Source organism: Rhizobium favelukesii (assembly GCF_000577275.2).
In the GTDB taxonomy this organism is placed as follows: domain Bacteria; phylum Pseudomonadota; class Alphaproteobacteria; order Rhizobiales; family Rhizobiaceae; genus Rhizobium; species Rhizobium favelukesii.
The window spans coordinates 1,240,930-1,298,084 of record NZ_HG916852.1; the positions used below are offsets into that span (position 1 = coordinate 1,240,930).

General features: G+C 60.6%; 51 protein-coding genes and 2 pseudogenes (2 of these 53 only partly in view). 27 read left to right on the plus strand and 26 right to left on the minus strand.

Annotated features, from left to right (window positions below; all coding sequences use genetic code 11):
* On the plus strand, positions 1-9 hold the final stretch of the coding sequence (locus tag LPU83_RS44510; RefSeq protein ID WP_024313767.1) for a Dabb family protein. It extends 300 nt beyond the left edge of the window; only the last 9 of its 309 coding nucleotides appear in the window; its start codon lies off the left edge, out of view; its stop codon occupies positions 7-9.
* 318 nt (positions 10-327) lie between these two features.
* Here the strand turns inward: LPU83_RS44510 and LPU83_RS75125 are convergent.
* From LPU83_RS75125 to LPU83_RS44525, 3 genes and pseudogenes are all read right to left on the minus strand, one after another.
* Positions 328-444 (minus strand): annotated as a pseudogene (locus LPU83_RS75125) (IS110 family transposase); the annotation flags it as partial.
* A 173-nt stretch (positions 445-617) separates the two neighbouring features.
* Entirely contained in the window at positions 618-1,010 is a 393-nt protein-coding gene (locus tag LPU83_RS44520; RefSeq protein ID WP_024313766.1) for a GFA family protein, read from the minus strand.
* Positions 1,011-1,171: 161 nt separating this feature from the next.
* Complete coding sequence (locus LPU83_RS44525; protein ID WP_024313765.1) at positions 1,172-2,386, minus strand: MFS transporter; 1,215 nt, start codon at positions 2,384-2,386, stop codon at positions 1,172-1,174.
* A 120-nt stretch (positions 2,387-2,506) separates the two neighbouring features.
* Between LPU83_RS44525 and LPU83_RS44530 the strand changes: the two are divergent.
* The 10 genes and pseudogenes from LPU83_RS44530 to LPU83_RS44570 all read left to right on the plus strand — a co-directional run.
* Positions 2,507-2,685: pseudogene (locus LPU83_RS44530) on the plus strand (phage tail tube protein); the annotation flags it as partial.
* Positions 2,659-2,868: a hypothetical protein gene (locus tag LPU83_RS73420; protein ID WP_037069179.1), complete on the plus strand. Its 210-nt coding sequence runs from the start codon at positions 2,659-2,661 to the stop codon at positions 2,866-2,868. The pseudogene LPU83_RS44530 and the gene LPU83_RS73420, both read left to right, overlap by 27 nt.
* Before the next feature lie 121 nt (positions 2,869-2,989).
* Positions 2,990-3,238 carry a hypothetical protein gene (locus tag LPU83_RS44535; RefSeq protein ID WP_024313764.1) on the plus strand — a complete coding sequence of 83 codons (249 nt, stop codon included), beginning with the start codon at positions 2,990-2,992 and terminating at the stop codon, positions 3,236-3,238.
* Positions 3,239-3,291: 53 nt separating this feature from the next.
* A complete protein-coding gene (locus LPU83_RS44540) occupies positions 3,292-3,963 on the plus strand; it encodes a response regulator transcription factor (RefSeq protein ID WP_018860060.1) in 672 nt (223 codons plus the stop codon).
* On the plus strand, positions 3,953-5,356 hold the full coding sequence (locus tag LPU83_RS44545) for a sensor histidine kinase (protein ID WP_037069184.1): 1,404 nt from the start codon (positions 3,953-3,955) through the stop codon (positions 5,354-5,356). Before LPU83_RS44540 ends, LPU83_RS44545 begins: the two co-directional genes overlap by 11 nt.
* 116 nt (positions 5,357-5,472) lie before the next feature.
* A complete protein-coding gene (locus LPU83_RS44550) occupies positions 5,473-5,898 on the plus strand; it encodes a membrane protein (protein WP_024313762.1) in 426 nt (141 codons plus the stop codon).
* A 130-nt stretch (positions 5,899-6,028) separates the two neighbouring features.
* Positions 6,029-7,144, plus strand: coding sequence for a c-type cytochrome biogenesis protein CcmI (ccmI, locus tag LPU83_RS44555; RefSeq protein WP_024313761.1), 1,116 nt, complete (start codon positions 6,029-6,031; stop codon positions 7,142-7,144).
* Entirely contained in the window at positions 7,141-7,593 is a 453-nt protein-coding gene (gene ccmE, locus LPU83_RS44560) for a cytochrome c maturation protein CcmE (protein ID WP_024313760.1), read from the plus strand. Before ccmI ends, ccmE begins: the two co-directional genes overlap by 4 nt.
* A complete protein-coding gene (locus LPU83_RS44565; RefSeq protein WP_024313759.1) occupies positions 7,590-9,578 on the plus strand; it encodes a heme lyase CcmF/NrfE family subunit in 1,989 nt (662 codons plus the stop codon). Before ccmE ends, LPU83_RS44565 begins: the two co-directional genes overlap by 4 nt.
* Positions 9,575-10,030, plus strand: coding sequence for a cytochrome c-type biogenesis protein (locus tag LPU83_RS44570; protein ID WP_024313758.1), 456 nt, complete (start codon positions 9,575-9,577; stop codon positions 10,028-10,030). The genes LPU83_RS44565 and LPU83_RS44570 overlap by 4 nt, the downstream gene beginning before the upstream one ends.
* Positions 10,031-10,032: 2 nt before the next feature.
* On the opposite strand, the gene LPU83_RS44575 is transcribed toward LPU83_RS44570, so the two are convergent.
* Positions 10,033-11,211, minus strand: coding sequence for an MFS transporter (locus LPU83_RS44575; protein ID WP_024313757.1), 1,179 nt, complete (start codon positions 11,209-11,211; stop codon positions 10,033-10,035).
* Positions 11,212-11,431: 220 nt separating this feature from the next.
* Here LPU83_RS44575 and LPU83_RS44580 point away from each other — a divergent pair, with 220 nt between their 5' ends.
* From LPU83_RS44580 to LPU83_RS44595, 4 genes are all read left to right on the plus strand, one after another.
* Positions 11,432-13,000: a Do family serine endopeptidase gene (locus LPU83_RS44580; protein WP_024313756.1), complete on the plus strand. Its 1,569-nt coding sequence runs from the start codon at positions 11,432-11,434 to the stop codon at positions 12,998-13,000.
* A gap of 79 nt (positions 13,001-13,079) precedes the next feature.
* Positions 13,080-13,826: a response regulator transcription factor gene (locus LPU83_RS44585; protein ID WP_024313755.1), complete on the plus strand. Its 747-nt coding sequence runs from the start codon at positions 13,080-13,082 to the stop codon at positions 13,824-13,826.
* Positions 13,823-15,226: a sensor histidine kinase gene (locus LPU83_RS44590; RefSeq protein ID WP_024313754.1), complete on the plus strand. Its 1,404-nt coding sequence runs from the start codon at positions 13,823-13,825 to the stop codon at positions 15,224-15,226. Before LPU83_RS44585 ends, LPU83_RS44590 begins: the two co-directional genes overlap by 4 nt.
* A gap of 135 nt (positions 15,227-15,361) precedes the next feature.
* Positions 15,362-18,319: a bifunctional [glutamine synthetase] adenylyltransferase/[glutamine synthetase]-adenylyl-L-tyrosine phosphorylase gene (locus tag LPU83_RS44595; RefSeq protein ID WP_024313753.1), complete on the plus strand. Its 2,958-nt coding sequence runs from the start codon at positions 15,362-15,364 to the stop codon at positions 18,317-18,319.
* On the opposite strand, the gene LPU83_RS44600 is transcribed toward LPU83_RS44595, so the two are convergent.
* Entirely contained in the window at positions 18,316-20,634 is a 2,319-nt protein-coding gene (locus LPU83_RS44600; RefSeq protein WP_024313752.1) for a PAS domain-containing sensor histidine kinase, read from the minus strand. The genes LPU83_RS44595 and LPU83_RS44600 overlap by 4 nt on opposite strands.
* Before the next feature lie 183 nt (positions 20,635-20,817).
* Positions 20,818-23,466, minus strand: coding sequence for an aminopeptidase N (pepN, locus tag LPU83_RS44605; protein ID WP_024313751.1), 2,649 nt, complete (start codon positions 23,464-23,466; stop codon positions 20,818-20,820).
* Between the two features lie 450 nt (positions 23,467-23,916).
* On the opposite strand from pepN, the gene LPU83_RS44610 reads away from it, so the two are divergent.
* Positions 23,917-24,846, plus strand: coding sequence for a DMT family transporter (locus tag LPU83_RS44610; protein ID WP_024313750.1), 930 nt, complete (start codon positions 23,917-23,919; stop codon positions 24,844-24,846).
* Positions 24,847-25,059: 213 nt separating this feature from the next.
* A complete protein-coding gene (locus LPU83_RS44615; protein WP_024313749.1) occupies positions 25,060-25,911 on the plus strand; it encodes a hypothetical protein in 852 nt (283 codons plus the stop codon).
* A 101-nt stretch (positions 25,912-26,012) separates the two neighbouring features.
* On the opposite strand, the gene LPU83_RS44620 is transcribed toward LPU83_RS44615, so the two are convergent.
* The 6 genes from LPU83_RS44620 to LPU83_RS44645 form a co-directional block, all read right to left on the minus strand.
* Positions 26,013-26,204 (minus strand): hypothetical protein, encoded by a 192-nt coding sequence (locus tag LPU83_RS44620; protein WP_024313748.1) that lies wholly within the window; start codon positions 26,202-26,204, stop codon positions 26,013-26,015.
* A gap of 149 nt (positions 26,205-26,353) precedes the next feature.
* Complete coding sequence (locus LPU83_RS44625) at positions 26,354-27,226, minus strand: uracil-DNA glycosylase (RefSeq protein ID WP_024313747.1); 873 nt, start codon at positions 27,224-27,226, stop codon at positions 26,354-26,356.
* A 59-nt stretch (positions 27,227-27,285) separates the two neighbouring features.
* On the minus strand, positions 27,286-28,578 hold the full coding sequence (locus LPU83_RS44630) for an Hsp70 family protein (RefSeq protein ID WP_024313746.1): 1,293 nt from the start codon (positions 28,576-28,578) through the stop codon (positions 27,286-27,288).
* A gap of 167 nt (positions 28,579-28,745) precedes the next feature.
* On the minus strand, positions 28,746-31,862 hold the full coding sequence (locus LPU83_RS44635) for an efflux RND transporter permease subunit (RefSeq protein WP_024313745.1): 3,117 nt from the start codon (positions 31,860-31,862) through the stop codon (positions 28,746-28,748).
* Positions 31,859-33,148 (minus strand): efflux RND transporter periplasmic adaptor subunit, encoded by a 1,290-nt coding sequence (locus tag LPU83_RS44640; RefSeq protein WP_024313744.1) that lies wholly within the window; start codon positions 33,146-33,148, stop codon positions 31,859-31,861. The genes LPU83_RS44635 and LPU83_RS44640 overlap by 4 nt, the downstream gene beginning before the upstream one ends.
* Before the next feature lie 211 nt (positions 33,149-33,359).
* Complete coding sequence (locus LPU83_RS44645) at positions 33,360-34,148, minus strand: SDR family oxidoreductase (protein ID WP_024313743.1); 789 nt, start codon at positions 34,146-34,148, stop codon at positions 33,360-33,362.
* 246 nt (positions 34,149-34,394) lie between these two features.
* Between LPU83_RS44645 and LPU83_RS44650 the strand changes: the two genes are divergently transcribed.
* Complete coding sequence (locus LPU83_RS44650; protein WP_024313742.1) at positions 34,395-36,059, plus strand: electron transfer flavoprotein-ubiquinone oxidoreductase; 1,665 nt, start codon at positions 34,395-34,397, stop codon at positions 36,057-36,059.
* Between the two features lie 9 nt (positions 36,060-36,068).
* Positions 36,069-36,599, plus strand: a complete 531-nt coding sequence (locus LPU83_RS44655) for a GNAT family N-acetyltransferase (protein ID WP_024313741.1) — start codon at positions 36,069-36,071, stop codon at positions 36,597-36,599.
* A gap of 56 nt (positions 36,600-36,655) precedes the next feature.
* Here the strand turns inward: LPU83_RS44655 and LPU83_RS44660 are convergent, their stop codons facing one another.
* Complete coding sequence (locus LPU83_RS44660; RefSeq protein WP_024313740.1) at positions 36,656-37,561, minus strand: DMT family transporter; 906 nt, start codon at positions 37,559-37,561, stop codon at positions 36,656-36,658.
* A 146-nt stretch (positions 37,562-37,707) separates the two neighbouring features.
* Here LPU83_RS44660 and LPU83_RS44665 point away from each other — a divergent pair, with 146 nt between their 5' ends.
* Positions 37,708-38,181 (plus strand): Lrp/AsnC family transcriptional regulator, encoded by a 474-nt coding sequence (locus LPU83_RS44665; protein WP_024313739.1) that lies wholly within the window; start codon positions 37,708-37,710, stop codon positions 38,179-38,181.
* Positions 38,182-38,212: 31 nt separating this feature from the next.
* Here LPU83_RS44665 and mgtE read toward each other — a convergent pair whose 3' ends face one another.
* A complete protein-coding gene (gene mgtE, locus LPU83_RS44670; protein WP_024313738.1) occupies positions 38,213-39,589 on the minus strand; it encodes a magnesium transporter in 1,377 nt (458 codons plus the stop codon).
* A gap of 286 nt (positions 39,590-39,875) precedes the next feature.
* On the minus strand, positions 39,876-40,889 hold the full coding sequence (locus LPU83_RS44675; RefSeq protein WP_024313737.1) for a zinc-binding alcohol dehydrogenase family protein: 1,014 nt from the start codon (positions 40,887-40,889) through the stop codon (positions 39,876-39,878).
* Between the two features lie 104 nt (positions 40,890-40,993).
* Between LPU83_RS44675 and LPU83_RS44680 the strand changes: the two genes are divergently transcribed.
* Entirely contained in the window at positions 40,994-41,392 is a 399-nt protein-coding gene (locus LPU83_RS44680; protein WP_024313736.1) for a winged helix-turn-helix transcriptional regulator, read from the plus strand.
* Here LPU83_RS44680 and LPU83_RS44685 read toward each other — a convergent pair.
* Positions 41,366-42,580, minus strand: a complete 1,215-nt coding sequence (locus LPU83_RS44685; RefSeq protein ID WP_024313735.1) for an MFS transporter — start codon at positions 42,578-42,580, stop codon at positions 41,366-41,368. The genes LPU83_RS44680 and LPU83_RS44685 overlap by 27 nt on opposite strands.
* Positions 42,581-42,890: 310 nt before the next feature.
* Between LPU83_RS44685 and LPU83_RS44690 the strand changes: the two genes are divergently transcribed.
* The gene (locus tag LPU83_RS44690) at positions 42,891-43,835 is read left to right on the plus strand and encodes a diacylglycerol/lipid kinase family protein (protein ID WP_024313734.1); all 945 of its coding nucleotides are present in this window, start codon (positions 42,891-42,893) and stop codon (positions 43,833-43,835) included.
* 96 nt (positions 43,836-43,931) lie between these two features.
* On the opposite strand, the gene LPU83_RS44695 is transcribed toward LPU83_RS44690, so the two are convergent.
* The gene (locus LPU83_RS44695; RefSeq protein ID WP_024313733.1) at positions 43,932-45,314 is read right to left on the minus strand and encodes a glutamine synthetase family protein; all 1,383 of its coding nucleotides are present in this window, start codon (positions 45,312-45,314) and stop codon (positions 43,932-43,934) included.
* Between the two features lie 53 nt (positions 45,315-45,367).
* Between LPU83_RS44695 and LPU83_RS44700 the strand changes: the two genes are divergently transcribed.
* Positions 45,368-46,735: an aspartate aminotransferase family protein gene (locus LPU83_RS44700; RefSeq protein ID WP_024313732.1), complete on the plus strand. Its 1,368-nt coding sequence runs from the start codon at positions 45,368-45,370 to the stop codon at positions 46,733-46,735.
* 10 nt (positions 46,736-46,745) lie between these two features.
* Here the strand turns inward: LPU83_RS44700 and LPU83_RS44705 are convergent, their stop codons facing one another.
* Positions 46,746-48,251: a glycosyltransferase family 39 protein gene (locus LPU83_RS44705; RefSeq protein WP_024313731.1), complete on the minus strand. Its 1,506-nt coding sequence runs from the start codon at positions 48,249-48,251 to the stop codon at positions 46,746-46,748.
* Entirely contained in the window at positions 48,244-49,260 is a 1,017-nt protein-coding gene (locus tag LPU83_RS44710; RefSeq protein ID WP_024313730.1) for a glycosyltransferase family 2 protein, read from the minus strand. Before LPU83_RS44710 ends, LPU83_RS44705 begins: the two co-directional genes overlap by 8 nt.
* 69 nt (positions 49,261-49,329) lie before the next feature.
* Here LPU83_RS44710 and LPU83_RS44715 point away from each other — a divergent pair, with 69 nt between their 5' ends.
* A complete protein-coding gene (locus tag LPU83_RS44715) occupies positions 49,330-50,292 on the plus strand; it encodes a lysylphosphatidylglycerol synthase domain-containing protein (protein WP_024313729.1) in 963 nt (320 codons plus the stop codon).
* Here LPU83_RS44715 and LPU83_RS44720 read toward each other — a convergent pair.
* Genes LPU83_RS44720 through LPU83_RS44735 form a run of 4 tightly spaced genes read right to left on the minus strand, consistent with a single transcriptional unit; the run spans position 50,260 to position 52,601 of the window.
* Complete coding sequence (locus LPU83_RS44720) at positions 50,260-51,504, minus strand: RNA polymerase sigma factor (protein ID WP_024313728.1); 1,245 nt, start codon at positions 51,502-51,504, stop codon at positions 50,260-50,262. The two genes, LPU83_RS44715 and LPU83_RS44720, sit on opposite strands and share 33 nt — an antisense overlap.
* Positions 51,505-51,507: 3 nt before the next feature.
* A complete protein-coding gene (locus tag LPU83_RS44725) occupies positions 51,508-51,867 on the minus strand; it encodes a YciI family protein (protein ID WP_024313727.1) in 360 nt (119 codons plus the stop codon).
* A gap of 4 nt (positions 51,868-51,871) precedes the next feature.
* Positions 51,872-52,231 (minus strand): YciI family protein, encoded by a 360-nt coding sequence (locus LPU83_RS44730; RefSeq protein WP_024313726.1) that lies wholly within the window; start codon positions 52,229-52,231, stop codon positions 51,872-51,874.
* A 10-nt stretch (positions 52,232-52,241) separates the two neighbouring features.
* Complete coding sequence (locus LPU83_RS44735; protein ID WP_024313725.1) at positions 52,242-52,601, minus strand: YciI family protein; 360 nt, start codon at positions 52,599-52,601, stop codon at positions 52,242-52,244.
* 147 nt (positions 52,602-52,748) lie between these two features.
* On the opposite strand from LPU83_RS44735, the gene LPU83_RS44740 reads away from it, so the two are divergent.
* Positions 52,749-52,973, plus strand: coding sequence for a hypothetical protein (locus LPU83_RS44740; RefSeq protein ID WP_024313724.1), 225 nt, complete (start codon positions 52,749-52,751; stop codon positions 52,971-52,973).
* 10 nt (positions 52,974-52,983) lie between these two features.
* Here the strand turns inward: LPU83_RS44740 and amn are convergent, their stop codons facing one another.
* Together amn and LPU83_RS73005 are read right to left on the minus strand one after the other, a co-directional pair.
* On the minus strand, positions 52,984-54,480 hold the full coding sequence (amn, locus tag LPU83_RS44745; RefSeq protein ID WP_024313723.1) for an AMP nucleosidase: 1,497 nt from the start codon (positions 54,478-54,480) through the stop codon (positions 52,984-52,986).
* A gap of 94 nt (positions 54,481-54,574) precedes the next feature.
* The gene (locus LPU83_RS73005) at positions 54,575-54,751 is read right to left on the minus strand and encodes a hypothetical protein (protein ID WP_167546201.1); all 177 of its coding nucleotides are present in this window, start codon (positions 54,749-54,751) and stop codon (positions 54,575-54,577) included.
* 155 nt (positions 54,752-54,906) lie between these two features.
* Between LPU83_RS73005 and LPU83_RS44750 the strand changes: the two genes are divergently transcribed.
* Positions 54,907-55,605, plus strand: a complete 699-nt coding sequence (locus tag LPU83_RS44750) for a glutathione S-transferase N-terminal domain-containing protein (RefSeq protein ID WP_024313722.1) — start codon at positions 54,907-54,909, stop codon at positions 55,603-55,605.
* Positions 55,606-55,666: 61 nt separating this feature from the next.
* Here LPU83_RS44750 and LPU83_RS44755 read toward each other — a convergent pair whose 3' ends face one another.
* Positions 55,667-56,005 carry a DUF2147 domain-containing protein gene (locus LPU83_RS44755; protein WP_024313721.1) on the minus strand — a complete coding sequence of 113 codons (339 nt, stop codon included), beginning with the start codon at positions 56,003-56,005 and terminating at the stop codon, positions 55,667-55,669.
* A 131-nt stretch (positions 56,006-56,136) separates the two neighbouring features.
* On the opposite strand from LPU83_RS44755, the gene LPU83_RS44760 reads away from it, so the two are divergent.
* A protein-coding gene (locus LPU83_RS44760; protein ID WP_037068948.1) for an IS701 family transposase crosses the window boundary here: on the plus strand, positions 56,137-57,155 show its 5' portion. It continues 364 nt past the right edge of the window; only the first 1,019 of its 1,383 coding nucleotides appear in the window; the start codon lies at positions 56,137-56,139; its stop codon lies off the right edge, out of view.

The following is a 57,155-nucleotide window of genomic DNA, read 5'->3' on the forward strand; positions in this document are numbered from 1 at the left end:
CTGGGGTGATGGTGTCGGCAAGTTGCCGCGTTGTCCACTAAGCTTGGGGTAGCGCCAGCGTCCGCTTTGCGCCGATATTGTTCTCCAATGGTCAAGGAGCGGCAGCTCGATTAAAAGCATTGTGGGCGCTTTCGAGAGCCTGCGTTCTCTCCGTGCTCAGGTGGCACTTGATGAGGTAAGCTGGGTTTGGAGCGGATTGGTTAAAAGCGCAGTCGGCCGATCTTCTTGGCCGCATGCTACAGTATCGGCGCCGTCGTCCATTCCCTCCCTGGGCGTCGCTCCGCTCGGGAGCTCGTTTCGGTCTCCTATCCGGGCGATCGTTTGGTATGCGGCTTTGAACTCGGTGCCTGCCTGAGCATTGGCCAGCCGCCGTGCGAGAGCAATCCGCGCCTTTCGCGTCGTCGACTGCCTTGCGAGCGCCAGCGCCCAGTCCTTCAGCTTCAAGAAGGGTGCTAGACCAGTTGGCGCTGAAGAAGGCGCGGCCCCGCTCTGCCTGAGGACACAGAGCCGGCGCGAACCGAAGGCGAAGCTCTATGTTGCAGAGCTGCGGTTCAGGGCAGTGACAAAACCGGCTCCCGCTGTCGCTTCGTAACGGCGCCTCGCACCGTTCGCGCGACCTATTCCTCGAAGCGACCCGTGGTGTCCCGATCGCGGTCGTATCGTCTCGTCAGCGGAAACGGCGGCAGCCAGGACTCGCGACGGACGGTCCAGAGTTCGTAGGTTGGCCTCAATTGGTCGGGAGCATCCAGAGACCCCAGGTTCACTTCGATCTCGTCTCCAGTGCGTCCGAAGAGGGGCGAGCCGCAGCTGGGGCAGAAGAACCGCCCGGCGTAGTCACGGGTTTCGCCGTCGATCGTCACCGCATCCTGAGGAAATATCGCGGAAGCGTGAAAAAGGGCCCCATGATGCTTGCGGCAGTCGAGACAGTGACAAAGGCCGACCCGGTATGGTCGTCCCGACGCCACAATTCGGACGCTGCCGCACAGGCAGCCGCCAGTGAACCGGTCCATGCTGCTTCTCCTCCAAGATCAAGCGGTGAACTGTTTACAACGAACAGCATTGTTGTTGCTATTGCTCGCTGCGATCGGGCAACGCGCGCGTTGCCCCACGATGCGAGAGGCGAACCCACATTTCTCGTCCATTGTCGCACGCACAGCAGGCTTCGTCTCGCTTAAGTCTGTCCGCACAGCCTAGTCGCGGCCTTGACCTGCGCCGCCAGCATCAGGACGAAGCCGAGCGACATGACGGCAAGCATGGCACAGGTCGCGATTGCGGTTCCAGCGCCCGCGCGGTCGAGGATCGCCGTGAAAACGACCGGTGCGATGGCGTTGGCGAGATTTTGCGGCAGCGACAGCCGGGCGGATTGCAGTCCGTATTCGCGTGGCGAGAACAGGGCGAGCGGCAGCAGTGCGCGGGCGACTGTCATCACACCGGAGCCGAAGCCGTAGAGCAGGATGAAGCTGATCAACAGCGGCGTCGAGGGCGCCATTGCGAGCATCAGCAAAAAGCTTGATACCATCAGGGTCACGCCCATTGCGGCGCTGAGAATAGGGTTGCCACGGCGGCCGAGCAGCATGTCCAGGAAGCGAGCGGAAATGCCGATGACACCGCGTGCCGAACCGAGCTGCAGCGCCAGCGCCGGCGAGGCGCCGGACTGGCGGACGATTTCGAGCAGCGATGGCGACACGCCGAAGGTGATGAAGGTCGAGATCGTCGTTGCCGCGGCAATCAGCAGGAACGCCTTGCGTTGTCCCTCGGGGGAGCGCGGTACCGGCGTTTGCTGTGCGGCGTTGCCGTCCGCGGCAAAGGCGATCGGTTTCGGCAGGGCGAAAAGATGCAGCGGCAGGCATACGAAAAACTGCAGCGCAGCGCAGATCAGAAAAGTGATGCGCCAGCCGACGGTCTCGTTGAGCAGGGTGAGGATCGGCCAGAAGATTGCGCTCGAAAGGCCGGTGAACAGCATGAGGATGGCGATCGCGCGTTTGCTGTCAGGTCCGGCGCGCTCGACGACGGCGGTATAGGCCGGGGCGGAGAGACCGAAGGCACCACCGGCGCCGATGGCGATCCAGGCAAGCACATAGAGGATGATACCCTGCGCGGCGGCTAACAGCAGCAGGCCGATTGTGAAGGTGATCGAAGCGGCGGCCAGCAGCTGTGCGGCTCCATGTCGGTTCAGCAGGCGCCCCGTTGCAGGGCCGGCAAAGGCGCTGACGATCATCATGATGCTCAGCCCGCCGAAGACCACCTCGTTCGGCAAGCCGAGGTCGGGCGCGATGACGCGACCCATGACGCCGAGCATATCGAAGCTGGTGCCCCAGCCAATCAGCTGCGTGACGGCAAGGACGGCGACCGTCTGCGCCGAGCGCAGGGGGATGGATCGAGGCATGGGCGGGCTTTGAGGCGGATGGGGTTGCGGCGAGGCGGTCGTAGCAGCTTCGCCGGCTGGTTGAAAGTGACAAGTGGATGACACCAGTGGGCGCGAGCGACGCCTGTTTTTTTTGAAGGGATCGGAGATGGCGCAGAAGGCAAGGACCTGCTCCTGAAGATAGTCAACGGAACAAGCTACGAAACGGTCGCGGGACTGAGATCGAAACGCCTCGCCTTCAACGCCGAAACCGTCGATGTCACCGATGCCGAGAGCGCGGGGGCGAGCGCGAGTTGCTGGGCGGTGCCGGCGCGATGCGGCTGCGGGCAGCGTTCGCACCATTGATAAGTGTGGTCATTGCCGTGGACGGTATCCAGCAAGGTCCCGCGGCGCTTGGCGGCCCGCTGGCCGTCTATGGGCGTGTCACCGCCAAGCGGCCATCAAGTCCGCCGCTTGACGCCGGTGCGGCGAGCGGCGGCGTCGTTCGCCGAGCGCATTTTTGAACACGCGTGGCGCAAATTCGGAATTGTTCTAAACATCAGGGATTACAAGGCATTCATTTGCCATTCAGGTCGCTTGAGTACATAGTCTGGGCCAAGTTAGTATCCATTGAAAGCATTGCACATGGCCTCTCCCTTGAGCGTCGCAGCGCTAGCCGCCGGGCTGGCGATAACGTCGCCCACACCGGATAATCCGCGTACCCTGACGGTGCGCGTTGCAGGCGATTGCAGCGAGGCGGCGCGTGACGTTGTGGAAAAAACGGGAGGCCAGCTCCTTTCCGTCCAGCCTTTGGGCGATAGCTGCATCATTACCGTTCTCGTCCAGGGCAACGGCCAGCGCCCGCGTAAGGTAACCGTCAAGGTTCCGATGTAGGCAGAATCGGCCTATCTAAACGCCGAGAAGATCAAGCGGAGTAAAGCGGACCGATGCGCATTCTGGTAGTCGAAGATGACGTCAACCTGAACCGGCAGCTCAGCGATACCCTCAAGGAAGCAGGCTACGTCGTCGATCAGGCTTTTGACGGCGAGGAAGGGCATTTCCTTGGCGATACCGAGCCCTATGATGCCATCATCCTCGATATCGGCCTGCCCGAACTGGATGGCGTGACGGTTCTCGAGAAGTGGCGCGGCGCCGGTCGCGGCATGCCGGTGCTGATCCTCACGGCTCGCGACCGCTGGAGCGACAAGGTCGCCGGTATCGATGCCGGCGCCGACGACTATGTCACCAAGCCTTTCCACGTCGAGGAAGTCCTGGCGCGTATCCGCGCGCTGATCCGCCGGGCGGCGGGGCACTCTTCGTCCGAGATCATCTGCGGCCCGGTGCGGCTCGATACCAAGAGCTCGAAGGCCACGGTCAACGGCGTGGCGCTGAAGCTGACCTCGCATGAATACCGGCTGCTTTCCTATCTCATGCATCACATGGGCGAAGTGGTTTCGCGCACCGAACTGGTCGAGCATATGTACGATCAGGATTTCGACCGCGATTCCAACACGATCGAGGTTTTCGTCGGGCGCCTTCGCAAAAAGATGGGTGTCGATCTGATCGAAACGGTGCGCGGGCTTGGCTACCGCATCCAAGCGCCCAACAATGCGAATTAAGTCGCTTACTGCACGCGTCCTGCTGCTGACCACGATCTGGTCAACCGTCGCGCTTGTTGTCATCGGCCTTTTGATCTCGACGCTGTACCGGAAGAGCGCTGAGCGCGGCTTTCAGGACCTGTTGCGCGCCCAGCTCTACAACGTCATCAACTCCGTGACGATTGGCGATCAAGGAGCGCTCAGCGGCAGCCCGCAGCTTGGCGATCTGCGCTTTGCTCAGCCGAAAACGGGCTGGTACTGGGTTGTCGAGCCGCTCGGCACCTACACGGCCCCGCCGCTGGTCTCGCCGTCGCTCGGCTCCGTCTCGATCCCTGTTCCCTCCGTTCTCGAAGCGCCCTTCGACAAGAACTACGAGCGCTACTACCAGGTGACCGATGCCTCGGGGAACCGTATCCAAGTTGCCGAGACCGAGGTCGTGCTGGATACCGATGGTCGCGCCGCGCGCTTCCGCGTGACCGGCAACGTCGACGTGGTCGAAGACGACGTTCGCAATTTTTCCCATAGCCTTTACCTGGCGCTGGCTGGCTTCGGCGTCGGCAGCCTCATCGTCAACGCACTGGCGATTCTCTACGGCCTCAAGCCGCTCGACAAGGCGCGCGCCGCGTTGGAGCGCATCCGCGCCGGCGAGAGCGAACAGTTGAAGGGCGAGTTTCCGCGCGAGATCCTGCGGCTTGCAAACGAGGTCAACGCGCTGATCGACAGCAATCGCCGCATCGTGGAGCGGGCGCGCATGCAGGTCGGCAATCTCGCCCACTCTCTGAAGACGCCGATCGCCGTGCTGCTCAACGAGGCGCGCGTTCTGGAGCGCTCTCACGGCGACCTCGTGCGGAGCCAGGCGGAGGCGATGCAGGGTCAGGTGCAGTCGTATCTGAACCGCGCCCGAATTGCCGCACAACGCGAATCCGTGCTCGCCCGCACCGACGCCGAACCGGCGATGGAACGGCTGGTGCGCGTCATGCGACGCTTGAACGTCGACAAGGAGTTCGAACTCACGGTGGCGCCGCCCCATCTCGCGGTTGCCATGGAGCAGCAGGACCTCGAGGAGGTCGTCGGCAACCTTCTGGAGAATGCCGCCCGTTTTGCGTCGACCAAGGTGCGCCTGTCCGTCGCGGAGGCACCCGGGGAGCTCAAGGGCGCGGAGGGCAGCGGGCGCCGCCACTGGGTCGAGCTTGTCGTCGAGGACGACGGACCGGGACTTGAGCCGGATCAGATCCGCGAAGCGCTGAAGCGCGGCAAGCGGCTGGATGAAAGCAAACCAGGCACCGGGCTTGGGCTGTCCATCGTGACGGAGATTTCCAACGAGTATCAGGGGCGACTCGAATTGTCCCGCGGCGAGTGGCAGGGACTGAAGGCCCGCCTTATTTTGCCGGGCATCACAAAGGATGTTGCGTGAGCAATTGCTTGATGTCACATAGACTTGGGCGATTGCATAGCATGCTTTGCCTTATTGCCGACACGGCTTGGTGCGCGTGTGGCTCGTTGATTGACACCTGATTCTGGTTCGGCTGAATGATGCTACGCTCGCAAGGCATGATCGTTTCCTCGCTTCTCGTCGCCATGACGCTTTCTGGATGTCAATCGACGAAGAGCGGTGGCTCCGGCGGTCTTTTCTCGCGGAAGCCTCCGGCTTCGGCCACCTATATTGCGGCGTTGCAGGGCGGCATCATCGGTCGCAGCGACGTGGAACTCAGCGACAGCGACCGCCAGCGCGCCCTCGAAGCCGAGTATCGTGCCTTGGAAGGGGCCGGCGTCGGACAGCCTGTCGTCTGGAGCGGACGCAATGTCAGCGGCAAGGTCGTCGCGGCTGCGCCCTATCAGGTCGGCTCGCAGAATTGCCGTCAGTATACCCACAGCGTGACGATCGACGGCAAGGAGACGGTGGCGCGCGGCTCCGCCTGCCGAAACGACAATGGTAGCTGGTCGCCGCTCGGTTAGTCGGTTTTGCAGCATCGAACAGACGCGATAGGATGAGCCGCAAGCTGCGTATTGCGGCCAAACGCCTCAAATAATCGTCATTGCGGCTTTGCTTGTTGGAATAGACGTTCGCTTCGAGTATTTGGCGCCTATGCTTTTCTGGATTCTTGTGGCCGTTTTGACGGCGGTTGTTGCTGTCATTCTGCTTTATCCGCTTTTGCGTGGAGCGAGAGCGGTCGACGATACGCGCGCCGGCGAGGCTGCCGTCTATCGCGATCAGTTGCGAGAGCTCGATCGCGACCTTGCCGGCGGACTGATTTCAGCCGAGGAAGCGGACTATGCGCGGGCCGAAATCGGCCGACGCCTGATTACCGTCTCGGTCGCGCCGGTCACCGATCGCAAGGTCACCAAGCATTACCGTCTCTCCGAAGCCTTCGTGCTGCTGATGCTGCCGGTCGTGGGGCTCTGTCTTTACATTCTGGTGGGGCGACCGGATTTGCCGTCGCAACCCTTGGAAGCCCGACTTGAGAACCCCGGCAACGATATGGCGATCCTGGTCGCCAAGGCCGAGCGCCATCTGGCGCAGAGCCCCGATGACGGCAGGGGCTGGGAGGTGCTGGCGCCGATCTACTTCAACACCATGCGCCTTGCCGAAGCCGAGACCGCCTATCGCAATGCGATCCGTCTGCTCGGGCCAAGTGCTGCGCTGCTGGACGGACTTGCCGAGACGCTGATGGCGACCTCGAACGGTGTCGTCACCGAAGATGCACGCAAGGTGCTGGAACAGTCGCTTCAACTACAGCCCGACAATCCGAAGGCGAGCTTCTACCTTGCGCTCGGCATGGAACAGGCCGGCCAGGCTGCAGAGGCTAAGGCCGCCTTTGAAGCCCTCGCCAAGCAATCGCCCGCCGACGCGCCCTGGATGCCGCTGGTCGCCGAGCATATTGCGAAGAACGGTGGTGGGCAGGCGCCGGGCAATCCGATGCAGGCAGACGTTGCTTCCGCCGAGAGCATGAACGCTGGCGATCGGCAGCAAATGATTGAGGGGATGGTGGAAAGCCTCGATGCCAAGCTCACCGAAGACCCGAACAATCTAGAAGGCTGGTTGCGGCTCGTCCGCTCTTATGTCGTATTGAAGGACAAGGATCGTGCGGTTGGAGCTCTGAAGCGCGGACTGGCAGCGTTTCCGACAAGCAGCGAGCAAGGCAAGCAGCTGCTCGCGTTGGCACGAGAGCTCGACATCGCGACAGAAGGAACGACGGAATGACGCGCAAGCAGAAACGCTTGGCAATCATCGGTGGCGGCATGAGTTTCATCCTTGCCGCCGTGCTGCTCGTCATGTTCGCCTTCAGCCAGTCGGTCGCCTATTTCTACATGCCGGCGGATATCGCGAAAAATCCGGTGCCGCCCGGAACCCGGATCCGGCTCGGCGGTCTTGTCGGCGACGGCAGCATCGTGCGCGGCGCGGGATCGACGGTGCAGTTTGCCGTGACCGACGCGACTGGCGACCTTGTCAGGGTACGATATACCGGCATTCTCCCCGACCTCTTTCGCGAGGGCCAGGGGGTCGTGACCGAGGGCCGTTTCGAAACAGGCAGCGATGTCTTCACCGCCGATACGGTGCTCGCCAAGCACGATGAGAAGTACATGCCGAAGGACGTCGCCGACAAGTTGAAGGCGCAAGGGCTCTGGAAGGAAGGGGAGGCGGTGCAATGATCATCGAGATCGGCCACTACGCTCTTATCCTGGCGCTTGCGACGGCGCTCATTATCTCCGTTGTTCCGGTGATCGGTGCAAGGCGCCTCGACCGGGCGATGATGGACGTCGCGTCCGTAGGCTCCCTGGCGATGTTCGCGCTTGTGGCTTTCTCGTTCGCCGTTCTGACTTACGCTCACGTCGTATCGGACTTTTCGGTGGCGAACGTCTGGGAGAATTCCCATTCGCTGGTCCCGCTGCTTTTTAAGTTTTCCGGCGTCTGGGGCAATCACGAAGGCTCCATGATGCTCTGGCTGCTGATCCTGGCGCTCTTCAGCGCCTTGGTTGCAGCCTTCGGGCGCAATTTGCCGGACTCGCTGCGGGCAAACGTGCTTGCCGTTCAGGCCTGGATATCGGTCGCGTTCATCCTGTTCATCCTTCTTACCTCCAACCCGTTCATGCGTTTGGATCCGGCTCCGGCCGAGGGGAAGGACCTCAACCCGGTCCTGCAGGACGTCGGCTTGGCGATCCACCCGCCGTTGCTCTATCTCGGCTACGTCGGCTTCTCCGTGTGCTTCTCCTTCGCCGTGGCAGCGCTGATTGAAGGGCGCATCGACGCCGCGTGGGCGCGCTGGGTGCGCCCCTGGACGCTGGCTGCCTGGACGTTTCTGACGCTCGGCATCGCCATGGGTTCTTATTGGGCCTACTACGAGCTTGGATGGGGCGGCTGGTGGTTTTGGGACCCGGTCGAGAATGCGTCATTCATGCCGTGGCTTGCCGGAACGGCGCTGCTGCATTCGGCACTCGTGATGGAAAAGCGCGAGGCGCTGAAGATTTGGACGGTTCTGCTTGCCATCCTGACGTTCTCGTTGTCGCTGATGGGCACTTTTCTTGTCCGATCCGGCGTCCTGACTTCGGTACATGCTTTTGCCAGCGATCCGTCGCGCGGCGTGTTCATCCTGTGCATTTTGCTGATTTTCATTGGCGGAGCGCTGTCGCTCTTCGCATTCCGCGCGCCGCTCCTGTCGGCAGGCGGCTTGTTCGCTCCCATCTCGCGCGAAGGTGCGCTCGTTCTCAACAATCTGATCCTCACCGTGGCTTGCGGCACCGTGCTGACCGGTACGCTCTATCCGCTGCTGCTGGAGACGCTGACCGGCGACAAGATCTCGGTCGGACCGCCCTTCTTCAACATGACCTTCGGCTTGTTGATGGCGCCGCTGCTGGTGATCGTCCCCTTCGGTCCGCTGCTGGCATGGAAGCGCGGTGACTTGCTGGCTGTTCTCCAGCGGCTCTATCTGGTTGCGATCCTGGCCTTTGTTGCGGCGGTCATTGTTTTCTATATCGAGCATGGCGGTCCGGTGCTTGCCGTGCTCGGGCTGGCTGCCGCTTTGTTCCTGATTTTCGGCGCGATTGCCGATCTTTGGTATCGCGCGGGCGCGGGCAAGGTCGCGGCTTCTATCGCCTGGAGGCGCCTTGCCGGCCTGCCGCGCTCGGCCTTCGGCACGGCGCTCGCTCATGCCGGGCTGGGCGTCGTCGTCCTCGGCATCGTCGCGGTCACCACCTTCGAAACCGAGCATGTGGTCGAGATGAAACCCGGCCAGACCGTGGAGGCCGGAGGCTACTCCGTGCGTTTCGACGGCATGAAACCGGCCAATGGCCCGAACTACAGCGAGGAGCGGGGCCACTTCAGCATCGGCCGCGGTGGCGTGGAGGTGGCCGATGTCTGGTCATCCAAGCGGATCTACGCGGCGCGCCAAATGCCGACGACCGAAGCCAGCATCCTGACTTTCGGCCTTAGCCAGCTCTACATGTCCCTCGGGGATCCTACGGACGATGGCGGTATCGTCGTGCGTATCTGGTGGAAGCCCTTCATCCTCTGCATCTGGGGCGGTACGGTGATCATGGCGACCGGTGGGTTCGTTTCGCTCAGCGACCGGCGTCTGCGTGTCGGCGCTCCGAGCCGGAGAGCAAAACCGGCGCCCCCGGCCATGGAGCCGGCCGAATGATCCGGCGCTTGCTCCTCGTCCTGGCGGTGATTCTTTCGTCAGCGCCGGCCTTTGCCGTCAACCCGGACGAAGTTCTTGCGGATCCGAAGCTCGAGGCACGAGCCCGGACGATCTCCGCGGAACTGCGTTGCATGGTCTGTCAGAATCAGTCGATCGACGATTCCAATGCCGAGCTCGCAAAGGACCTGCGCTTGCTGGTGCGCGAGCGGCTCACCGATGGCGATACCGACGAACAGGTCATGAACTACATCGTTTCTCGATATGGCGAGTTCGTGCTGTTGAAGCCGCGTTTCGAAACGAAAACGATCCTGCTGTGGGGCGCTCCGCTCCTGCTGGTTGTTGCAGGCGGCCTGTCACTGATCGTCTTCGCACGAAAGAGGGCAGGCAGGCCGACAGGCTCCAAGCTGACCGCCGAAGAACAGGCCCGATTGAATGAACTGCTCGACGAGTGATCTTACGACCGTCTACGGAGGCGGTCTCGCAACACAGACGCGACCAGCGCTGCGGTGAATGCCAACACGACGCAGCCCGCCGCGATTGGTCCTGCAGACGGCGAATACACGTCCATCACCGCGCCGACCGAGGACGAGCCCGCCGCGCTGCCGACGGCGTAGGCAAGGGCGAAGGCAGCACTTCCCGCGACAAGCCTATCTCCGGCATAGCGTTCGCCGAGAATCGTCAAGGCGCAGGTGTAAAGCGAAAAACTCGCTGCTCCCATGATGCCGAACATCACCAGAATTGCTGCCTGCGACTGAAGGAACGGGATCGCGATGAAGCTCAGCCCCGCAAGCAGGCCGGAGCAGATGGCCACTCCGAAGCGCGAGGTCGTGTCGAGAAGCCAGCCGACCAGCGGTTGGGCAAGTGCGGTCGGTAGCGCGAGCACTGTAACGCTGATGGCGGCGAACGCCTCGGAATAGCCGAGCCGGACGAAATAGACCGGCATGGTTGAGATGGCGGCAATATCGGCGAATGCAAATGCGACCACCATGCAGATCAGCATCGGTGCGCTTCTGACAAACTTGAAGAGCGCTCCTGATGCGGCCTGCTCGGGAAGCGTGCGTGCTCTCCGGGTGAGGATAATCGTCAGGAAGGCGACGCAGGCGACGTAGACGGCAAGCAGCGCGAAGGCAAAGCCTTGCTCCGTGCCGAAGATCGGAATCACCAGTGGACCCGCGGCAAAGCCGCCGCACATGCCTGCCCCATAGAGACCGGAGACGCGCCCGCGCAGGCGGTCAGGGCAGGCCGTGTTGAGCCAGGCCTCGCTCAGCATGAAGATGAGGCTGACGAAGAAGCCGAGAAAAAATCGAGCGATGCACCACACCCAGAAAGTGTCGAATGTCGCGAAGGTCGAGAGACTGACCGCACAGCCGACGAGGCCCGCGACGATCAGCCGGTCGCCCCGCACCTTTCGCGACAGCCACGTCACCGCGAACGTCGCCACGGCCAAGCCTGCCGCAAAGCAACCGGCGTTGAGGCCGATGAGACTCGGCGAAACATTTCGATGCTCAAGGACAAGCGAAATCAGCGGATAGGTCAGCCCCTGTGCAACCGCGAAGGCAGTGACGCCGAAGATGACGGCAGCGAGCGCAGCAGTATCGGGCGCAAAATCCTCTCCCGTGACCACATGGGCCATGGTTTCGTCCTCCTCCGGTTGTAAGCAGGAGGCTTATCGACTCCAAGCGCTTTAGTCGAGGGAGATTGCTGCACCGGATCGCAATGCGGTCGTATTGCACATTACGAATTTTTCATCGCTCGGACAGTTCGCAGTAAGGTGTGCCGTCCTATATCTTCCTTCATCAGCCGATCCGGTCATCCTGATCCTGTAGATGTTGAAGTCAAAGAAGGTGCCACTCATGTTCAAGAATATCAAAGCTCCGTCGCTCAATACCGCGCTGAAGGCCTCGACCGTCGCGGGTCTTGCCGCTGCGGTGCTTGCGACCGGTATTCCCCTCGAAATCACTCGCTCCTATGCCGAAGCTGTCAAGGTTCAGGCTCCGTCCGTTCCGAGCTTCGCGAACGTCGTCGATGCCGTTTCGCCGGCGGTCGTTTCGGTACGTGTCGAAAATCGCGTCAAACCGGTGTCCGATGATGATGCCAACGGCTTCGCCTTCGACTTCAATGGTCGCGGCTTCGACGATCTTCCGGATGCCTTGAAGCCTTTCTTCCGCCAGTTTGGTGAGCAAGGTCCACAGGGTCCGCAGGACCGCCGCGGTCCTCCGCACCATGGCCCGCAGGATGGCAAGGGCCGCCTGCGTCCCGTTGCCCAGGGCTCGGGCTTCTTCATTTCTGAGGATGGTTACATCGTCACCAACAACCACGTCGTTTCCGACGGCGCAGCCTTCGTTGCAGTGATGAACGACGGCACGGAGCTTGATGCCAAGTTGATCGGCAAGGATCCGCGTACGGACCTCGCCGTTCTCAAGGTTGATGGCAAAGGCCGCAAGTTCACCTACGTCAACTGGGCAGATGACAACAATGTTCGCGTCGGCGACTGGGTTGTTGCGGTCGGTAACCCCTTCGGTCTCGGCGGTACGGTAACAGCCGGTATCGTCTCGGCACGTGGCCGCGACATCGGCTCTGGTCCGTATGACGACTACCTGCAGGTTGACGCCGCAGTGAACCGCGGTAACTCGGGTGGCCCGACCTTCAATCTCAATGGTGAAGTCGTCGGCATCAACACCGCGATCTTCTCTCCGTCCGGTGGCAGTGTAGGTATTGCGTTTGCCATCCCGGCGTCTACGGCCAAGGATGTCGTTGCCGACCTCATGAAGGATGGACAAGTCTCCCGCGGCTACCTGGGCGTTCAGATCCAGCCCGTTACCAAGGACATCGCCGACTCACTCGGCCTTTCCGAGGCGAGCGGCGCGCTTGTTGTCTCCGCTCAGGCAGGTACGCCGGGTGAGAAGGCGGGCATGAAGGCTGGCGACGTGGTCACCGCCGTCAACGGCGAGACGGTCAAGGATGCCCGCGACCTCAGCCGCCGCATCGGCGCTATGACGCCCGGCAAGAAGGTCGAGCTTTCTGTCTGGCGCTCCGGCAAGGCTCAGTCTCTGACGGTCGAACTTGGCACGTTGCCTGCTGAACAGAAGGATGCTTCCGCTGACGACGGCGATCAGGCGCCGGAAACTCAGGCTCCTGCTTCCGAAAAGGCACTTGCTGACCTCGGCCTGACAGTTGGGCCTTCTGACGATGGCAAGGGGCTTCAGATCACTGGTATCGACCCGGACTCCGACGCTGCCGACAAGGGCATCAAGGAAGGCGAGAAGATCACCTCGGTCAACAACCAGGAAGTCTCCAATGCCGATGATGTCGTCAAGGTCCTGAACCAGGCGAAGAAAGATGGCCGCACGCGGGCACTCTTCCAGATCCAGTCGAAGGAGGGCAGCCGCTTCGTCGCCCTTCCGATCAACGGCCAGGGTTAATCCTCCCAACCCTGACAGAGTGGGGAGCCGCGCCCTCTGGGCGCGGCTTCCTTTCGCCCAATATCCGCAGGTGATCGCAATGACCTCTGTGCAACAGGAAGCAGTTTTGAGCCTTGCCGAAACGCAACCGGCGGGTAATGTCGGCCGCATGAAGATTCTCATCATCGAAGACGATCTCGAAGCAGCGGTTTATCTCACCAAGGCGTTTCGTGAGGCGGGCATCGTGGCCGATCACGCAAGCGATGGCGAAAGCGGCCTCTTCATGGGCTCGGAAAACACCTACGACGTGATCGTCATCGATCGCATGTTGCCGCGCCGCGACGGTCTGTCCGTCATCAGCGAATTGCGCCGCAAGGGAATCCACACGCCTGTTCTCATTCTCTCTGCCCTCGGTCAGGTGGACGACCGCGTTACCGGCCTCAGAGCGGGTGGCGACGACTATCTGCCGAAGCCCTATGCGTTCAGCGAACTTCTTGCACGTGTCGAGGTGCTCGGTCGTCGCAAGGGGGCACCGGACCAGGACGTTGTTTACCGCGTCGGCGACCTTGAACTCGATCGGCTCGCACACGAGGTCCGCCGCGGCGGCAAGGAGATACCGCTGCAGCCGCGCGAATTCCGTCTGCTTGAGTATCTGATGAAGAACGCCGGCCAGGTGGTGACCCGCACGATGCTTCTCGAGAACGTCTGGGATTACCACTTCGATCCGCAGACCAACGTCATCGACGTGCACGTTTCCCGGCTGCGGTCCAAGATCGAGAAGGACTTCAGCCAGCCGCTTCTCAAGACCATTCGCGGCGCGGGGTATATGATCAAGGACGAGGGATGAACCGTTTCTGGTTTCTCTTCAAGTCCACGGCAGTCCGCCTTTCGGCACTTTACATCCTGCTCTTTGCCATCTGCGCCGCGACGCTGGTCTTCTATGTGACGGCGATGTCCGAGCGGCTTCTGACAAACCAGATCCGCGAAGCCGTGCAGCAGGAAGTGGACCAGGTCCAGCGGGCCTACGACGCCGGCGGCATGAATCTTCTTCTGCGCACGATGGAGCGCCGCGCGCGCCAGCCAGGCGCCAATCTCTACATCATTGCCGGTCCCTCGGGCGATATCCTCGCCGGGAACGTCGCATCCGTGCAGCCCGGTGTGCTCGATGAAGAGGGGTGGACCTCCTTGCCCTTCATGTATCAGCGTTATGCCGACAGCGGCCTCAGCCGCCGGCATATGGCGGTTGCCAACATTTTCGTGCTGGACAACGGGCTGCGTCTGCTGATCGGCCGCGACCTCGGCGAGCCTGAGGCATTCCGCGGGCTGGTGCGGCAGGCTCTGATGATCGCACTCGCGATCATGGGCCTCGGAGCTATCATCATCTGGTTCGGCATCGGGAGGAACGCCCTGAAGCGGATCGACCGCATGTCCGATGCGAGCAAAAAGATCATGGCCGGGGATCTCTCGCAGCGGCTTCCGGTCGGGGGCTCAGGCGACGAGTTCGATCGTCTGTCGGTCTCGCTCAATACGATGCTCGGCCGGATAGAGAAGCTGAACGAAGGGTTGCGGCAGGTTTCCGACAACATTGCGCATGACCTGAAGACGCCGCTGACGCGGTTGCGCAACAAGGCTACCGACGCCCTGGATACCGCAGACGCCGAGGTGCGACGCACCGCGCTTGAGGGGATCATATCCGAGTCCGATCAGTTGATCCGCACGTTCAATGCGCTGCTGATGATTTCGCGCGTCGAGGCGGGTTCGGTCGCCGCCGAAATGTCTCCGGTCGATCTCACCGCCATCGTCGCAGACAGCGCGGAACTGTATGAGCCCGTCGCCGATGATGCAGGGCTTGCGCTCACCTCGTCGATCGAGCCTGACATCGAAGTTCAGGGCAACCGCGAGCTGATCGGCCAAGCGATTTTCAATCTCATCGACAACGCCATCAAGTATTCGTCGGATGCGGAAGGCCACGGCGATATCGCGCTGAAGTTGCTTCGCCGCGCCGATGGCATTTGCCTCTCCATTGCTGATCGCGGACTAGGTGTGCCGGCCGAGAAGCGCGAAGATGTACTGAAGCGCTTCGTGCGGCTGGATGAAAGCCGCTCCAAGCCCGGCACCGGTCTTGGCCTCTCCTTGGTGGAGGCGGTCATGGAATTGCATGGCGGGAAACTGGAGCTGTCCGACACTGATGCGCAGCATCAGGAGAAGCGAGGTCTCACCGTCAGCATGATCTTTCCGGTGAAATAGCGCTGACCATCATGGCGGCAGCGGGTCGAATTCGATGTTGGCCATTGCCGCCACAGACCCTACCTTAGAGCGTAATTGCCGGAAGTTGCTATGATTCTCCCGGCGGTTCGCGGTTCTGTTCGCCAGGGAGGGTGCATGCTGACGAGTTCGAGGCATAGCCTTGTTGAAGTAGCCGACGGGTTGCTGAAGCCGCTGAACAAGAGCGAGCTGAAGCTTGCACAGGCGGATCTCCAAAGGATCGGCAAGAGCGAGCCCGATGTGGCGGAGATGCTCAAGGCGGAAGGCGGATTTCGCGACTTCATCACGGCCGCGCTGACCTTGTCTCCCTATCTGCGTGACATCGCGAATATCGATACGGCAATTCTCGCGACTGCAATTTCGGAGCCGCTGGAACCCCGGATAGAGGCGCTGATCGCAGAAGCGCGCGCGTGTTGGAAGCCGACGGCAAGCGGCGATCTGCCGAGTGAAGCCGACGTGATGAGCCGCCTGCGTATCATCAAGCGCAAGGTCGCCTTCCTTGTCGCCATGGCAGACCTCGCCCGGATATTCGATGGTCGCGCGACCACGGCTTGGTTGAGCCAGCTTGCGGAAGCGTCTGTCGGTGCGGCGATAGATCACCTGCTGCTTGCCGCCCACGACGGGGGCAAGGTCACGCTAAAGGATGTCTCCGCTCCCAGCGAGGGCTCGGGGCTGATCGTCCTCGGCATGGGCAAGCTCGGCGCTTCCGAACTCAACTACTCGTCCGATATCGATCTCGTCGTATTCTTCGACGAAGAGGCGGGGATCATCCCGGATCCGGACGACGCGATCGAAATCTTCCCGCGGCTGATGCGACGGCTGGTGCGGATCATGCAGGAGCGTACGGCGGATGGATATGTCTTCCGGACCGACCTGCGGCTGCGGCCCGATCCAGGATCAACGCCGCTTGCCATTCCCGTCGACGCGGCGATGATCTACTATGAGGGCAGGGGGCAGAACTGGGAGCGTGCCGCCTTCATCAAGGCGCGCGCCGTCGCTGGCGATATCCTGGCCGGCGAGGAATTCCTGCGCGGGCTCGTTCCGTTCGTCTTTCGCAAGTATCTCGACTACGCCGCCATCGCCGATATCCATTCCATCAAGCGCCAGATCCATGCCCACAAGGGGCATGGCGCGATTGCGGTCAAGGGCCACAACGTCAAGCTCGGTCGCGGCGGCATCCGCGAGATCGAGTTCTTCGCGCAGACACAGCAGCTGATCGCTGGCGGCCGGATGCCGGCACTTCGTTGCCGCGGCACCGAGGAGACGTTGGCGGAGCTGACAAAGGCGAAATGGATTGACGAGGAAACGCGGGACGAGCTGACCGAGGCCTATTGGTTCCTTCGCGATGTCGAGCATCGAATTCAAATGGTGCACGACGAGCAAACACATCTTCTGCCCGAGACTGAAACCGATCTGAAGCGCATCGCCTTCATGATGGGGTTCGACGATACGCCGAGTTTTGCCGCGCGCTTGGTCGAGGTCTTCAAAACAGTCGAGCGACGCTATGCTCGCCTGTTCGAACAGGAGACGAAGCTTTCAACGGAAACCGGCAATCTGGTTTTTACCGGACAGGCCGATGACCCCGATACGCTGAACACGCTTCGCAAGCTAGGCTTCGAACGACCCTCCGATATCTCCCGTGTCATCCGCACGTGGCATTACGGTCGCTACAAGGCGACGCAGTCCGTGGAGGCGCGCGAGCGCCTGACCGAACTGACGCCGGAACTGCTGCGCGTGTTCGGCCAAAGCAACCGCGCCGATGAGGCGATCCTGCGGTTCGACAGCTTTCTCTCGGGCCTGCCCGCAGGCATTCAATTGTTTTCGCTCCTCGGCAGCAACCCGGCGCTCCTATCGCTGATCGTCAACATCATGTCCTCTGCACCGAAGCTGGCCGAGGTGATTGCCGCCAAGCCGCATGTTTTCGACGGCATGCTCGATCCCGGCCTGATGGCGGAATTGCCGACGCGCGCCTATCTCGCCGAACGCATTGGCGGCTTTCTCGCACCCGCACGGTACTATGAGGAGGTGCTGGATCGATTGCGCATCTTCGCTTACGAACAGCGCTTCCTCATCGGCATCCGGCTGTTGACCGGCGCGATCCGGGGCGCCATGGCTGGCCGCGCCTTCACGCATCTGGCCGATCTCGTCCTCGAAGCGGCACTCGATGCCGTCATGAAGGAGATCAGGGCGGCACATGGCGATTTTCCGGGCGGCCGCGTGGCTGTCGTCGGCATGGGCAAGCTCGGGAGCTTCGAACTCACTGCCGGCTCTGACATCGATATCATCTTGCTCTACGACTACGACGATGAAGCCGCCGAATCCTCCGGCCCCAAGCCTCTCGACGCGACGCGCTATTTCACCCGCGTCACGCAGCGGCTGATCTCGGCGCTCTCGGCGCCGACTGCGGAGGGCGTACTCTATGAGGTCGACATGCGCCTCAGGCCCTCGGGAAACAAGGGGCCGGTCGCTACCCGCATCAAGTCCTTCGAAAAATATCAGCGTGACGAGGCTTGGACTTGGGAGCACATGGCGCTGACGCGCGCCCGCCTCGTGTGCGGAGACAGAGAACTGATCGGTGAGGCCGAGCGGATCATCGCCGAAGTGCTCTTCGCGAAGACCGACTCAGAGAAGATCGCCAAGGACGTGTCCGAGATGCGGGCGTTGATCGAGCAGGAAAAGCCGCCGGCGGGCATCTGGGACCTGAAGCTTATTCCCGGCGGACTGATCGATATCGAATTCATCGCGCAGTATCTGCGGCTAGTGGCCTCCACAAAGGGCATCTCCGTTGAGGGGGACGACTTCAACACGGCGGGGCAGGTGAAGCTTATCGGTGTGGAGCTGATGGACCGCGATGACATGGAACTCTGCCTGGCAGCGCTGTCGCTCTATACGGATATTTCGCAGCTCATCCGCCTGTGCATCGACGGTCTGTTCGATCCCAAGGAAGCTCCGGCGGGTCTCACCGATCTCGTTTCCCGTGCCGGTGACTGCCCTGACATCAAGACGCTTGAGGGAGAGATCAAGCGGCTTTCGAAAGCCGTCAGGAAAATTTTCCAGACGGTAGTGAAATCTTAGTGGCCGTTGTTTGGAATGTGCAGTGAAATGACGGTGCCGATCGCCTCGCGCGACCGGATCTTCATTTTGCCCCCGTGAAGGGTCGTCAACGACCGAGAGATGGCAAGACCGAGGCCAGAGCCTCCCTTGCTCTTTGCGTACTGGTTTTGCACCTGCTCGAAAGGCTGGCCGATCTTGCCGAGCGCCGCGCGAGGGATGCCGATACCGGTGTCGGCAATCGTCAGCATGACGCCGCTGTTGGTGCGACGCGTGCGAACGGCGATACGGCCACCTTCGTTGGTAAACTTTACTGCGTTGGAGAGCAAGTTGAGCAGGATCTGCTTCATCGCGCGGCGATCGGCGGTCAGCCTCATGCCATCGCAAATGCGCTGCTCGACGAAGATATTCTTCTGTGCGGCCGGGATCGCGGTGAAGCGAAGGCTTTCTTCGATGAGCGGCGCGAGATCGATCGTTTCGCACTCAAGCTTCATGTGGCCTGCTTCGATCTTCGACATATCGAGAATATCGCTGATGACGTTCAGAAGGTGCTTGCCGCTATCGTGGATGTCGCGCGCGTATTCATTGTACTTCGACGAGCCGAGCGGGCCAAACATCTGATCCTGCAGGATTTCCGAAAAGCCGAGGATTGCGTTGAGCGGCGTGCGAAGCTCGTGGGACATGTTCGCCAGGAACTCGCTCTTCGCCCGGTTGGCGCCTTCCGCGCGCTCCTTCTCGACGAGATAGTTGGAGTTGGCGACAGAGAGTGCAGCCTTCTGGCTTTCCAGAGTCTGACGGGAAGCGGAGAGGTCACCGATCGTCGCCATGAGCCGGCGTTCGGAGTCACGCAGACGCTCCTGGTTGCGTTTCAGCAACGTGATATCGGTGCCGACAGAAACCATGCCGCCGTCGCGCGTACGGCGCTCATTGATCTGCAGCCAGCGCTCATCAGCAAGCTGTACTTCGGTCGTGCGGGAGTAGCCGGAGCCATCTGCGTCGGCGATGCGGCGTTCGATCACCGGGCGTGCTGCCGCGGCATTGACAAGTGTGCGCTCGGTCCCCGGGACCAGAACGCTATCGGGAAGTCCGTACGCCTGCTGGAAATGTGCGTTGCACATGACGAGACGGTCGTTCTTATCCCAGAGCACGAAAGCTTCCGATGTGCATTCGATGGCGTCTGCCAGCCGCTGATCGGCCTCGGCGTAACGCTGGGCGAGGCGATGCTGCTCGGTCACGTCCATTGCGATCCCGATCATGTGGACGCGGCCGGAATTGGTACGGATCACCTGGGCGCGAGCCCGCATCCAGACATAGTGGCCGCCGGCATGCCGCATACGGAATATCTGGTCGACCTGACCGGCATCGCCACGGGCGATCGACCGGGCGATTTCGTAGACACCGCCGTCATCGGGATGCATCAGGCGGGCCGCATCGCTGAAGCACATCGTCCGCTCGGAAGCGGGAAGGCCCAGCATCTCGTACATCGAGCGCGACCAGTAGAATTCGCGGCTGTCGAAATCGAAGTCCCAAAGTCCGCAGCGCCCGCGCGACAGCGCGGTTTCGACGCGGAGGTTCGACTCTAGAAAGATATCGTCGGCATCGCGGGCGCGCTTCACCTGCATGTAGTAGGCGTACAGGATGACGAGCAGGATCGAGGAGATGCCTGCGAAGAGTGTCACGTTCAGCGTGACTTCGTCCCGCCAGAGTTTGCCGATCCGCTCCAGCGATGTCGCGGCGATGACATAGCCGCCGGAGCCGCCGATCAGAGTAATCTCGGCGTAGTGGGGACGGCCGCTGATCGTCGTTTCGATGACGCCGGCGCGATCGCCGAAACGGCGGATCGCTGAGATCTCCGAGAAAAAGTCGCCGACGCTGGCGCCAAGATAGGTTGAGCCGGCTGCCGTTGCTGCGAACACCTTGCCGCTCGGCTGCACCAGCAGCACGAAGGCGTCATCGTCCAGGCGATCCTGCGGAATAAAACGCGCCAGCCGAGCCTGCGCCTGCATGACGTCTGCGGTTTCGAATATCTGGTTGGCATCGGCGAAGGCCGCAGCGGCAGTCGCGGCGGCAAGTGCGGTGGAATGGCGGGCGGCGGCCTCTGTCCGACCATACTCGGAGACCATTCCGAAAAAGTGCGATGCAGCCACAACCGTAAGGAAGGCTACGATCAGAATCGGAATAATTCGCTTCAGGACGATTTCGACCTGGGAGAGGTTGCGCGAGGACGACGAGGAAACGCGGGAGCGCCTGGCTGAAAAGCTATCGCGCCAGGCCAGGAGGTCGTCGAAATCGACACGCAGCCGTCCGTCGGCTGCGGTTGCCCGCCGCACGTTCATCATCTCTTCAGCCTTGATCCCTCGTGTGATTCGCAGCGCCGCTCGCCCGAACCTCACTCAATGAATCACTGGTGATTCGCCTTGTCCAGAGGAAAAGGTAAAAATATGTTAACCGATTCTAGATGCTGAATTTTCTTCGGCGATCGGAAAGCCGCTGTGGGTGGTGCAGCGGCTTGCGATGGCAAATCACCCTTTGAGAGTGCGTTCGACGATGTCGCGGACGTCGGTCGAAAGCTCGGCGGCCCGTTCGATTTCCAACAGGGACAAGCGGGCGTGGTCCTGCCGAACCGGCTCCAGGGAGCGCCAGGAGCGCATTGACGTCAGGATGCGGGCCGCCAACTGAGGGTTGCGCCGGTCGATGTCGAGGATCTCGCGGGCGAGGAAGCGGTAGCCTTCTCCATCGGCGCGGCCGAAGCCCGTCGGATTGGCGAAAGCAAAGGAGCCGACAAGCGAACGAACGCGATTGGGGTTGGTCCTCTTGAACAGAGGGTTCTCCATCAGCTTCAGCACCCGATCGAGCGTGCCGGCGCCGGGTATGGTTGCCTGCACCGAGAACCACTTGTCGACGACCAGTGCGTTTTCAGCGAAGCGATCCCGGAAGATCGACAACGCTTCGGCAGCTTCCGCACTGTCCGGAAAGCGGTGCACAAGGATCGTCAGCGCATGCAGCAGGTCGGTCATGTTGTTGGCAGCATCGAAGGCAGCCTTGGTGCGGGCCGGCGAATGCTCCGCGTAGGAGAGGTAGGTCAGTGCAGCGTTGCGCAAGGCGCGGCGACCCGCACTTGTTGCGTCCGGGCTGAAGGCGCCCGGCGTTGTCATCGAACCATAGAGTGCAACGAATGTGTCCCGTCCCGCGTCGGCGAGGTGCTTGATCACCGCCTGGCGTCCGGCATGGATTGCGTCTGGATCGTTGTTGCCACCGAGTTCGCGGGCGATGTCGGCTTCGCTTGGCAGGGCCAGCGCCTGGGCGCGGAAGGCGGGCTCGAGGCCCTCGTCAGCCGCGGCAATAACTAGGGTGTCGACGAATGTCGGCTCAGAAGCGACAGTCTTTCCTTCGCGGGCATCGCGCGCCGCCTTCAGAAGGTTCGGAAGTGCAAGGTCCGTCAGCGCCTGCCAGCGCGCGAAATGGTCTGTCTCGCAGCGGGCAAGCTGGGCGAGGTCGGCGGGCGACTGGTCGAAATGGAGATTGATCGGTGCCGAGAAGCTGCGATTGATCGAAACAACTGGCCGCGTTGGAACGCCGTGGAATACGGCCGTTTGCGTGCGCTCGGTCAGATGCAGCACGCTGCCCGTATACTCCGCACCTTCGACGGAGGCCGGAGCCACGGCGGCACCATCGTCTGCAAAGAGCTGCAGGCTCAGCGGGATGTGCATCGGCTTCTTGTCGGACTGGCCGGGCGTTGCGGGGATCATCTGCTCCAGCGAAAGGCTGAACGTCTTCGCTGCGGGATCGTATGAGCCGGAGGCCGTAACCAGCGGCGTGCCCGCCTGATGATACCAGAGTGAGAACTGTGTAAGGTCGCGTCCGCTGGCGTCCTCGAAGGATTTGACGAAGTCCTCGATCGTCACAGCCTGGCCATCATGACGATCGAAGTAGATGTCCATTCCCTTCTTGAAAGTCTCCTTGCCGAGCAGCGTTGCGATCATTCGCGTAACTTCGCTGCCCTTCTCATAGACAGTCGTTGTATAGAAGTTATTGATTTCGCGGTATTTTATCGGTCGAACGGGATGAGCGAGCGGACCTGCATCCTCCGGGAACTGCTCGGATTTCAGGTGACGAACCTCGGCGATGCGTTTGACCGGGCGAGAGCGCTGATCGGCCGAGAACTCGTGATCGCGATAGACGGTCAATCCTTCCTTCAGGCACAGCTGGAACCAATCGCGGCAGGTGATGCGGTTGCCAGTCCAGTTGTGGAAGTATTCGTGGGCAATGATTGCTTCGATGTTGGCGTAGTCGCTGTCGGTGGCCGTTTCCGGATCGGCAAGGACGTACTTGTCGTTGAAGACATTGAGCCCCTTGTTCTCCATGGCGCCCATGTTGAAATCGGAGACTGCGACGATCATGAAAATGTCGAGATCATATTCGCGTCCGAAGACGTCTTCGTCCCACTTCATCGAGCGTTTCAGCGCGTCCATCGCATAGGCGGCACGCGGCTCTTTGCCGTGCTCGACATAGATCTTCAGGGCGACCTCGCGACCGGACATCGTCGTGAACGTGTCTTCGATGATGCCGAGATCGCCGGCGACGAGCGCGAAGAGATAGCTCGGCTTGGGATGCGGATCGAACCAGGCGGCAAAGTGTTTGCCTTCGCCATAGCCGGCGCCGCCGAGGAAATTGCCGTTCGACAGCAGCAGCGGATTGGCGGCCTTGTCGGCAATGATATTGACCGTGTAAGGGGCCAGGACGTCGGGGCGGTCGGGGAAATAGGTGATGCGGCGGAAGCCCTCTGCCTCGCACTGCGTGCAGTAGATGCCGCCGGTGCGGTAGAGGCCCATCAGTTTCGTATTGGCTTCGGGGTTGATGATCGTTGTGATCGTCAGTTCGAACGGATCGGATGCCGGTAGATCGCGCACTGTCAGGCTTTCCGGCGTCACGGTGTATTGGCCCGCCGGCGTTTCCATCTGGTCGAACAGCAGGCCGGAAAGCGCAAGTTCATCGCCATCGAGCACCAGCGAGGCCTTGGGATCGACGCCTTCGCGGCGATGGAAGATCAGTCGTGCTTCGACCTTGGTTTCAGTCGGATCGAGTTCGAAGGTAAGGTCCACGCGTTCCAGAACGAATTCGGTGGGCTGGTAGTCTGCCAGATTGATGACCTGGCCGGTATCTGTACGCATGATGTTCCCTGAAGACCTTGAGCGGATGACTGCTTCGTCTGCGGAGTGGGCACTCCGCCACAAATTTTGAGGGCATGATTACATTAAAGTCTGAACTAAAGTTAAAGCGAAATCGCGGCAGCGGAAGATTTGGAGACACTGGAAGCGGCTATATGTGGGCGGATCTGGGAATGGGATTTGAGGCTGATGGCTGCTTTGATCCTCCTCGTCTTGAGTTCGCTGAACGACGATTCTGCGTCGTATTTACAGCGCTCAGATCTCGGGATTTGTACCAAACCCCTCGGTCGCCACGCCTATCGAGCGTGGCGTGGCGACCATCTGGTCTGCTCGGTGGCTCTGTAAACTTTCCGATTTTCTATCTGTTCATTCGTCACAACGACTGTCACAGTCACGCTGCGTCGAGTCTGGCGCGTTCTCCTGTCTCAAAACACCAATACAAGAGTGCAAGACATGCGGTCGGCTACGGTAAACCCGATGAGGGGCATTGCGTTCAAGGTCGGCTCGGTTGTTGTCTTCCTTGCAATGCAGACCTTCATCAAGCTTGCCGGCAGCGACATCCAGCCGGGGCAGGTGACCTTCTGTCGTTCCTTCTTTGCGCTGTTTCCGATCATGGCCTACCTGGCCTATCGCGGGCAGCTGCGATCGGCATTTTATACGGCCAATCCGATCGGACACCTGAAGCGGGGGACGCTCGGCATCATATCGATGGGACTAGGCTTCTACGGGCTGCTGCACCTGCCGCTGCCGGAGGCGATTGCGCTCGGCTACGCGATGCCGCTCGTCGCGGTGATTTTTGCGGCACTGTTCCTCGGTGAAACCGTACGAATCTACCGCTGGAGTGCGGTCCTTTTCGGAATGGTGGGCGTGGCGATCATATCCTGGCCGAAGCTCACCCTTTTTCGCGAGGGCGGCATCCATTCCGAGCAAGCGATCGGTGCGATCACGGTGCTGCTGGCTTCCGTGCTCGGCGGCATGGCGATGATTCAGGTGCGGCGACTGGTGGAGGAAGAGAAGACGGCCACAATCGTTCTCTATTTTTCGATCATTGCCACAGTGTTCTCGCTCGTGACGGTTCCGGTCGGTTGGCAGGTGCTTGATCTGAAACCGCAATTGCTTCTCGTTGCAGCCGGCTTCTGCGGCGGCGTGGCGCAGATCCTGTTGACGGAGAGCTATCGGCACGCAGATGTCTCGACGGTTGCTCCGTTTGAGTACACATCGATCGTCATCGGAAGCGTCATCGCCTATTTTGTATTTGGCGATGTCCCAGGCGGCAGCACGCTGATGGGGACTGCAATTGTCGTGGCAGCCGGGATATTCATCATCTACCGCGAGCACCAACTTGATCTGGAGCGGCGCGCCGCCCGGCAAGCCGGATCGTGAAAACCGCGCCTCAATCTTATCTTTGTGATCGTGTCGCTGAAGTTCTCTCGTTATGCGGGAGGATTTCGAACGAAATAGTGACGTGTCCGAACGTTTGCTGCGTCTTATGAGCTTGACGAAGCTTCATTTATTCGCGAATGCGCATGTTATGGGTTGATCGGACGGCGTGGTGCCTGGGGTGCCGACGCCGGGCATGTGCGCGTCGGGAGAAAAATGCCTTTTAGTGCCGAAGACTTGGTTGCGAACCCGCAGTTCATCCTAGCCATTCGTTTCCACGCGAGGCGCATGCGCGGCATGTTCGATGCTGGCCCGCGACTGGCACGATTGCTTGCATCCCAGCAACGCTGGCTGCTGACGCAGACCGCCTTTGCCCTTGCGATGGAGCGCGATCCTGCTGATCCGGCCTCAGGCTTCACTGCCGTGCGGCTGACGGACGAGATCACGTCCCGCAAGGTGGCCAGCCGCAACACGGTGCTGAGCTTCATCGACGAACTCTTCACCTGCCGCTTCATCGCCTACGAGCCGGGGGCGGAGCGGCGGCGCCCCCGCCAGTTCGAGCCGGCAGAGATCAGTCATCAGGCGATGTTTGGCTGGCTGGTCTCGAACCTGGGAGCCCTTGATCTGCTGGATGGCGGAAGCCGGGTTGCCCATGTTGAGGCCCACCCTGAATTGATCCGCATCATGCAGCCGAGGATCGCGCGCAATTGCCTTCAGGATCCGCAGTGGCGGGAGCCCTCAGAGCATGTGGCGCTTTTCCTGTGGAACGATGCTGGCGGGCTGATCGTCGATCATCTTGTCTCCCGGATCGATCTGGAAGGAAATGACCCCGACCGCGTCGTGGGCGGTCATCTCGACAGTCGCGCCCTGGCGGCGGATTTCATGATATCGCGCACGCACTTGCAGCGGCTTTTCGCCAAGGCGGCGCAGCAAGGATCTCTTGGCTGGAATGCGACCGACAGGAAACCTGTACTCTGGATCTCGCGCTCGTTCGTCGAGCAGTACAGTCTGTGGCAAGCGATCAAGTTCGCCTATGTTGATGAGGCGTTCCACTGGGGGACGAGATAGTGCGGCAAGGCGCGGCCGACTGAGAGGCCAGATCGGCGAGAATCGCGCTTGGTGATACGGCGCGCAATGGGGCAAGAGGCCAGCAAATGCCAGCCTCGACCTCAGTATTGCTGGAAATCCGCAAAGATCGTGGCGGGACGCGCGATGCGCCCGCTGGCGCCAGTCCCACGAGCAACCATCTGCTCGTTTGTGGCGAAGCCGATGCGGCTGTAGCTTTGCGTTGTGCGACCCTGCTCATTGGCAAGGCGAAGGGTTTCAAACCCGCAGTGGATAGAACGAAAACGTGCAGTCATTGCCTTGGTTCCTGTTGATTCCTCCCAAGACACACCACAATATTGCACTGCAACATGAGGTTTTCAATGCATTAGAATAAGCGGCAGGTATGCATAAATCGCATGGATATTTTCATAAAACGTTTAGATTTGCCTATTTGGCGGGCATATTAGAGTGCTGCCAGTTTGGCCTGAAAAGCCAAAAGGTCGTTCCAGGCCAATCGTTTGTTGACCGGTGCCGTCAATAGATCTTGCGGATGCAATGTCGCGATCGCAGGAACGATGCGGTTTACGACCGCGATCTCCCGCCATTGCCCGCGCAAGCCGTGAATCGTATCGGTCTCGCCGAAAAAGACCCGGGCGGCAAAATTGCCGAGCACGAGAATCGCCTTCGGCCCGGCAAGCGCGATCTGCCGCTCGATGAAAGGACGGCAGATATCCATCTCGGCGGTCGACGCAATGCGATTGCCAGGTGGTCGCCAGGGAATGACCTGCGTCAGCACTATGGCATCGCGCTGTAGGCCGATCGCCGCGAGCATTTTGTCGAGCAGTTGGCCAGGTCGCCCGGCAAAGGGTTGGCCTTCACGATCGTCGTCGGCCCCTGGCGCCGAACCGATGACCATGATCCCGCTTGCCGCATCGCCGCTAGCGACGATCGTCGAACGTGCGCTGTGCTTGAGATTGCATCCATTGAATGCCTCGATCGCCGTTTTCAGCTCCGGCAGCGAACGGGCGCTTTCGGCCGCGAACCGTGCCTGTTGCACTGCCTCGCCATCGGGGATCGAAGGCTGCGGCCGCAAAGCCGCACGCTCGGAGGCAGGGGCGTTCCTTTGCGTCGCCTGAACTGCCGGGCGGGCCGAGGTTTCCCGAGCTTCGGTGGCCTGCGGCGACGAGGCCGCGCTCCGCTTAGCCGCCTTCATCGCCTCGAACTCAGCGAAACGATCGACGGCTTCCTCTTCGAGCAGCCATTCCACGCCCGCTTCGGCATGGAAATGCAGAAGCGCGGCGAGTTCGCCCGGAGAAAGTTCGTTGACGCAGATCATGGCAGCGACTTTAGCGAAGCCGCGACGTCAAAGAAAGAGCGCGGTGGCCGCACGACGACCTATTGCACCGTCCATTGCGTGATGTCCTCGCGCTCGCCGATCAGAGCCAAGCCGTGCGCGATGGAAAGGAGCTCGCCGCCTGTCTCGATGCGGTCCTTGTCGAAGCGTTCGGTAAAGATTCGACGCACAGCCGGGACAAACGACGTGCCTCCCGTGAGGAACACCTTATCGATCATGTCTGATGTCGTGTTTGTCTTTTCCAGCACCTCATCAAGCGCCGTTTCGATTCGCGCGAGGTCATCTGCAATCCAGGTTTCGAAATCGGCCCGGCGGATTGTCCGGTGGCCACCGCGACCGAGGGGGGCAAAGTCGAAGGCAGCCTCGTCGGCCGCGGAGAGCGCCATTTTCGTGGCCGATACGGCCTGATAGAGTGGATAACCCTCGTCGTGATCGACCAGATCGATGAATGTCTCAAGCTTCTCGGGTTCGAGTGCCACACGTACGAGCTTTTTGAGATCCTCGAACTCGCGCGATGTCTTGAAGATGGAGAGCTGATTCCAGCGGCCGAAGCTCGAATAGTAGTTCGTCGGGACTTCAAGGATCTTGTCGAAACTCTTGAAATGGCTCCCCTTGCCGATCTGCGGGGCCACGATGTTGTCGATCATGCGATAGTCGAAGTGGTCGCCGGCAATTCCCACGCCCGAATGACCGATCGGGGTTGCTGTCAGTTTTCCGCCGACCGTTTCGAAGCGGATGAGCGAATAGTCGGTCGTACCACCACCGAAGTCGGCGACAAGCACAGTGGCGTCCGACTTCAGATTCTGCGCAAAGTAGAATGCCGCCGCCACGGGTTCGTAGACATAGTGAACCTCGGGAAAGCCGAAGCGAGAAAGCGCCTCGTTGTAGCGCTCTGTCGCCAGAACCGGTTCGGGGTTCGCGCCGGCAAAATGCACCGGGCGGCCGGTAACGATGCGCTTGACATCAGACGGCCAGTTGTCACCGGCGTAGTTGCGCAGGCGCCGAATGAAGACCTCCATCAGATCCTCGAAACTGTGACGCTTTGCGTAAATGAGTGTGCCCTGGAACAGAGCGCTTGCCGCAAAGGTCTTGATCGATTGCAGGAACCGACAATCGCCCGGATTGTCGATGAACTGCCGGATCGCGGCGTGGCCGGCCTCGACCTTCAAGGCGGAGGCGCCGAGTTGCGGATCCTTCATGAAGGACAATGCAGTGCGCATGCTGTCGGCGCCGCCGGCTGCGCTCGTGAAGGCCATCGAATGCGTCGTCTGCCCGTCCGCCGTCGCCAAAACTGTGTTGGTTGTGCCGAAGTCGAATCCCAGCGCCTGAGCCATGCTCGCACCTCATCATGCCGATTGTTTTTTGGGAACGGAGGCAGGCTCCGCAAAGGCGCGCAACGACGCGCCCGATTTCAACGAGGGCGCGTGATGCCACAGAGGCCGTCGTTATTCAAGACTTGGAGCGAAAAATGCAGCGGGCGCCATTGGCGCCCGTTTGTCTTTCATTCGGCTGCCATTGCCTGAGGCACTTGCTCGTTGTCCTCGGCTTTCTTCCTGCGTCCAAAGCTGAGGAGCCAATCGCTGAGCCTACCCATCTCGACGAAAATCACCGGGGTGATGAACAGTGTCAGCGCTTGCGAAACGACAAGACCGCCGACGACGGCAATGCCGAGCGGCTGGCGAAGTTCCGAGCTTGCCCCAGTCCCAAGAGCGATCGGAAGCGCACCGAGGAGGGCGCAGAAGGTCGTCATCATGATCGGGCGGAAACGTCGGACGCAGGCTTCGTGGATCGCTTCCGATGGCGACATGCCATTGCCGGAGCGCAGGTTCTCCAGCGCTACGTCGATCATCATGATCGCGTTCTTCTTGACGATGCCGATCAGCATGAGCAGGCCGATGAGGGCGATGATAGAAAGGTCGAAGCCCATCACTTTCAGCGCCAGCAACGCGCCCAGTGCTGCGGCCGGCAAGCCGGAGAGAATCGTCAATGGGTGGATGAAGCTCTCGTAGAGCACACCCAGCACGACGTAGATCGTCAGCACGGCTGCCAGGATCAGGAGCGGGGTGTTGCCCTGAGACTGCTCGAATATCTGCGCAGTGCCGCCGTAGGACGTGAAGACGTCCGCGGGCATGTCGATGTCTTTCTTGATTTGATCGATTGCCGCTGTGGCGTCACCAAGCGCCTCGCCTGCAGGCAGGTTGAAGGAAACCGTCGTCGAGACAAGCTGGCCGGTCTGGTTGATGGTCACCGGGCCGGTCGTGCGCTGAACGGTCGCAAAGTTGGACAGGGGAACCAGGGCGCCACTGTTGGACGCGACGCGGATTTCCTGAAGCCTCTGATCGTCCCATGGCTTGCTGGTGTCGTATTCCACGATCACATCGTAGCTGTCGCCAGTCGACTGGATCTGCGCAGCCGTATATCCCCCAAAGGCTTCCTGCAGGGTCGTCCGCAGCTGTCCGTCGGTAATGCCGAAGGCCGCGGCCTTCTCCGTATCGACGACGATATTGGCCTGCAACGCGTTGTTTTGGGCGTCGGAAGTGACGTCGGTGAAGCGCGGGTCGGCCCGCATCGCCTGCTGAATCTTGTTTGCCCAAAGGTTCGTCTGATCGGCGCTCAGCGCCTGGACGACGAGTTGGTATTGGCTCGCAGTCTGGCGGCCGCCGAAGCGGAGGCTTTGCTGGGGCGTAATATAGGCCTGCAATCCGGGGATCTTGCTGATGCTCGCCCGCAACTCCCTCAACGTCTGGTCAAGCGGTGGGCGCTGATCCTTGTCCTTCAATTCGACATACATCGTGCCATTGTTGAGCGGGCTGCGCGCATTGCCGCCAACGATCGACATGACGTGGTTGACGGCAGGGTTTTGCTTCACGAGTTCCGCCGCCTGGTTCTGCAGCGCCTGCATCGCCGGATAGGAGATATCCTGACGAGCGCGCGTCGAGATGTTCAGGCGACCGATATCCTCCGTGGGGAAGAAGCTCGCCGGCAGCGTCATGAACAGATAGATGGTCAATCCGACAGACGCCAGGAACACCGCAAGAACCGTTGGGCGATGCTTCAAGCACCAGCCGACCGATTTCTCGTACCCCCGGACCGTTCGTTCGAAGCCGGCGTCGAACCAGCGGATAAAGAACGGCGGGCGCTCGTGGCCGCTGCCGAGACGGGACGCGAGCATGGGGGTTACCGTGAGCGACACGATTGCGGAGGCCACGATTGCAATCGCAACGACCATGCCGAACTCGTTGAAGATGCGGCCGACCACGCCACCCATCAACAGGATCGGAATGAACACCGCGATCAGCGACACCGACATCGAAATGATCGTGTAGCTCACTTCGCCGGCACCCTTGATCGCTGCATCGAGAACCGGCATGCCTTCCTCGACATGCCGGAGAATGTTTTCCAGCATGACGATCGCGTCATCGACGACGAGGCCGACCGCAAGTGTCAGGCCAAGCAGCGAGATGTTGTCGATACTGTATCCCAGCGCGTACATCATGCCGAAGGTGGAGATCAGCGACAGCGGCACCGCGAGCCCGGGAATGATCGTCGCCGTCAGATGGCCGGTAAAGAGGTAGATGACCAAGACGACGAGGCCGATCGTCAGGAACAGCGTGAACTTCACGTCGCTGATGGCATCGCGGATCGGCTTGGCCGAATCGTTCATGACCTTCGTCGATACCGACGCCGGAATCTCCGCGTGCAGCCCCGGCAGCTTCGCGTTGATCGCATCGACCACCTCAACGGTGTTCGCATCGGGCTGACGCTGAATGGCGAGGATGATGCCGCGATTGCCGTCGTACCAACTGCCTGTATAAAGATTCTCGACGCTATCTTGCACATCAGCAACATCGCCGAGATGGATCGGCGCGCCATTCGGGTTGGCGATCACCAGTGTCCGGAATTCGCCGGCATTGGTACGCTGGGTATTGGCATTGATCGTCATGCTCTGCGTGTCGTTCTGCAGAGAGCCGACCGGAACTTGGCTGTTGGCCGCAGCCAGCGCCTGGTTGACCGTGTCGATGCCGATGCCGCGGTTGAGAAGCTTGTTGGGGTCGACCTCGACCCGCACCGCGTAGGTCTGCGCGCCGAATACCGAAACCTCCGCGACACCGGGAAGCGTCGAAAGCGACGGCGAGATGATGTCCTCGGCAATCTCATCGAGCTTGCTGCGGGGCATGGTATCGCTCTGCACGGCAAGCAACATAACGGGTGCGTCGGCAGGATTTGTTTTTCGGTAGCTCGGCGGCGTCGTCATGTTGTCCGGCAACTGACGCGTCGCATGCGAGATCGCCGCCTGAACGTCGGCGGCTGCGGCGTCGATGTCACGGTTGAGGTCGAACTGCAGGACGATGCTCGCATTGCCGAGCGAGTTTGTGGCGCTGATCTCGCTGATTCCGGGAATTGTCTGGAACTGCTTGATCAGCGGCGTCGCCACCGAGGTCGCCATTGTCTGCGGCGAGGCACCGGTCAGGGCGGCCGAGACGTTGATCGTCGGGAAGTCCACCTGCGGCAGGGCTGCCACCGGTACCAGCTGATAGCCCGCAAGGCCGGCAAGCACGACGCCGATGGCAAGCAGCGTCGTCGCGACAGGACGTCGGATACAGAAATTCGGTATCATTCTTCCGTGCCCGCTGTGAGGATTTCGGTCTTGTTTGCGGTGTGGTCCGCGGAGGCAACGTTCAATGCCTTATCGTCAAACTGCTCCTTCACCGGCTGCTGGTCGACAAGTTGTGCCTGTCCCTCGATGATGACGTGATCGCCCTCGGAGAGGCCCTTCGTAATGGCGCTGAAGCCACCGTTTGCTCGTGCCACCGTCACCGGCGTCAGCTGAGACTTGCCGTCGCGCACTACAAAGGCGAAGAAGCCGTCGGCGCCCGGACTGACCGCGACGGTCGGGACTACAACCTGCTGCTCATTGTTGTTGAAGTGGACGACGATGTTGACCGATTGGCCGGGCCAGAGGGCGCCGGACGCGTTCTCAAACTTCGCCTTCGCAAGGATGGTGCCGGACGCCGGATCAACGGTGTTATCGTAGAAGCTGATGTGACCCTGGCGGGGCTTGCCCTTGTCCGATTGGGGAACGGTGCTGACGTCCACTGGTCCTGCGGCGAGTGCAAGCTTCAACTGCCGCAAGTCACGCTCTTGCAGGTGGAACTTCACATAGATCGGATCGTATTTTGCGATCGTTACGATCGCCGAGCCGGCATTCAGAAAAGCTCCGGGGCTGACGGCAATATCACCAAGGCGTCCGTCGAAGGGCGCGCGGATATCGGTATGTTCGAGCAGGACCTGATCGGCAGCGAGCGCCGCCTTGTCTGCTTCAACCGTGGCCGATGCTGTGTCGCGCGCTGCCTTTGCCTGATCATAGCTTTGCTTTGTGCCGGCCTTTGAGCTCAGCAAGTCGTTGGCACGTGCCAGTGCAGTTTCGGCCTCTGACAGGGTGGCCTTGTCGCGGACGACCATGGCGCTGTCCTTGTCGACCGTTGCTTGCGCCGTGCGGGCATCAAGCTCGGCGATGAGGTCTCCCTGTTTTACGGTGGCGCCGTCCGACGCGAGGATTTTGGTAACGATCCCCTGTTCCTGGGCCGCGATCGTCGTGTTGTCGTCCGCGTCCGCGTCCGCCCAGCCCGAAGCCGTGACGTCTCGGGGCAGGGTGGTCTTCACCGCAGCGACAGTCTTTACCAGCGTCGGTCCGCCATTGCGGTTCCGGCCCTTGCTGCTGCCCTTCTGATCACCGGATTTCTGGGATGCATCGCCGGCCGTTGGGTGACTGCCGTCGGCGGCATCAGCCTGCTGCGGCGTCTTGGGTAAAAATTGCGAAAGATAAGGGATGCGTTCCCTATATTGCCATGCGCTAACGCTGGCAGCAGCGATGATGCAGACCGTGACCAAAAATTTCTTCATGAGCGAGACCGGGTTGGGGCAAATTGCGCGTAAATCCAGGCTCTATTGAACCACGCTTATTACGGCGCAAAAAAGACACAATTTCCCAACCGTCCATCACTAAGTGGTTATAATAGCTTAAATTTCTGTAATGAAAGAATGTGCTGATATGACCGTTCGTAGGCATCACCAAGGTTCGGCCGCACACATTTTCGCAATTTCCCTTTTGCAATCAGACGGATCGCGCCGCGCCGCCATCGCAGCGCACAAGGCTGCCGGTAATGTAGCTCGCCGGCTGGCTGCAAAGAAAGGCAGCCGTTGCTGCGAACTCTTCCACCGTTCCGTAGCGACCGACGGGAATCGCCGCTTCCTTTGCCGTGCGGATGTCATCGAGGCTTTTGCCGGTGCGCTTGGCTGTGGCGCCATCGAGATCGTCAAGCCGGCCAGTCAGGATGCTCCCGGGAAGCAGCAGGTTCGAGGTGATTCCAAAGCGCCCGATCTCCGTTGCCAGCGTCTTGCTCCAACCAGCGAGGGCAGGGCGCAGGGTGTTTGAAAGGGCAAGATTGGCAATGGGTTCGATAACGCCCGATGATGCGACGGTGAGAATGCGCCCCCAGCCTTGTTCCTTCATGGATGGCAACAGTGCATTGGTGAGCGCAATGACCCGCAGGACCATAGAGAAGAAATAGGCCTCGAGCTTCTCGGGCGTCATGTCCTGCGTCGTTCCCGGCGTCGGGCCGCCGGTATTGTTGACCAGAATATCGATGCCGCCGAACTTGTCGCGCACCGCGGCGGCCACTATTTCCACGAAAGTCTCATCGGAAAGATCGGCCCAGATCCAATCCGCCTTACCTTTCCCCTCGGCATTGATCGCGCGACAGTTTGCCTCCAGCGTCTCGCCGCTGCGCCCGCAGAGAAGAACATGTGCGCCCTCACGCGCCAAAGCCACCGCGATGCCGTGACCCAATCCGCGCGATGACGCCAAGACGAGTGCGCGCTTGCCTTTGATGCCAAGATCCATGCCATATTCCTCCAGTTGTCCATCTCTCTATATGGTGGTGCAAAAGCCGATGAAAGTGGCGGACGGCCATTTTGCTATTTGACGTTTACGTAAACTGCATATAATTCTTTGAGGCCAGAAATGCCGTTGCGCGAATTGGGGGATTGGCTGTCGTTTCCCGGCTCGACAATGGCTCCCTGTTTTGCCAAGAGATAATCCCATTACGGGGGAATGTGGCAGCAATGTCGGCCGAGCGGAGATGGATGCATGACTGATACGAATGAACTGCCCGAGCGCGAGAGCATGGAATTCGACGTGGTGATCGTCGGTGGCGGTCCTGCGGGGCTTTCCGCTGCGATCCGTCTGAAGCAGGTCAATGCGGAGCTGTCGGTCGTCGTGCTCGAGAAGGGGGCCGAAGTCGGCGCGCATATCCTGTCGGGGGCCGTCGTCGATCCCATCGGCATCGACCGTCTGCTGCCCGGCTGGCGCGACGAGGCCGACCATCCGTTCAAGACGGAGGTGACGGACGACCACTTCCTGGTGCTCGGTCCGGCCGGTTCGGTGCGCTTGCCGAACATCCTGATGCCGCCGCTGATGAGCAATCATGGCAATTATATCGTTTCGCTTGGCAATGTCTGTCGCTGGCTCGCCACCAAGGCGGAAGAACTCGGTGTCGAGATCTATCCGGGCTTTGCCGCAACCGAAGTGCTCTACAACGATGCGGGTGCCGTCATTGGTGTCGCCACCGGCGACATGGGCATCGAGAAGACCGGCGAGCCCGGTCCGAACTACACCCGCGGCATGGAATTAACAGGCAAGTATGTGCTGATCGGCGAAGGCGTGCGCGGCTCGCTCGCCAAGCAGCTGATTGCCAAATTCGATCTGTCGAAGGATCGCGAACCGCAGAAGTTCGGCATCGGCATCAAGGAACTCTGGCAGGTCAAGCCCGAACACCACAAACAGGGCCTCGTGCAGCACTCCTTCGGCTGGCCGCTCGGCATGAAGACCGGCGGCGGCTCCTTCCTCTATCACCTGGAAGACAACCTCGTTGCCGTCGGCTTCGTCGTCCACCTGAACTACAAGAACCCCTATCTCTATCCGTTCGAGGAATTCCAGCGCTTCAAGACGCATCCGGCGATCCGTGGAACCTTCGAGGGGGCTAAGCGGCTGTCCTATGGGGCACGCGCCATCACCGAGGGCGGCTACCAGTCGGTGCCGAAGCTTTCCTTCCCCGGCGGCGCTTTGATCGGCTGTTCGGCCGGCTTCGTTAACGTGCCGCGCATCAAGGGCAGCCACAATGCGATGCTGTCGGGCATGCTGGCGGCGGACCGGATCGCTGCGGCGATCGCGGCGGGCCGCGCCAATGACGAGGTCGTCGAGATCGAGACCGACTGGCGCTCAAGCGACATCGGCAAGGACCTGAAGAGGGTGCGCAACGTCAAGCCGCTGTGGTCGAAGTTCGGCACCGCGATCGGCGTGGCGCTCGGCGGTCTCGACATGTGGACGAACCAGCTCTTCGGCCTTTCGATGTTCGGCACGCTGAAGCACGGCAAGACCGATGCGGCGTCGCTGGAACCGGCCTCCAAGCACAAGCCGATCACCTATCCGAAGCCCGATGGCGTTTTGACCTTCGACCGTCTGTCCTCAGTGTTCCTGTCGAACACCAACCATGAGGAAGACCAGCCGGTGCACCTCCAGGTGAAGGACATGGCGCTGCAGGTATCGTCCGAGCACGACATCTATGCCGGTCCCTCGACCCGCTACTGTCCGGCCGGCGTCTACGAATGGGTGGAGAAGGATGGCAAGGAGACCTTCGTCATCAACGCCCAGAACTGCGTCCACTGCAAGACCTGCGACATCAAGGACCCGAACCAGAACATCAACTGGGTGCCGCCGCAGGGCGGCGAGGGGCCGGTCTATCCGAATATGTGAGGAGCAGGCATGAGCGAGACGCCAGCCTGCATCATACGTCAGGCACGTCTCGACGAATTGCCGCGTCTGAACGAGATCGAAATAGATGCCTTCGCAACATTGGCGGAGGCGCTCGGCGTCGTGCGGGAACCGCACACATTGCCGCGTGATGTCTTGCAGCGATCGCTCGATGCGGGCCTCCTGCTTGTGGCCACCGATGACGAGGATCAATCGATCGCCTTTCTCGCGGCTGAGGATATTGAAAGCTCGCTTTACGTGATCGAGTTCGATGTTTGCCAGGCTTGGCAGCGCAGAGGAACCGGACGGCGCTTGATGCTGGCAGTGATCGAAATGGCCCGTGCGGGCGGTTTCTCAGGGGTGACGCTGACGACCGATCGCGATGTGCCCTTCAATGCGCCATTCTATGCTTCTCTGGGCTTTATGGAGCCGGAATCCGAGGCAATGCCGCAGTTTCTGCAGAAGAAGCTGGACTATGAGATCGATACCGGGATGGATCCTGATCGACGGATCGCGATGGTGCTCGCCTTTGGAGAGGCGTAGCGTTCAAAGGAACGAGCCGGCGGAGTGACCACCGGCTCGAAGGGTGCTTTGCGACACTACCTGCGCGATGCAATGCCGGTCGAAAGGGCAACGCCAATCCCGGTGACGACAGCGGCAGCAATCTCCGCAATCCCGATCTCCTCCCCAAGCAGCACGCCGCCGCCGATGGTCGCCAGCACCGGCGTGATCGCCGTGAAGGCGGCAGCCTGCGTCCCGCCCAGCGCATGCACGGCAAGGCCATAGGCGACAGTCGCGGCAAGGCCGGAAAGGATGCCTTGGCTCAACATCTGCAGGCCGACTTCGGCAAGCGGTGCGCTGGTAATCGAGGTGCCGAAGACGATGGCAAGGCCAACATGGATCAGGCATGACCAGATGGCGATCAGCGCGCTGGCCTGCACGGCGGTCAAGCCCGAGCGACGGAAGGCGTGCGTGTAGCTTGCCCACAGAATTGCCCCCATCGGCAGCAGGACGAAGCTGCTCCAGGGCAAGGCTGCACCGGCAAGGCTGCGGACAAGCAAGATGCCGACGCCCGTGACAATCGCTGCCAAGCCGAGCAGCCGTATGAAGTCCGGTCGTTCACGGAAAACGAAGATGCCGATGAGGGCCGCGGCGAGCGGCATCGAACCGCCGAGCAGGATGCCGGCCGCAGATGCAGGGGTCGAATGAATCGCCGATGTGGTCAGCTGGAAGAAGACGGCTCCTGCACCGGCGACCATTGTCGCGAGCAGACCAAGCGGCACGCCCTTCGGCAGCAAGCCGGTCTTCAGCCAGACGGGCGCCAGCACGAGGGCTGGAATGCCGTAACGGATCAGGCCGATATCGATTGTTCCAAGCTGCGTCGCCGCACTGTGGCGGGTCGCCAAGATCCACGCCGCCCAGATCAGGACCGTGACGACGGCACCTGCATATCCAACAGATGTCGAAGTGGACTTTTGATTGTTTGTGAAGGCAAGGACGCTCATCGATCTCTCCTCTCATGATCGTCCCGGAGGCTGTCCGGTTGAGAGAAGAATAGGCGGAAACGGCAAGGCATGTCCTTGCTATCCATGCCATCAAAATGCTGGTATGAGCAATCATCTGCCAAAATGATAAGAGGATTTTACAGATAGTGCCAAAGCTGGATAATTTCGATCTGGCGATATTGAAATGCCTGCAGGAGGATGCGCGCGCAACCAACGTGGAGATCGCCCAGAAGGTCAATCTGTCGCCGTCGCCCTGCCTGCGTCGAATCCGCAACCTCGAAAAGACCGGCGTCATCCGCGGCTACCGCGCCGACATCGACCGCAAGGAAGTCGGTCTCGGCTTGACTGTTTTTGTCGAACTCAAGGTCGCCCATCACAGCCGCGAGAACGCGCAAGCGCAGGAGGCGGCGTTGCTCGCCATTCCCGAGGTGGTCTCGTGTTTCCTGATATCCGGAACGGCGGACTTCCTGGCCGAGGTCGTGGTCGAGGACCTTGCTGCCTATGAGCGGCTGCTGACGGACACATTGCTGACCTTGCCGAATGTCAGCGATATCCGCTCGAACTTCGCCATCCGCAGCATGAAAACCCATGGCGCTTTGAAGCTGCCTGGGCCGAAATAAAAACAGGGCCGATCAGGCCCCGTTTTCATGCTTAGAGTAGCGTCCCGCTGAGGATCAGCACCGCGACCGAGAAGTAGATCACCAGTCCGCTCACGTCGACAAGAGTTGCGACGAACGGCGCGGAAGCACTGGCCGGATCGAGCCGCAGCTTTTGCAGGATGAAAGGCAGCATTGAGCCGGAGATCGAACCAAAGGTCACGATGCCGATCAGCGCGGTAAAGATCGTGAAACCGACCAAGACCCAGTGCTCACCGTAGTCAAAGAGCCCAATATTCTGCCAGAGCGCGATGCGGGCGAAGCCGACGAGGCCGAGGATCGAGCCCAGCACTATGCCCGTCGGCAATTCACGCAAAAGAACACGCCACCAGTCGGAGAGCTTGAGTTCACCGAGCGCCAGCGCCCGGATGATCAGCGACGTTGCCTGCGAACCGCTATTGCCGCCCGAGCTCATGATCAGCGGCACGAACAGCGTCAGCACGATCGCCTTTTCCAACTCGCCTTCGAAATGCTGCATGGCGCTTGCCGTCAGCATTTCGCCGAGGAAGAGGGCGCAGAGCCAGCCTGCACGCTTGCGGATCATGCCGGCAAAGCCGATCTTCATATACGGCTTGCCGAGTGCTTCCATACCGCCGAACTTATGGGCGTCTTCGGTCTGGTCGGCAATCATCGTGTCTATAACGTCATCGACCGTGACGATGCCGAGCATGTGGCCGTCCTCGCTGACGACAGGCAGGGCCAGCAGATTGTGCTTGCGGATCAGCCGGGCGACATCTTCCTGCGTCATCAGCGGATCGGCACGCACAACCCCTTCCTTCTGCGCAACCGTGAGAACGGATTGGCCGGGATCGCCGGTGATCAGACGACGCAGCGTAACGACGCTCGTCAGAACGTGGCTCACCGCGTCGAGAACATAGATGGCATACACCGTCTCGCGGGAACGCTCGACCTTACGCACGTGCTCCAGCGTTTGCTCGACCGTCCAGGTGTCGGGCACGCTGACGAACTCCGTCGTCATGATGCTGCCGGCCGTGCGGGGCGGATAGCCCATCAGGTGCTGGACGGCGAGGCAGGTAGTACGGTCAAGCCGCGAGAACAGGTGCGCGCGGGCCTCTTCGTTCATTTCCTGAAAGAGGTCCGCAACGCGGTCGTTCGCCGTGGCGTTCAGCAGGCGTGCGCCGGCCTCGACCGGCATTTCAGCGATGATGGCTGCGGCATTGTGCAGCTCAGGGCGGCCGAGAATACGGACAGCCTTCTGCTGCGGCAGCGTTACCAGGATTGCTGCAGCTTCGGGGATTTCAAGTGCGTTCAGCCGTTCGACGCGCTCGGCCGTGGTGATGGCACCGAGGTGGTCGTTGCTGAAGAAACGAGCGGCATGGCCCGCCCGCAGTGGGAAGCGATTGATGTTCATAGGCTCGCCTTTCCGTCGATCCGCCGTAGCGTCCGACGGGCGAGCCCGACAGGAGTCGGTCAGCGCACGAGGGCCGCGTACGGCAAAGGCAATCGACTGCTACTGTCGCTTGGCATCGTGATGATGGCTCCGTTGATATCCGCGGAAAACGGACGTAATCCGCGTATGGCTGTAGGTGGTCTCAATTGGCAGAAAAGTCAAGCGCTTGAAGCTCTTGGTGCCAGAATGCCGCACCTTCCGACGCGGCATTTCGTTCGAGCAGCTTTTGTTTGAATCGCGGGAGGTGTTAGAAGCCCTCCAAAACCAGCTTTCCTTTCGTCCGCCCGCTTTCGATCATCACGTGCGCCTTCTTCAGATTGGCAGCGTTGATCGTGCCCAGCGTCTCGCTGAGCGTCGTGCGGATCTCTCCGGCATCGACGAGTTCGGCAAGCTTGTTGAGCAGCTTGTGCTGTTCGATCATGTCGGGCGTGCCAAAGAGCGGTCGCGTGAACATCAGCTCCCAATGGATGGACGCGGCCTTGCGCTTGAACGGCACGATGTCGAGCGGCTTCGGATCGTCGATCAGCGCGAAGCGGCCCTGCGGCGCAATCGCCTCAACGATCTCCTTGATGTGCTGATCGGTATTGGTCGTCGAGAAGACGAAGCCCGGGTGGCCAAGGCCGAGGGCCGCCACCTGCGCTGCGATCGGCTGTGAATGGTCGACGACATGATGGGCGCCAAGCTGCTTGATCCATTCGCTCGTTTCGGGCCGGGATGCCGTTGCAATGACAATCAGGTCCGTGAGCGCACGTGCGATCTGGATCGCGACCGATCCGACGCCTCCAGCGCCGCCGATTATAAGGATTGCCGGTGCGGCCCCCGGAACGGGATCTTGTACTCTCAGCCGGTCAAAAAGCGCCTCGTAAGCCGTGATCGACGTCAAAGGCAAGGCCGCAGCTGAGGCGAAGTCGAGCGTCTTCGGTTTGCGTCCAACGATCCGCTCGTCGACGAGGTGGAATTCGGCATTGGAACCGGGGCGATTGATCACGCCGGAGTAGAAGACTTCATCGCCGGCTTTGAAGAGCGTGACCTCCGGGCCGACCGCCCTGACGACACCGGCGGCGTCCCATCCGAGCACTTTGAATTCATCAGCAGCAGGCGCAACGCCAGCGCGCACCTTCACGTCGACCGGATTGACGGATACCGCCTTGATCTCGACCAGCAAGTCATGACCCTTCGCTTCCGGGATCGGCAGATCGACGTCGATCAGGGACGTTTCGGCGGAGATGGGCTGAGGAACCTTGTAGGCGACGGCGCGCATGGGAAACTCCTGTGTTCGTTTGCACAGAGGCTAGATGCGTCTTATGCTCGACAAGCACAAGAATGCACAAATTCTGTACGTAGCACCAAAAAGGATACCGTCAAATGTCGCTCCCTCGTGCCAAGCTGACCCGCAACTTTCCGGGTTGCCCCGTCGAAGCGACGTTGAGTTTCCTGGACGGAAAATGGAAGGGCGTGATCCTATTCCATCTGATGGGTGGGACGCTGCGCTTCAACGAACTGCGTCGCAAGCTGCCCTCCGTGACGCAACGGATGCTGACGAAGCAGCTGCGTGAGCTGGAGGAATCGGGCCTCGTCTCGCGGACGGTCTTCCCTGTTGTGCCGCCGCGTGTCGATTATGCGTTGACGCCGCTCGGCACAACGCTGAAGCCTGTGATCAATGCGCTCGCCGCCTGGGGGGAGGAGAATGTCTTCTGCCTCCCGGAGGGGCGCCACCTTCGCGACGTCTCGGCCGCCTCAGGCGCTCCGGCGATCGAGGCCTAGGGACGCCGCAAACACAAAGATACCGATGAACGACAGGATCGCGCCGACGTAGCCGGTGGCGGCGAAGCCGTAGCCTTGTGCAATGACCAGGCCACCGAGCCAGGCACCAAGCGCGTTCGCGATATTGAAGGCGGAATGGTGCGACGCGGCAGCCAGTGTCTGCGCATCGGCGGCGACATCCATGAGACGGGTCTGGACTGCGGGACCCGCGGCAAAGCCGCAACCGATGCAGAATACACAAAGGGCCAGCATGAAGGGATTGGCGGCCGTCAGGGAGAACATCGTCAGCACCACGATGTTGAAGACAAGGGAGCCGCCGATCGTTCCCATCAGCGACTTGTCGGCGAACCAGGAGCCGACGACATTGCCGACGTTCATGCCGATGCCGAAGATGATCAGCATCACGGCGACCATGCTGTCCGGCAGCATCGCCACCTGCGTCGTGGTTGGCGCGATATAGCTGAACATGGCAAACATGCCGCCGAAGCCAACGGATGCCGTCGCAAGCGTCAGGAGCACTTGTGGGCGCTTGAAGGCGCCAAGCTCCCGCCTGAAGCTTGCACCCTCGGCAACACGGTCGCGGGGCACGTAATACCAGATCAGAGCAACCGTCAGAAGGCCGATGATGCCGACGATCGTAAAGGCAAGGCGCCAGTTGAGCGACTGCCCGAAAACGGTGGCGAGCGGCGTCCCGAGCAAAGTCGCGACCGTCAACCCGAGCATGACGCGGCCGACGGCGCGAGCGCGTTTGTGCATCGGCACCATGGATGCAGCGACGATTGCGGCGACACCGAAGTAGGCTCCATGCGGCAGGCCCGTTATGAAGCGCATCGCAGTGAAGCTCTCGAAGGTTGGCGCCATCGCGCTCAAGATGTTGCCGATGGCAAAGATGCCCATGACGAGCAGGAGCAGCGAGCGGCGCGCCATCTTTGCGGCAAGCACCGCAATGATGGGTGCGCCGACAACGACGCCGAGTGCATAGGCGCTGATTACGTAGCCTGCCTGCGGAGTTGTGACCGAGAACGTATCGGCCACATTGGGCAGAAGACCCATGATCGCGAACTCGCCGGTGCCAATGCCAAAGCCGCCGCAGGCAAGCGCCAGCTGCACGAGCGCAATCGCCATCGGCGATGGGGCTTCGACCACAGAGCTTGTGTCGATGGAATCGTTTACGGCGACCTGGCTCAAGAGGCACTCCTTGGCATTCGATGCTTGACGTACGGGACGGGGGCGAGAGCAGTGACCGGTAGGCCGGGACATGAAGGGAGATGGAGGCGATGCCCCACGGCCCATCTATCAACGATAGCTGCTGGAGGTCGAGTGCGTTTTCTGCAGTGCAGCGTCCCCTCACATGCATACGTGCCTTGCAAATTTGGTGGCCCTGCCGCCGCTCCTGAAGTTCGCGAAGCGCGTTTCAGCTTGAAATCGCGGGTGCAAGAACCATCTCTTAGCAGCGCGGGACAGGTTGTCACCTCTTGCTGCGGATAACAGGAACCATATGAAACTTATTGGCTTTTTCAATCGCGATGGCGGGACGTTCAGAACCACCGATATGGAAGCCTATGAAAGCCGGGCCGAAGCGGTCTTCAGGGAGGCAGGCCACGATTTCAATGCAATCGTCTTCTCCGGTAAGGAGATCGTGCCTGCCATGGAGCGGGCGGCCCGCCGTGACGACATCGACGGCATCGTCGCCGGCGGCGGCGACGGGACGATCTCGGCGGCTGCGTCCATAGCTTGGAAGAACGGTATTGCACTTGGCGTCGTGCCGGCCGGTACAATGAACCTTTTCGCCCGTTCCTTGCGCGTTCCCCTCGACATCTGGCAGGCGCTTGAGACACTCGCTTTTGGCGAAGTCGATCACGTCGATATAGCCAGCGCCAACGGCCGGCCCTTCATTCATCAATTCTCGGCCGGGCTCCATGCGCGCATGGTTCGCTATCGAAACTCCTACACATACCGCTCGCGTCTCGGAAAGATCGGAGCAAGCGCGCGTGCCGCCTTCGGTGTCGTGCTCAATCCGCCCGAATTCGAGGTCGACTTTGAAGCCGCGGGCGTTTACGAGCGCCGCCGCGTTTCCGCAGTCTCGGTTTCGAACAACCCTTTCGGCCAGAATGCCTTGCTTTATGCAGACAGCCTCACTGGCGGCGAACTGGGCTTCTATACCGCTAAGCCGCTGAAACCGCTCGGCGTCGCACGCCTGGCGATCGACCTCTTGAGAGGCAAGGTGAGGGAGAATGCGGACGTGATGATCATGCATCCGGCGCAAGTACATTTGCACTTTCCGAAGCTGCATTCAAAGGCGAATTGCGTGATGGATGGCGAGTTGCGTCCGCTGGAGCGGGACGTTGCGTTGAAATTGCATCCCGGCGAACTCAAGGTTTTGGTCCAGCAAGGACTTGCGGCGCAGATTGACGAAGCCGAGCGGCGCGAAGTCGCTCCCTAGCAATCCAGGCGTTGTTATGTCGCGGGATTTCCAGGTCCGATCAGGCGCACGTCAGCATGGTCTCATCGTCGAGCATTGATCGACGATATGTGGAGACTACAGGCGCGGCAGGTACGTGCGGTAGTCGAAATCCGAGACTGTGCGTAGGTAGGTGATGGCTTCCTTGCGCTTCGTGTCGCCGTAGAGCTTCTGGTAGCGCTTTCCGAATGTGTCTGCGATGAACGGGGAGGCGCTGAAAGCGTCGACCGCCGTCAGGAAATCGTGGGTCAGTTGCGTCGTGTCTTCGGGCGTGTATGAAGGTGTCGTCTCCTCGCCGGAGTCGAGCTCGGAATCGATGCCGAGCAGCATGCCCGCGAGAATGGCAGCAAGCAGCAGATAGGGGTTTGCGTCAGCTCCGGCCACGCGGTGTTCAACCCGAGCGGCCGGGCCATTCAGATCGGGTATGCGGACAGCTGTGCCACGGTGACCGTAGCCCCAGGTCAGGTCGACGGGGGCGAACGAGCCGGGCTGGAAGCGGCGATAGGAGTTAGCGAAGGGCGCGAAGACGAGTTGCGCATCCCGCATGGTTTGAAGCAGGCCGGCGCAGACAGATTTCAGCTTTCGCGGTTCGTCGCCTTTTGCATCGAGAATATTGCTTCCATCCTTGTCGATGACGCTGGCGTGCACGTGAAGGCCCGAACCGGCATGATCGGAGTAGGGTTTGGCCATGCAGGTCGATTTCAATCCGTGCTTGCGCGCCGCCTGTTCCACAATACGCTTCAGATAGATGCAGTCGTCTGCGGCGGCGAGGGCGTCGGGGCGATGCAGCAAGTTGATCTCGAACTGTCCGGGGCCGAATTCCGCCGTCGTCGCATCTGCCGGTAGCCCTTGCGCCTTCGCATAGGCGCGCACGGTCTGCAGATAGTCATCGAGCGCATCGACCGCGCTCATGTCATAGAGCTGGAAGCCGTTCGGGTCGCCTCGATAAGTGAGATTGACAGGCGGCGAAGGCCGGCCGGTCTCGCGCCAATCCGGTTCGACGACGTAGAATTCGAGTTCGGTCGCGACGACTGGCGTCAGACCGCGCGCTTCATACCGCTTCAGCACGGATGCAAGGATAGCTCGGGGATCCATGAAGCTCGGCGTGCCATCGAACTCGTGCATGGTTGCAAGCACCTGCATCGAACCCTCGGGCGCCCATGGCATCGGAGCCAGGCTGCGCTCGTCCGCAATGCAATTGCCATCGGGATCGCCGACGGAAAGCGAAAGGCCGGTGATGTCGTCGTTGTCGTCCCCCCAAATATCGAGCGACTGTGTCGAGGAGGGCAGGCGCACTTCGCCGGCCCAGATTTTCTTTTGCGCGTCGAGCGGAATCTGCTTCCCGCGCAGGTCGCCATTCATGCCGACGAGCAGGAGCTCGACGCGCGGGTTGCCGCCCGCTGCTGTGCCGTGAAGCTTGTCGTCTGCCATGATCTTGAAAATCCTCGCGGAGAAGGCCAAGGTCGTAGCCTATTGGGAAGAGGCTTTCAATCTCTGAAGGTGATTTGCAAATTATGTCCGATACTTACGCGCGCTCCAATCTCGCCGCCATCGACGCGGCACACCACCTGCATCCGTTCTCCGACATGGGGAAGCTGAATGCTGACGGCACCCGTATCATTCAGCGTGGCGAGGGCGTCTACATCTGGGACAGTCAGGGCAAGCGGTATCTAGATGGCTTTGCCGGGCTGTGGTGCGTCAACGTCGGCTATGGACGCAAGGAGATTGCCGACGCCGTTGCCCGGCAGATGAATGAGCTGCCCTATTACAATACCTTCTTCGGCACGACGACGACGCCGGCCACGCTACTTGCGGAGAAGGTCACCTCCCATGCAGGGCCGCACTTCAACCACGTCTTTTTCACCGGCTCCGGCTCCGAGGCAAACGACACATGGTTCCGTATGGCGCGCGTCTATTGGAGCGCGGTCGGCAAGCCTTCGAAGAAGATCGTGATTGCCCGGAAAAACGGTTACCACGGCTCGACGGTTGCCGGCGCCAGCCTCGGCGGCATGAAGTATATGCATGAGCAGGGCGACCTGCCGATACCGGGCATCGAGCACATCGGACAACCTTACTGGTACGGCGAGGGCGGTGAGTTGTCTCCGGCCGAGTTCGGTGTGAAGGTCGCACGTGAATTGGAGGCCAAGATCGACGAACTCGGCGAAGAGAATGTCTCGGCGTTTGTGGCGGAGCCGATTCAGGGGGCCGCGGGTGTCATCATCCCGCCCGCAACCTACTGGCCGGAGATCGCCCGCATCTGCAAGTCCCGCAACATCCTGCTTGTCTGCGATGAGGTCATCTGCGGCTTCGGCCGTCTCGGGGAATGGTTCGGCCACCAGTACTACGGCGTCGAACCAGATTTTGCACCGATAGCCAAAGGGCTTTCATCGGGCTACCTCCCGATCGGTGGTGTGCTCGTCAGCGACCGCATCGCTCACGTTCTGATCAACGAGGTCGGGGACTTCAATCACGGCTTTACCTATTCCGGTCACCCCGTTTGCGCCGCCGCAGCGCTCGAAAATCTCCGTATCATCGAGGACGAAAAGCTCGTCGAACGCGTTCGTGACGACATCGGTCCGTACTTTGGCAAGGTCTGGGGCGCGCTTGGCGAACACGATCTCGTTGGAGAGGCCGTAAGCGTCGGCCTTATGGGAGCGCTTCAATTGACCACCGACAAGGCAAGCCGCACGCGCTTCGAAAAGCCGGATGCGGTCGGCGCACTGGTGCGCAATAACGCACTCGCAAACGGACTAGTTCTGCGCGCTACTGGAGATCGGATGCTGGCTTCACCGCCACTTGTTATTACACGCGAGGAGGTGGATGAGATGGCGCGTATCGTAAAGATCGCGCTTGGCGCTGCATGGAAAGAACTGCGGAACTAGAACCGTGCGCCTAGCTCAGCTCGCGTGGATAGATCCATGCGTAACTGAAGAGACGCTGGTCTTCCGCTCGCCCGCGAACATAACCGACGCTCATGTGTTTCACCGCCACGGCGGAGTATTGCGGGCCGAGATTTTTCTGTACCCATGCAGCCAAATCCGGCTGCAAAGCCGAAGCCTCTTGGGAGGTAAGCCAAACGGCCAAGATTGGCTTCTCAGCGCTCCACTCGTAGTCGACCTCCAGATTACCGAAAAACGTGCAAAGTGTCGGAACGTCCGGCAGTTGTAGATGCATGTTGCCGGACGCGACCCAGCCATCGGTTAACACGAGCCCTGGGCGCTTGCCTTCCTCGGCAAGAATCTTGCTGACGAACTGCTCGTAAGGCGCATTATAGGCCTCCGGTCGGCCGAAAAGCGTCGGCACGTTCGCGCGTACGAAGACCAGCGACGGCGCAACGATCATCACGGCAAGCGGCACGACAAAGAAGCGCTTCGCGAAATCCTCGGCTCGAATCCCACGCGCCTGCATCTTCAGGCAAAATGCGATCGGCATCAGGAACAGGAAGGGTAGCACCCATCGGTCGCGCATGGATGTTATGCCGATGGCGAAAACCAGCAGCAGAACCTGCAGACCAATCGCCAGGAATATCGTGTCGAAAAAGTGAGCCCAGACGGTTGTCGGCCTCAGATTGCGGAGAAACTTCCTGCCGAATATGATCGTATAAACTGCGACGAGAGGCGCGATGATCACGAGGACCTGCCCGAAAAATTCGGTCGGCCCCTTGATCAGTTTCGCGAATGCGCCGCTTGGCGCTTCTTGCGCCATTGTATTCAATGTGCGGGTTGCCGCTAGGCTGACATTGTCGAGTAGCCAAAGGCCATGCGGTAGAAAGATCACGACCGCAATAGCCAATGACATCAGGAAGCGTCGGTCGAGCAACCGCTTCAGGCCCTCCGGATGCAGGAGCACCGCAATAAGTGCCCCAGACGCGACGAGGCTAAAATTGTACTTCGACAGCATGCCGAGGCCGAGCGTCGCGCCGATCATCACGTAGGAGAACAGCGAAGGCGCCTTCAGCGTCTTGATGATGCTGTAGATAAGCAGGTTGATCATCAGCATCTGGGCGACCGTATGGGTCAGGTCCCTTTGTGCTTGCCAGAAAACCTGTGGAATCGTGAACAGCGATAGCGTCGCGATGGCAGCAAACACCCGGTCATCGAGTACAAGTTTTGCGAGCTTGTAGTAGCTCAGAAAAAGAAGAAAAAGGACCAGATTCTTGGCTGCGGCAATCGTTGCGATCGACAGTCCGAAGACGGACACGACCATCGCCTGGAACCAGTTGTAGAGCGGCGGCTGGGTGTCGTAGCCGGCCACGAGCCATTGCGAGAAGAACGCCTGCTGGGATTCATCCACCCGCAAACCGTTTGGCACGAGCAGGCGAACGACTAACGCGACGACAAAATATGCCGCCAGCAGCAGGACAACGGTGTCCGGCTTGCGAGCCAAAAGATTACGCATTCTCACTTCCGTCGAAGACTTGGCGGACGATATAGTTCGGCGAGGTATCGTCACGGTAGTAGGTGCGGGCGATCATCTCGGCGAGAATGCCGGTCGTGATCAGTTGGACCGAGGAAAGCATAAAGACGATGCCGACCATCAGCATCGGGCGGGTGCCGATATCGTTGCCCAAGATGAACTTGTCGACGAACAGATACAACATGATCAGCGCGGAGATTGCACCAAGGCCAAGGCCGAGCGACCCGAAAAAGTGGCCGGGCCGTGCCTTGTAGCGCATGAAGAACATGACCGAGAGCAGATCAAGGATGACACGGAAGGTGCGCGAGATGCCGTACTTCGACTGTCCGTGCTGACGGGCATGGTGGGTGACGACCATCTCGCCGATGCGCGAGCTCGGCACGACGCCGGCGACCCAGGCGGGGATGAAGCGGTGCATTTCGCCCATCAGCTTCACCTGCTTGATGATCGAGGCACGGTAGATTTTCAGGCTGCAGCCATAGTCGTGCAGCTTCACGCCGGTAATGCGCCCGATCAGGTAGTTGGCGCACCACGACGGGATCTTGCGCAGCAAGAGACCGTCCTGTCGGTTCCTGCGCCAGCCCACCAGAAGATCGAGCTGGCGGCGCTCGAGTTCGCCAACCATGGACGGAATATCTTTCGGGTCGTTCTGTAAGTCGCCGTCCATCGTGGCGATCAACCGCCCTGTCGCGGCGTCGATGCCTGCCTGCATCGCGGCGGTCTGGCCGAAGTTGCGCTGCAGTTCGACAATCCTCAGGACAAGTCCCTCACGGCCGATATGCTTGCGCGCATTTGCCAGCGTCGCGTCCGTGCTGCCATCGTCGATCAGGATAAGCTCCCAGTGGTCGGGATAACCTGCCATGGCCAAGCAGATACGATCGATAAGTGGGCCGACGCTCTCTTCCTCGTTGAAGACAGGCACTACCAGCGACAATTCGACCGGCCGCATCGCTTCCACGAGACCTTGACGCGAGTCTACCGTTGTCTGCACGTTTGATTTCTCCTACAAGGCGCACGGCCACAGGCGGCTTTCGCCGCGATAGTCAGGAAAGCCTACTATATGAAGTTTCCGGTTGATGCCAGCCGACAATCTTGGTTTGTCCGCAATCGGATGACGCTGTTGACGATCGTAATCGTGGCTGTTTATGCGCTTTTCATCCAGTGGTTCTGGGGCTGGCCGGTCATTCTCGGGCAACGGGCTGACGTGGGTGCAATCCCGGTTATTGGCGCCCTGATTTTACTCACTAGCACCTACTTTCTCAGGACCTGGCGCATCTATGACTACTTTCCGCGCGAGACCGCCGGTCGCTTCAAGGTGCTCTTCCGCGTTACGCAGATCCACAACCTCCTGAACATCATGCTGCCGTTTCGAACCGGGGAGACCAGCTTTCCGGTCTTGATGCGTACCGAGTTCGGTATCCCGCTGGCGCGCGGCACGTCTGCGCTCCTCGTTATGCGCCTGCTCGATCTACACGCCTTGCTGGCTGCCGCCGGTATCGGCTTTGCGATCGCGTCACAGTACAAGATCATCGCATGGGTTGTCTGGACGGCTTTCCTGTCACTGCCTGTGGTCGCTTTTGCGCTCAGGCAACCCTTGTTACGGCTTGCCAGCAGGCTTCTACCGGCCAAGGCGCAGAAGCTTGTGGTCGAGATCGAGAGGGGGCTCCCAGTTGATGCAGCCGCCTTCACGCGCGCCTGGGCGATGACTGTCATCAACTGGCTCGTCAAGGTTCTCGTGCTCGCCTGGGCGCTCAACCTCATGGGTGTTTTGCCGATGGCTGCAAGCTTCGGCGGGGCGCTTGGCGGCGAACTCTCCTCGGTGCTTCCGGTGCATGCGCCGGGTGGCGTGGGTACTTATCCGGCCGGCATAGCCGCCGGTGCCATGGCCCTTGGCGCATCGAGCGAAAAGACCGCCCTCGCTGCTTTGGCACAGGCAAGCATCAATGCGCACCTGCTGATCATCGTTTCGGCCCTGACAGGCACGGCAATCTCACTGCCGCTCGGCCGCCGTCGAAAGCTCTGAGATTCGTTTGCTCAGAAATGCTCGCTCCGGCGCCTGCTGGCACAGCCGCAAGGCTGCCTCGTAGGCCGCAATCGCATCTGCCTTCCGCCCCAGCTGCCGCAGAAAATCGGCGCGGGCGGAATGCGCAAGATGGTAGCTCTCCAGTTCTCCCGTCTGCAGGATCGCGTCAACGAGTTGCAATCCCGTTTCTGCTCCCTCCACCATCGCCACTGCGACTGCTCTATTAAGCTCGGCAATCGGCGACGACTGAGCGGAAAGCAAGAGATCGTAGTAACCGACGATGCGCCGCCAGTCCGTTTCCACAGGCGTCTCAGCCCGCGCATGCTCCGCGGCGATGGCTGCCTGTAGCGTGTAGACACCAACCTCACCATTTCGCATGGCGCCGTCGAGGCGTTGAAGGCCTTCGCTAATCTTTTCACGATCCCAAAGCCTGCGATCCTGATCGGCAAGGAGAATGAGACCTCCCTCCGAGCTTCGCCTGGCGACGCGACGCGAGTCCTGCAGAAGTAGCAGGGCAAGCAGTCCCGAGACGTCAGGATGCGGCAGGAGGCGCGCGAGCAGCCGTGTGAGCCGGATCGCTTCCGAGGTCAGATCCGTGCGGATCACCTCGTTGCCGGAAGAGGCGGAATAGCCCTCGTTGAAGACCAGGTAGATGACATGCAGCACCCGGTCGAGCCGCTCCGGCAATTCGTCGCGCTCAGGGACCTCATAGGGAACTTTCGCTGTGCGGATCTTGTTCTTCGCACGCACGATACGTTGTGCCACAGTCGGAGCAGGGACAAGAAACGCGCGAGCGATCTCCTCCGTCGTAAGCCCGCATATCTCCCGGAGCGCCATCGCCATCTGCGCATCAGCCGGTATGACCGGATGGCAGCATGTGAAGATCAGCCGGAGCATGTCGTCTTCGATCAAGTCCACGTCGCCGATCTCCGTTTCGTCGAAAGAGCCGTACAGACTTTCCTCGATGTCCTTCGCAGACATATCGAACCGCGACCGGCGTCTGATGTGATCGATCGCACGAAATCGTCCCGCGGAAACGAGCCAGCCGAAGGGATTGGCCGGAACGCCATCGCGTGGCCATGTCCGCGCGGCCGCGGCAAACGCGTCATGCAGGGCTTCTTCGGCCCTGTCGAAGTCGCCGAGGAGACGGATGAGCGTCGCAAGCACCCGGCGAGATTGCGATCGGTAGATATCCTCGATCAGGCGTTCCAAAACTCACTCCGGTCGTGTCAATATCCGCACCGGGCGGACCTCCACCGCGCCAATTTTGGCGCACGGAATTGCAGCGGCGATTGCCTTCGCCTCATCCATGTCGGAGGCATCGATAACATACACGCCGGCCAGATGCTCCTTCGTCTCGACATAGGGGCCGTCCGTCATACTGAGCTCATTGTTGCGCACTCGCAGGACGACAGCCTTATCAGGCGTCTCGAGAGCGTCGGCATGGATCAGCGTGCGACGATCGCGCAACTCTTCGTCGAAGCTGAAATGAGCGCGAACGACGGCCTCGGTTTCGGCCGCGGTCTGTCGACCGTCAACGTCGGCCGAATTGTAGATCAAGCAAACATAGCGCATCGCATTATCTCCCGTCTTTGATCGAATAGGCCGGGCGTATTTCGACCGAGGCGTACTTCAGTATGGGGAACGTCGAGACAACCGCCTTGGCTTTTTCCATGTCGGCGGCTTCGATCAGCACGAAGCCGCCCAGGTGTTCCTTGATCTCGGCGAAGGGACCGTCGGTTGCCGTGGTGATGCCCTGCCTCACGCGCAGGGTTACCGCCGCCTCGGGAGCTTGCAGCGCAAGCGCGGCCTGCAGGACGCCGCGGTCCCGCCAATGATCGTCGCTTGCGATGCACTCTTGCGTCAGCACATCCCACTCTTCTTGCGGTACGAGCTTGCTCTTCTCGGTGTCGAACCAGATCTGGCAGAGATACTTCATGACGGCTCTCTCAATTGTGGACCCGAATATCGTAGATCGGCCGGACTTCGATCGACCCCAGCTTCGCGAGCGGGATGCCGGCCGCAACGCGAATGGCATCGTTGAGATCTTTCGCGTCGATGAGAATGAAGCCGCCGAGTTGCTCCTTTGTTTCCGCAAAAGGGCCGTCCGTCACCGACATTTCATCGTTGCGAACGCGGACGGTCACGGCATTCTTCGGCGATTGCAGCGCGTGCGCGGTGACCATGTGGCCGCTAGCGATCAGATCATCATCGTAGGCGAGGGACGCCCTGTCGAGGCTCCCTTTCTCCTCATCGGTCATGGCTTCAAGCGTCGCAGGCTCGAACCAGACCTGGCAGAGATATTTCATCGTTCGCTCTCCCTGGTGCCAATAATCATTGGACGATCAGCCTAGGGCGATTTCGACAGGATGCGAGAAAATCTTTTTGCGGAAGTTTGCGTCGAAACGAGGAGGCTGGCTTCGACCAAGTGTCGTCAACAACATGGAGTGACGACGATGAGTCTTTTCGAGATTGTGCTGGCGAACTGCATCCGGGCAAGTCGCCAACGGGACAGGCAGCATCATCGGGTCGATACGGACCTGCCAACGACGCGGGCCATGATCACCCGGCTCGCTGCGGTCGCTGCCCTTTTCGCGATCTCTATCCTAGCGCTGGATACGGCCGGCGAGCGCTATGAGCGTCAGCTCGCCACCAACGCGGTTGCCGCCACACGCCAATAAGGAAAACGGCCTATTGAAAGGCCGTTTCGAAGAAGCTCCTGAGCTTGCGTGAATGCAGCGTTTCCGGCGGCATTGCCGCGAGCTTCTGGATCGCACGGATGCCAATCTGCAGGTGCTGGTTGACCTGCGTCCTGTAGAATGCAGTCGCCATGCCCGGCAGCTTCAATTCGCCATGCAGCGGTTTGTCCGATACGCAGAGCAAAGTGCCGTAGGGTACGCGGAAGCGAAAGCCGTTCGCTGCAATCGTCGCCGACTCCATGTCGAGCGCAATGGCGCGTGCCTGGGACAGGCGTCTGACCGGGCCGCGCTGGTCGCGCAACTCCCAATTCCGGTTGTCGATCGTGCCGACCGTGCCGGTGCGCATGATGCGCTTCAACTCGAAGCCTTCATAGCCGGTGACCTCGGCGACCGCACCCTCCAGCGCTACCTGCACTTCCGCAAGCGCCGGAATCGGCACCCAGACGGGCAGATCGTCGTCCAGGACATGGTCTTCGCGCATATAGGCGTGTGCCAGGACATAATCGCCCAGGCGTTGGCTGTTGCGCAGACCAGCGCAATGGCCGAGCATCAGCCAGGCATGCGGACGAAGCACGGCCACGTGGTCGGTGATCGTCTTGGCGTTGGACGGGCCGACGCCGATGTTGATCATGGTAATACCGGCATGCCCCTTCTTTTTCAGGTGGTAGGCAGGCATTTGCGGCAGGCGTGCAAGCGTAACGTCGGTCTCGGGGTGACTGGAGCCGGCATGCGTGATGATGTTGCCAGGCTCGACGAAGGCAGTATAGCCATCGCCCCCTTCTGCCATCAGCTTGCGTGCCCAGAGGCAGAATTCGTCGATGTAGAACTGGTAGTTCGTAAACAGCACGAAATTCTGGAAGTGCTGCGCGCCGGTTGCCGTGTAGTGCGCAAGACGGGCGAACGAATAGTCGATGCGCTGGGCCGTAAAGGCCGCAAGCGGTGAAGGTTCACCCGGCGGCGGGATGTATTCGCCGTTGGCGATTTCGTCGTCCGTCGTATTCAGGTCCGGCGTGTCGAAGAGATCGCGCATCGGAATGTCCAGGAAGGCTGCGGCTGATGCCTCGACATGCGCGCCCTCTCCGAAAGCAAAATGCAGCGGAATAGGCGTCGTCGATTCAGAGACGACGACCGGCACGTCATGATTTTTCATCAGCAGGCCAAGCTGCTGCTTCAGATAGTGCCGGAAAAGCTGCGGCCGCGTGATCGTCGTCGTGTAGACGCCCGGAGCAGTAACATGGCCGTAGGACAGGCGGGTATCGATGTGGCCGTAACTCGTCGTCTCGATGCTCACCTGCGGATAGAAGGCGCGATAGCGCGATGTGATCGGCGCGCCCTTGGCGAGCCTGGCGAAGCTCTCAATCAGGAAGGTGGTGTTGCGCTCGTAGAGTTCCGTCAGCACGTCGACAGCCTTGACCGGATCGTCAAAGGTTTGCGGAACGAAAGGTGACGGGGACGAAATGTCGAGGGGGGAAGAGATTCGTTTGCTCATGCGCCATTATAGAGTGTTGTTTTTAACAAGCAAACGACGCGTCGGAGGGGATTGCACGGATTTGGGCGCGGCGATGTGCCGCCGCGCCGATGGACTAGCGGCTTGTCCTGCAGAATGGGCTGGTGGCGTCGAAGCAGGTGTAGTTGGCTCCGAAATGAGACTGCGCACCGCCGCCCGCATTGCGGCTGACAACTGCCGAGAAGCTGACGGCGAAGACCGCCGCAAACAGTGTGATGATGGTGAAACGTCTTGCCAAAATGAGCATATCCATGACTCTGCCCCGGTATCGCCTTAGCGTTGAGACAGTTTTGCCACGTTGTGGCTGAACCGGTGCTGAGATCCCGGTTCATCAGGCGTTCAGGAAGCCGGGCAGCTTGAAGCGCGGCGGGCGCTGCTTATCTCTTTAGTCCCGCAAAGGAGATTTTCATGACGGCACCGATTGAGCTTTATTATTGGCCGACGCCAAATGGCTGGAAGATCAGTATCATGCTCGAGGAACTCGGCGTTCCCTACGAGGTCAAGTACATCAATATCGGCCGGGGCGAGCAATTCGCGCCGGAATTCTTAAAGATCGCCCCGAACAACCGCATGCCCGCGATCATCGATCCGGATGGTCCTGGCCGTGAACCGATCTCCGTGTTCGAGTCGGGCGCCATCCTGCAGTATCTCGGCCGCAAATTTGGGAAGTTCTATTCTTCGGACGAGCGCACACGCGTCCAGATCGAGGAGTGGCTTTTCTGGCAGGTGGGCGGATTGGGCCCGATGGCGGGCCAGGCGCATCACTTCCGCGGTTATGCGCCGGAGAAGATCGAATACGGTATCAAGCGCTATACCAATGAAGTAAACCGCCTATACGGCGTGATGAACACGCGGTTGGCAGAGCGCGACTATCTCGCCGGCGACTATTCGATCGCCGACATGGCCTGCATCGGCTGGGTCATTCCTTACGAGAAGCAGGGACAGGACCTCAACGAGTTTCCCAACCTGAAGCGCTGGTTCGAGACGATGATGGGGCGTCCGGCCGTAATCCGTGGCACGGCGATCGGCAAGGAAGAGCGCGAACGCAGCAACCTTGCCGAGGACAAGGAAGCACAGAAGATACTCTTCAATCAGCGCGCCCGCTGACACCGAATGCAGAAAAGCGCCCGGTCGGTTTCCAGGCGCTTCTCTTTCCGGTTCGTTTTTTTTACAGGCGGGTCCAGGTCTGCGATTTGCAGAGCACGTTGAGGACGCACCCCTTCATCTTCAGCGAATTTCCGAGAACGTTGCCCGATCCGCTGTAGGTCTTGTCGTTGGCCGGATCCGTGATCTGGCCGGTATAGGTGACGCCGCTTCCTGCGAGCGTTCCAATCTTCTTGCCGGCATACTTGCCTGACTTCAGCACGATGCAGTAGCTGCCGCCGCACGATGCAATATGGGCCGTATCGCCCGCAGCCGTCTTCCAGTTGCCGACGATCGGCTCGTCTGCAGAGGCTGCCCCGGCGGCAAGCACCAATGCGCCAGCGAGAATAAGTGTGCGGATCATTCGTTCCTCCTAATCTCGACTTTGTACAAAATCGGTGGTGATTTCGGGGGCATCTGAGCAGCCCTGGGTGAATCAATTCGCCGCAGGGTCCCGGCCTTGCGCCATTCGTTTGATCGGATTCGAACGAATGGATGAGCGAACAACATGATTGTAGCCGTGAGCCGGGAGACGCGGTCCCCCACATCCTTCGCAAATGGCTGTCGCCGTTTCGTTTCTGGTTTACCGCGCCAAGCTGGGAGCATCTGCTGGTCCTGGTGATGGGTGCGCTCCTTTCGCCTGGCAAGCGAACGGTGACGGCCTGCCTGCGCATCACCGGACGCGCGGAGGTAAGTAATTTTGCCGCCTATCATCAACTCCTCAACCGAGCCCGCTGGAACCCTCGCACGTTGGCGGCCCGTCTGCTGTCCATCATTGTTGCCCGGCTCGTGCCCGAGGGCCCTGTCGTGATTGGCATGGATGATACAATCGAACGGCGTTGGGGCCAACGCATCGCCGCGCGTGGAATTTATCGTGACCCGGTGCGCTCCAGCCATGGCCACTTTGTCAAAGCCAGCGGCTTGAGATGGTTGAGCTTCATGGTTCTTTCACCTGTCCCATGGGCAAAATGTATTAAAGCCCTGCCGGTGCTGACGATCCTGTGTCCCTCTGAGCGCCATGATCAGAAGAAGGGCCGAAAGCACAAGCTGCTGACTGATTGGGCAAGGCAAGGCGTCTTGCAGCTTTGCCGCTGGCTGCCGGGCCGCGAAATCATCTTTGTCGGCGATAGCAGCTTTGCCGTTCATACACTGGCTGCGGCTCTTCCCGACACGGCCACTCTCATCACGCGGTTGCGTCTGGATGCCAGTCTCTTTGCTCCACCAGATCAACGGCACGAACATACGCTCGGGCGACCGGCGCAAAAAGGCAGGCCATTGCCGAAACTGAAAACGCTCCTCAAAGACGCAAAGACCGAGTGGCAGCGCATCGTCGCATCGTCCTGGTACGGCAAGCAAACCGACAAAACCCTTGATGTCACATCAGGAACCGGCCTCTGGTATCGGCGTGGAACGCCCCCAAGACCAATTCGCTGGGTTCTCGTTCGCGATCCATCAGGCCGTCGTGAACCCCAGGCGTTCATGAGCACCAACGTCAACCTTGAGCCCGCTCAGAT

Coding starts and splice junctions, on each gene's coding strand:
- LPU83_RS44595 (WP_024313753.1), top strand. CDS start 15,362: ATGCTGACGAGTTCGAGGCATAGCCTTGTTGAAGTAGCCGACGGGTTG.
- LPU83_RS44580 (WP_024313756.1), top strand. CDS start 11,432: ATGTTCAAGAATATCAAAGCTCCGTCGCTCAATACCGCGCTGAAGGCC.
- LPU83_RS44725 (WP_024313727.1), bottom strand. CDS start 51,867: ATGCGCTATGTTTGCTTGATCTACAATTCGGCCGACGTTGACGGTCGA.
- LPU83_RS44570 (WP_024313758.1), top strand. CDS start 9,575: ATGATCCGGCGCTTGCTCCTCGTCCTGGCGGTGATTCTTTCGTCAGCG.
- LPU83_RS44610 (WP_024313750.1), top strand. CDS start 23,917: ATGCGGTCGGCTACGGTAAACCCGATGAGGGGCATTGCGTTCAAGGTC.
- LPU83_RS44705 (WP_024313731.1), bottom strand. CDS start 48,251: ATGCGTAATCTTTTGGCTCGCAAGCCGGACACCGTTGTCCTGCTGCTG.
- LPU83_RS44680 (WP_024313736.1), top strand. CDS start 40,994: ATGTCGCTCCCTCGTGCCAAGCTGACCCGCAACTTTCCGGGTTGCCCC.
- LPU83_RS73005 (WP_167546201.1), bottom strand. CDS start 54,751: ATGGATATGCTCATTTTGGCAAGACGTTTCACCATCATCACACTGTTT.
- LPU83_RS44590 (WP_024313754.1), top strand. CDS start 13,823: ATGAACCGTTTCTGGTTTCTCTTCAAGTCCACGGCAGTCCGCCTTTCG.
- LPU83_RS44615 (WP_024313749.1), top strand. CDS start 25,060: ATGCCTTTTAGTGCCGAAGACTTGGTTGCGAACCCGCAGTTCATCCTA.
- amn (WP_024313723.1), bottom strand. CDS start 54,480: ATGAGCAAACGAATCTCTTCCCCCCTCGACATTTCGTCCCCGTCACCT.
- LPU83_RS44700 (WP_024313732.1), top strand. CDS start 45,368: ATGTCCGATACTTACGCGCGCTCCAATCTCGCCGCCATCGACGCGGCA.
- LPU83_RS44750 (WP_024313722.1), top strand. CDS start 54,907: ATGACGGCACCGATTGAGCTTTATTATTGGCCGACGCCAAATGGCTGG.
- LPU83_RS44585 (WP_024313755.1), top strand. CDS start 13,080: ATGACCTCTGTGCAACAGGAAGCAGTTTTGAGCCTTGCCGAAACGCAA.
- LPU83_RS44545 (WP_037069184.1), top strand. CDS start 3,953: ATGCGAATTAAGTCGCTTACTGCACGCGTCCTGCTGCTGACCACGATC.
- LPU83_RS44730 (WP_024313726.1), bottom strand. CDS start 52,231: ATGAAGTATCTCTGCCAGATCTGGTTCGACACCGAGAAGAGCAAGCTC.
- LPU83_RS44540 (WP_018860060.1), top strand. CDS start 3,292: ATGCGCATTCTGGTAGTCGAAGATGACGTCAACCTGAACCGGCAGCTC.
- LPU83_RS44525 (WP_024313765.1), bottom strand. CDS start 2,386: ATGCCTCGATCCATCCCCCTGCGCTCGGCGCAGACGGTCGCCGTCCTT.
- pepN (WP_024313751.1), bottom strand. CDS start 23,466: ATGCGTACAGATACCGGCCAGGTCATCAATCTGGCAGACTACCAGCCC.
- ccmE (WP_024313760.1), top strand. CDS start 7,141: ATGACGCGCAAGCAGAAACGCTTGGCAATCATCGGTGGCGGCATGAGT.
- mgtE (WP_024313738.1), bottom strand. CDS start 39,589: ATGAACATCAATCGCTTCCCACTGCGGGCGGGCCATGCCGCTCGTTTC.
- LPU83_RS44550 (WP_024313762.1), top strand. CDS start 5,473: ATGATGCTACGCTCGCAAGGCATGATCGTTTCCTCGCTTCTCGTCGCC.
- LPU83_RS44600 (WP_024313752.1), bottom strand. CDS start 20,634: ATGATGAACGTGCGGCGGGCAACCGCAGCCGACGGACGGCTGCGTGTC.
- LPU83_RS44655 (WP_024313741.1), top strand. CDS start 36,069: ATGAGCGAGACGCCAGCCTGCATCATACGTCAGGCACGTCTCGACGAA.
- LPU83_RS44650 (WP_024313742.1), top strand. CDS start 34,395: ATGACTGATACGAATGAACTGCCCGAGCGCGAGAGCATGGAATTCGAC.
- LPU83_RS44715 (WP_024313729.1), top strand. CDS start 49,330: ATGAAGTTTCCGGTTGATGCCAGCCGACAATCTTGGTTTGTCCGCAAT.
- LPU83_RS44635 (WP_024313745.1), bottom strand. CDS start 31,862: ATGATACCGAATTTCTGTATCCGACGTCCTGTCGCGACGACGCTGCTT.
- LPU83_RS44735 (WP_024313725.1), bottom strand. CDS start 52,601: ATGAAATATCTCTGCCAGGTCTGGTTCGAGCCTGCGACGCTTGAAGCC.
- LPU83_RS44645 (WP_024313743.1), bottom strand. CDS start 34,148: ATGGATCTTGGCATCAAAGGCAAGCGCGCACTCGTCTTGGCGTCATCG.
- LPU83_RS44640 (WP_024313744.1), bottom strand. CDS start 33,148: ATGAAGAAATTTTTGGTCACGGTCTGCATCATCGCTGCTGCCAGCGTT.
- LPU83_RS44660 (WP_024313740.1), bottom strand. CDS start 37,561: ATGAGCGTCCTTGCCTTCACAAACAATCAAAAGTCCACTTCGACATCT.
- LPU83_RS44565 (WP_024313759.1), top strand. CDS start 7,590: ATGATCATCGAGATCGGCCACTACGCTCTTATCCTGGCGCTTGCGACG.
- LPU83_RS44755 (WP_024313721.1), bottom strand. CDS start 56,005: ATGATCCGCACACTTATTCTCGCTGGCGCATTGGTGCTTGCCGCCGGG.
- ccmI (WP_024313761.1), top strand. CDS start 6,029: ATGCTTTTCTGGATTCTTGTGGCCGTTTTGACGGCGGTTGTTGCTGTC.
- LPU83_RS44620 (WP_024313748.1), bottom strand. CDS start 26,204: ATGACTGCACGTTTTCGTTCTATCCACTGCGGGTTTGAAACCCTTCGC.
- LPU83_RS44575 (WP_024313757.1), bottom strand. CDS start 11,211: ATGGCCCATGTGGTCACGGGAGAGGATTTTGCGCCCGATACTGCTGCG.
- LPU83_RS44535 (WP_024313764.1), top strand. CDS start 2,990: ATGGCCTCTCCCTTGAGCGTCGCAGCGCTAGCCGCCGGGCTGGCGATA.
- LPU83_RS44520 (WP_024313766.1), bottom strand. CDS start 1,010: ATGGACCGGTTCACTGGCGGCTGCCTGTGCGGCAGCGTCCGAATTGTG.
- LPU83_RS44740 (WP_024313724.1), top strand. CDS start 52,749: ATGAGTCTTTTCGAGATTGTGCTGGCGAACTGCATCCGGGCAAGTCGC.
- LPU83_RS44675 (WP_024313737.1), bottom strand. CDS start 40,889: ATGCGCGCCGTCGCCTACAAGGTTCCTCAGCCCATCTCCGCCGAAACG.
- LPU83_RS44690 (WP_024313734.1), top strand. CDS start 42,891: ATGAAACTTATTGGCTTTTTCAATCGCGATGGCGGGACGTTCAGAACC.
- LPU83_RS44630 (WP_024313746.1), bottom strand. CDS start 28,578: ATGGCTCAGGCGCTGGGATTCGACTTCGGCACAACCAACACAGTTTTG.
- LPU83_RS44625 (WP_024313747.1), bottom strand. CDS start 27,226: ATGATCTGCGTCAACGAACTTTCTCCGGGCGAACTCGCCGCGCTTCTG.